We start from the raw sequence: 52,932 nt of genomic DNA, 5'->3' as shown, positions 1-52,932 counted from the left end.
GTCGGCAGTTCGACTCTGTCCTGAACCATTCGCTATTTTTTGGCGGTTGTGGCGAAGTGGTTAACGCATCGGATTGTGGTTCCGACATTCGAGGGTTCGATTCCCTTCAACCGCCCCATAATCGTAATGATTTGCGGGTGTAGTTTAATGGCAAAACCTCAGCCTTCCAAGCTGATGTTGTGGGTTCGATTCCCATCACCCGCTCCATCTTATTTATCCACAGTAGCTCAGTGGTAGAGCTATCGGCTGTTAACCGATCGGTCGTAGGTTCGAGTCCTACCTGTGGAGCCATGGCTCCTTGGTCAAGCGGTTAAGACACCGCCCTTTCACGGCGGTAACACGGGTTCGAGTCCCGTAGGAGTCATATAAACAGAAGTGAAATATCGCTTCTGTTTTTTATTTTATTAAGTCATATGTTACGGAGAGTTGTCCGAGCTGGCCGAAGGAGCACGCCTGGAAAGTGTGTAGGCGCTTTATCGCGTCTCGAGGGTTCGAATCCCTCACTCTCCATACAAAATTAAAAATCAGTTTAATTCTGATTAATTAAATTACTCTAGAACGTTGATATATCAGCGTTCTTTTTTATTCGCATTTCCATAAACTTACTCTCAGCTACAAAAAACTACGCATTTAAATAGTTTTCAAGTAATTTATTTTCTACACTTACTAAATCAATCGCTACAATGTCTGATATATAAATTTGGTCAACATCTGTAAACTCTAAGGAATTAAAATCTAAAACTTTTACTTTTATGATATTTTCCTGTACTTCGGTTACACGTCCAATGATTAATTCAATGCTATCTTGCATAACGATTGTTATCATTGAGTTTAATGTAATTAAATCTTGCAAATCTGAAGATAAATGGAATGTATTTTCAATATTAAATGGATTAAACATGCCATGTTCTTTGCTTTGTAAAATATAATTATCGATTAATTCAAGGTATTTTGATTGATTACAAGTTTCTACAATGTATTCCTTATTCCTTAATTGGTAACTGTCTAGTACACCTTTTTTCATCAATAGACTTAAATATAATGAAATTTTCATTTTCTTCAAGGACATATCCTACTGAAAATGTTTCTTCTAAGCCGTTAGTATAAATTTCTACGAGTTCTTTTTTTATCATGAAATTATATCTCCTTTTATCATTAATTTTTTCAATAAAAGTCCCATAACCAGCGTAGCAAAAAAGTATAAATGCAAAGCGTAAAATTTATAAAAATACTGTGAAAAATAACTAATGTATCCTAGTTGTTAACTTTAAGGTTTATTTAAAAATATAATGCTTCAAATAACCTAAGCACTGTCACTGATAAAATCATACAAAATCGCTATAATAAGAATGTATATGAACATGGAGGTCTATTGAGTTGGAATATTGGTTATCAGAACAGAGTTATATGAATCCAAATAAAATAGCAATTACAGATGGTGTTAAGGCACTCACATTTCGAACATTATATGATAGGGCAAAGGTTATCGCTGAGCATCTTGTTACGCTTAATATCTCAAGGGTAGGTTTATATTTAACCAATTCTATAAACTCAGTCATTTTAATTCATGCATGTTGGATAGCACATATCGAAATTGCTATGATTAATACCCGATTAACACCAAAAGAAATCACAGCTCAAATGCAGTCGATTGACGTTCAATATATAATCACTACTGCTTCTTTAGCATTGAAAGATTTTAATATCATTCCTTTTCAGAGTTTAATTGATAAACGTAATAAAGGATTGATATCTAAATCATTTAACCAACAAGATATCGCATCAATTATGTTTACTTCTGGCACGACTGGACCACAAAAGGCAGTTCCACAAACTTTTAACAATCATTATGCGAGTGCAAAAGGCTGTAAATCAAGTTTAGGTTTTGATTCTACAACGATTTGGCTTTCTGTATTGCCAATTTATCATATATCAGGATTAAGTGTATTACTACGTTCAGTTATAGAAGGTTTCACGGTAAGATTATTGGATAAATTTGATACACAGCGTATGATGCATATCATTAAGAATGAGCACATCACGCATGTTTCTCTTGTTCCTCAAACATTGCAATGGCTTATGGATGCCGGCTTAACACAGCCATATAAGCTTGAAAAAATATTGCTCGGAGGCGCTAAATTATCAGTTGCTTTAATTGATGAAGCGCTAAATTATCAGTTACCAATTTATAATTCGTTTGGCATGACAGAAACGTGCTCTCAATTTTTAACGGCATCACCTGATATGTTAGCTCGTCGTCATGATACGGTTGGTAAACCGAGTAGCAATGTTTCGATAAAGATACATAATCCTAATCGCGATGGGCATGGTGAGTTGTGGCTTAAAGGTAACAATGTGATGGACGGTTATTTATATCCTAAAGGTTTAAAAGACGCATTCGTAGATGGCTATTTTAAAACGGGGGATATTGCGGAGGTTGATAAGGATGGATTTGTCGTGATTTATGATCGTCGCAAAGACTTAATCATTAGTGGTGGTGAAAATATTTATCCTTATGAAATCGAAATGCAAGCTAAACAATTTGATGGTATAAAAGACGCGATGTGTGTGCCTTTATCAGATGAAACATGGGGACAAGTCCCATTATTATATTATATTTCAGAAGACAACATTGATATTGCGTCGTTAGATCGATTTTTAAGAGTGCAACTTGCTGCTTATAAAGTTCCTAAAAAATATGTTGCCGTTCAAACATTACCTTATACATCTACTGGGAAATTGCAACGTAATAAATTTGAGCTTAAAGGATGAGTATGAATGAAAATTGTAGATATCAATTACTATTTGTATAATCAATCGTTTCGTGTGCCAATAACAACCCCGAAAGTTCATTTAACAAGTCGTAAAGCACTAATTATTGAAATGATTACTTCACAGGGAAAATCATTTTTTGGTGAATGCAATGCATTTGAATCGGATTGGTATGACTCAGAAACAATTAATAGTGTTCAAAAGGTTATTGAAGCATGGTCGAGTAGTATCAAAAATAAAGAATTTTCGACCTTTGATGCTTGGCTCCCTTATTTAAATCAGCTGAACGCTGCTCCAGCTGCTCGGGCTACAGTGGTAATGGCTGTGTTTCAAATGTACCAAACATTACCAATTATAAATGTGGATTATGGTGCAACTGTGAGCGGGTTAACCGAAGCGCATTTCGTTCAACTTAAAGAGACACAACCAAAACGCATTAAAATAAAATGGTCGAATCATATTTTGAAAGATTTAGCGCATATGAATAAGCAATTGGATTTTGAATATCAGTTGGTAATTGATGCAAATGAATCATTAACTAAAGAAGATTTACCTAAATTAGCACTGGTTAAGCAGTATCATCCTATTTATATCGAAGAACCATTTAAAACAATGGATTTATATAAAAATTATAATCATAATTTATTTCCGCCAGTGGCAATAGATGAAAAGGCTACATCAGTGCAACAAATATTAACGTTATGTCATAGTTATAACATACAAGTGGTCGTAATTAAGCCTTTTAGAATGGGTGGTATTGACCATGTGATTAAGTTAATACACAAGCTACAACGTGATAATATTAGTGTCGTCATTGGTGGAATGTATGAATATGGGTTAAGTCGTTATTTTACAGCTTACTTAGCACAATTTGGAGATTATCCAGGGGATATTACACCTTCTGGATACTATTATGATCATGATCTTGTGTCACAATCAGGTATTCTAAAACAACGACGTATTTCATTTTCTCCTCCCGAGGTTGATACATCACAATTGGTCATGTTTTAATGTTTATGTTGACAGTGCTTGTTATCTTTTTTTAACGGTACTGGATCAAATCCGCCTTTATGAAAAGGATGACATTTTAAAATTCTACGGATACCCATATAAGTTCCTTTGAGTGGTCCATATACCACAATGGCTTCACGTGTGTATTCTGAGCATGTTGGATAAAAACGACATGTCGCTGGTGTCATTGGGGAAATAAAATGTTGATAAACATAAATTAAGCTTAAAAATAATTTTTGTAATAATTTTTTCATTTATAAAAGCCTCCAACCATCTAGCAATAACTTCATTTTAACATATTGAAAGGGGAAGTAATCTATATGCAATTTTTAGATAAAGAAAATAGACGTGTTATCCTCACATATAAAAATGATAAAGATATTGCGAATGGTAACCATGTTTTAGCTATCCCATTTTATAAACAGCAGCTATTATTTACTCAGCATAAAGTAAGAGGAATAGAATTTCCAGGTGGTAAACGGGAAGAAGGAGAAACAAGTATGGAGGCGATTAAACGCGAACTTTTTGAAGAAACAGGCGCCCAATGCCAGAAACTTACGTACATTGCGCAATATGAAGTATTTACTAAGGATAAGACACCTTTTGTCAAAGATGTATATGCAATTGAAGTAAGTCGTATAGATAAAAAAAATGATTATTTAGAAACAGCAGGTCCCATTCTTTATCAAAGACTTAACGATATTCCTGAAAACAAGCGAAGTTATTTAATACAAGATGCAGCTATTCAGCAGTGTTTGGAGAGGGTGAAATTGCTTGGATTATATTCTTTATAAAACCATGCCAATTGAATCATTGACACATGAATTTGCAGAGGTAACCTATGTTGTTGATGGTTTAAAAGTGAAAGCATTACAAATGTTACCTCATAAAACGGTTGAGCGGATTGTTGTGTATCTACGTGGTGGAAAAGGTCAGGTAGGACGTGTGCGTGCAGCAAGATTAATGCAATTTTCATCACCAGAGACATTAGTTATTGGGCCATATTATCGAGGCAATAATGGGAGTGAAGGTAGAGATGAATTTTGCCAAGGTGATTTACATGATGTGACAACACTTGTTCAGCAGTTACATCAATCATATCCTAACGCTTATATTCATATGATTGGTTTTTCACGCGGAGGTCTGCAAGGTTTATTAACGTTTCAAGATTTACCAGTGGACAGTTATATTATTTGGGGTGGTGTTTCAAACGTAAATTTAATGTATGAGGAACGTGTGGATTTGAGAGGAATGTTACGACGAATGATTGGACATCCTGTTAAAGATGCACAATCCTATAAAAAACGTGATGCGTTAAAGGATATTGATGCAACGAGTCCACCGATACTTATCATTCATGGAGGTCAGGATAAACAAGTCGGTATTCATCAGGCATACGTTTTAGAAGATGCTTTGAAACAACGAGGGACGCAATTTGATACATTTTATCAACTTGCAGAAGGCCATGTACCTCGACCAGTAGCAATGAGATTGGCAATTCAACGTATATTCAATTGGATGAAGGAAATAGAAGAGCTTCAAAAATAAAAAGCTTAGATGCACTACGAATTTTAAATCATAATATGCATCTAAGCTATATTTTTGAGGTTTTTATTTATTAAAGCCGCCACTTTGTGCTATCTCGGCTACTTCTGAACCAAATTTTTCAAAATTATGTTCAAAGCGTTTGATTAAGTCTTGCGCTTGAGTTCTATATTTATCTGGATCATTCCAAGCATTGATTGGTTGAAGAATTGTCTTTGGCACGTCTTCGATTTCTGTCGGAATATAAAGACCAAACATGTCATCTTTTATATATTCTGTATTTTTTAATTGACCTGTGATTGCTTGATTAACCATTTGACGAGTATAGTGGAGGCTAATGCGGCGACCAACGCCATATTTACCGCCTGTCCAGCCGGTGTTTACGAGATAGACATCAACGTTATGTTCATCAATTAACGCACCTAATAAATCAGCATATACGGTCGGATTTAGAGGTAAGAATGGTGCGCCGAAACATGTTGAGAATGACGGTTCAGGTTCGGTAATACCTCGTTCTGTTCCAGCTAATTTTGATGTAAATCCACTCAAGAAATGATACATCGCTTGCGATTTAGTTAATTTAGAGATTGGAGGGAGTACGCCAAATGCATCCGCTGTTAAGAAAATAATCGTATTTGGATGTGCTGCTTTAGATGGTAATACGATATTATCAATATGGTGAATAGGGTAGGCAGCACGTGTGTTCTCTGTATATCGATTGTCATCAAAATCTACGCTACCGTCTTCATGTACAACTGTATTTTCAAGAATTGTGCCATATTTAATAGCGTCATATATTTGCGGTTCTTTTTCTTTTGAAAGATTAATTGCTTTTGCATAACAACCGCCTTCAATATTAAAAATACCATTTTTGTTCCAACCGTGTTCATCATCCCCGATTAGTTTTCTATCTGCAGCAGCAGATAAAGTTGTTTTTCCTGTTCCAGATAGACCAAAGAATAACGCAACATCACCTTTAGCACCCACATTAGCTGAGCAATGCATACTCATGATATCTTGCATTGGTAATAAATAATTCATAACAGAGAAAATACCTTTTTTCATTTCTCCGGCATATTCTGTACCGCCAATAAGAATTGTTTTATGCTTAAATGAAATAATGACAAATGTTTCAGATTTAGTGCCATCAATGTCTGGGTCTGCCTTAAAATGAGGTGCAGATACAATTGTAAAATTCGGTTTAATCTTTATAGCTTCATCTTTTGATTCAGGACGAATGAACATATTATGTGCAAATAAATTATGCCATGCTAATTCATTAATAACCGTTAATTTAAGTTGTGTATCTTTATCACTGCCTGCATAACCATTAAAAACATACAATTCGTTACGTTCATCAAGGTAATCTAAAACTTTGTGATATAGGTTTAAAAATGTTTCTTCATCTATAGGTTGATTGACATCGCCCCAGTCAATATTATCTTTATATGAAGGTTCAGTAACGATAAATTTATCTTTTGGTGAACGTCCTGTATATTTACCTGTACTAGCATTGATTGCACCTAATTCAGTCAGTTCTCCTTCATTATTTTCAAGAATTTTGTTATAAAGCTGCGTCGTTGAAAGCTGAAATAAAGTTGTCTCTTTTTCTAATAAGTGTTTAATTTTTGACGTTTCGCTGTATGTATTAATTGACATACTTTAACCCCTCCAGTGCATAAATATTACATGTGAAAGCCTTTACAATTCAATAGTATAACATAATGAAAGGATTATGCCATAGCTAATACGATGTTGGTATGAAAAATCTAAAATTGACATTAGCTAACGAATTCGGTAGTATAATTCTTAACGGATTCTCTTATCCTGAGTGGCGGAGGGACATGGACCCAATGAAGCCCAGCAACCTCTTTTATAAAGAAAGGTGCCAAACCGTTTGCAGACAAATATGGTCTGAACGATAAGAGCGAATGGACGTCTAGAGCCTTCTCTCTATCTAAATAGTAGAAGGCTCTTTTAATTTGGCTTATACAAGAGAGTTTTCGTAAAATAACTTAAAGGAGTAAACAATGACATATAATAAACGCTTATTTACCTCAGAATCAGTTACTGAAGGACACCCCGACAAAATAGCTGACCAAGTATCCGACGCCATTTTAGATGAAATTTTAAAAGACGACCCTAATGCACGTGTTGCTTGTGAAACAACTGTTACAACAGGTATGGCATTGATTTCTGGTGAAATTTCAACAACAACTTATGTGGACATTCCTAAAGTTGTAAGAGAAACAATTAGAGATATTGGCTATACAAGAGCTAAATATGGATATGATTGCCAAACAATGGCAGTTTTAACTGCTATAGATGAGCAATCACCGGATATTGCACAAGGTGTTGATAAAGCACTTGAATATCGTAATGATATTTCAGAAGAAGAAATAGAAGCAACTGGTGCCGGAGATCAAGGGCTAATGTTTGGTTATGCTACTAATGAAACTGAAACGTATATGCCTTTACCAATATTCTTATCACATCAGCTTGCTAAACGTTTATCAGATGTTCGAAAGGATGGCATTATAGATTATTTACGTCCGGATGGCAAAGTGCAAGTAACTGTTGAATATGATGAAAATGACAAACCATACCGCATCGATACAATTGTGGTATCTTCACAACACGCGCAAGATATAACATTAGAACAAATTCAACAGGATATTAAAAATCATGTTATTTATCCAACGGTACCTGATAATCTTTTAGATGAGGACACTAAGTTCTTTATTAACCCTACAGGGCGTTTTGTTATTGGTGGACCACAAGGTGATGCTGGTTTAACAGGACGAAAAATTATTGTTGATACGTATGGCGGATATGCGCGTCATGGAGGTGGATGCTTCAGTGGTAAGGATCCAACAAAAGTAGATCGGTCTGCCGCTTATGCAGCACGGTATGTAGCTAAGAATATTGTTGCAGCTGGACTTGCAGCCCAATGTGAGGTACAGCTTGCTTATGCCATTGGTGTAGCTGAACCAGTTTCTATTGCCATTGATACGTTTAATACAGGTAAAGTATCTGAAGGTGAGCTTGTCGCTGCAGTTAGAAAACATTTTGATTTAAGACCCGCTGGTATCATTAAAATGTTAGATTTAAAACATCCTATTTATAAACAAACTGCGGCATATGGTCATTTTGGTAGAACAGATGTGTTATTACCTTGGGAAAAATTAGATAAAGTCAATATTTTAAAAGACGCCGTTCAAGCATAATTTAATTTTTAATTACTAAATTTAAGGATAAATATCGAAATAAGACAGATTTTCTATTATAATTATAGTTATTGAATAATTAAAGGAGCGTTGTTTGAATGAATTCATTAGGACCAATGGAAATCGGTTTAATCGTTGCTGTGGTAATAGCACTTATTTGCTTAATCTTATTTTTCGTTGCACTAAGAAATAATAAAAAGATAAAACGACAAACGGTAGACGAATATAAATTAAAAGAAAAGCAAATGCAAGAATCACATGACGAAGCATTAGAAAAAGAAAGAATTGAAAACAAAAAGACAGTTACTAAACAAAAGGAAAATTACGAAGCAACTGTTAATAGCAAAGAGCGAGAAATTGATGCTCTAAAATTATTTTCAAAAAATACGAGTGAATATGTGACGGATATGAGATTAATTGGTATCCGTGAACGTCTTGTCAATGAAAAACGAATCCGACCTGAAGATATGCATATTATGGCTAATATCTTTTTACCTGGTAATGACTTGAATAATATTGAACGCATCAGTCATCTTGTATTAACTCGTACAGGGCTTTATATTATTGATTCCAAGTTATTAAAGGGACATGTGTATAATGGTATAAGTGATAATCAATTTAATGAATTGCCAATGATGCAACAAGTCTTTTCAACATTGGATTTAAATGCCAAAGCACCGCATACCTTAGTACTAGATCAAAATGATGATCAATCATCGCTATCATTTTTAGATTATTCAGCACAACTTGCACAAATTGAAAAGTTAGCTACTGACTTGCAAACGAAATTAGGATTAACATACACACCTACATCTATTCTTTATTTCAATCCTAAACGTGAAGGTGAAGTAACTATTTCAAATTATGCGCAAACTTCAAGTGCGAAAGTACTTGTCGGTCCAGAGCAACTAAATGAATTTTTCAACAAATTTGTTTTCCATGGTCGAATTCAATACAATGTTGATGATTTGCAAGAAATTATGACAAAAATAGAATCATTTAACTAAAAAATAACTAGCACCTAACTTTCCTTTTATACGAGTTAGGTGCTGTTTTATGCTTAAAATTTACAAGAGTGGGAATAGGTATTAGCGTTATTAATGTAAAAGGGGCTGAATCATTTGAAAACGATAGAATTTTATAATGGACAAGCGATGCCTAAAGTAGGTCTAGGAACATTTCGAATTGGAAATAATAACGAGTGTCAACAAGCAGTCCAATATGCGATTGAACAGGGGTATAGAAGTATAGATACGGCAAAAGTATATGGTAATGAAGAAAAGGTTGGTGCAGGTATAAAAGCAGCAATGACATCAACAGGATTAAGTCGTGAAGATTTATTTATTACATCAAAATTATATTTTGAAGATTTTGGTAGAGAAAACGTTGCACAAGCATACGAACAAAGTTTGAAAAAATTGGGATTAGACTATCTCGATTTATATTTAGTTCATTGGCCCGGCAAAGATGAAGCAGTCATGATTGATACGTGGAAGGGCATGGAAGATTTATATAAAGATAATAAAGTCTATAGTATAGGTGTCAGTAATTTTGACGTAAATCATCTTGAGGCCTTACTTGCACAGGTCTCAATAAAGCCAATGATCAATCAAGTTGAATATCACCCTAAATTTACCCAAAATGAATTAAGAACTTACTTAAAAGCACAGCGCATCCCTATGGAGTCATGGTCTCCTTTACAAAACGGACAAATACTTAATGATCAAACAATTCAACAAATCGCACATGAAGTATCTAAGTCTCCGGCACAGGTTATTATTCGTTGGAATATTCAACATGGTGTAGTCGTGATTCCCAAATCAATCACGCCATCAAGAATCACAGAAAATATCCAAGTGTTTGATTTTGAGTTGAGCGGTGCGCAAATGGCACGTATCGACCAATTAAATCAAGAGAAGCGTATAGGACCAAACCCTCAAGATTTTGCAGGGTAAATTAAAAGGCGTAACAAGAAAGGATTCGGGATATTATGTTTTAGGCTATGAACAATATATTGGCAGTAATGACCTGGATTGAAAATACGCTTATATCAAGCTTGATTCAATCTTAGTCAACTTTGCCAGGGCAGGACTATGGATTTATAATGAATTCTGTTCCGCTCCTTACTCGTTTGTGTCCTTATAATTGATAGCCGAATAAACATAATAGAAAGCCAACGATAAACTGAAGCACAGTATAAAGTACAAATTTAATGACTTTATTTTTTTCTAACAACATTTGAACAAGTTCTAAACTCATAGTAGAAAATGTTGTTAATCCTCCTAAAAATCCTGTGACAACGAATAAAGAGAACCAATGATGTTCATGAGCAATGGATGCAGTATAACCAATTAAAAAACATCCAAGCAAATTTACAAATAACGTTGCGATAGGGAAATCGATCTTTAAATAATGTTTTGATTGCTGAGTAATCCAAGCTCTTGCACATGCACCCAAACCGCCGCCTATCATTATAAGGATAAGTGTTATCACGATAACTCACGTCCTAACTTGAGACCTATATAACAGCTTAAAATTCCCAAAATGTAGCTAACAATTCCATAACATAATGCGGTTAAGAAAAGAGATTGTTCAAGCATTGTAATCAATTCAAATTGAAATGTAGAAAATGTTGTAAAAGCACCTAAACATCCAGTTGTGAGTGCTTTTTTCAATTTAGGATGCTTGCTTAGAAATGGCACTGTTAAAGTGAATAATAAGCCCATTAAGAAAGCACCAACTAAATTTGCACTTAATGTACCATATGGAAATGTTGTTGTTGAATTGAATGTTGATAGCAGATAACGACAAGCAGCGCCTATCATTCCACCAATGAAAATATAAAAATATTGCATTGAACATCGATCCTTAATATAGCGTTTAAGTTATGATTTATTCAGTAATTATGATAAATTTTTACCCATTATTTGATAATGCCAAAAGTAGTGATTGAAGCATAAATATGGAAGATGATTACCAATAGAATAATAAAGGGTAATATTTTACTTGCTATACGTATCCAATCACTGTTTTCATTCAAGTGCTTAATCGCTTTATCAGAAAAAATAATGGCTGCAATTAAAATAATTACGTTAACAACACTGCAAGCAATCATTAAATATTTAATAGATGTTATTTGTTGACTTAAATAGGGGTTAAATGTATTAAAATAAAAGCTAATTATTAGTAAAATAATTGAAATATAAAAATATTTTTTTGATTTAGACATGACTGACCTCCTAAGTGACTCATCAGAATATTTTACCATATTTACGCAACAATGAAATAATAATTATCAACTTTGATATATTAAATGACAAATTACCAAACAAAACATTAGCTTGTATAACAACCACATGATATAAATGAATTATATTATTTTTAACTTAAAGTGGCAGTAATAAAATGTGTGTGTCTTAATTTCAAAGATAGACTACAATATTTTTAGCAAGATACCTTAAGTTAATTAGTTGGAGGAATGCATAGTGACACAATTAAATGTACAAGTATTTGCAGATGGTGCAGATATTGAAGAAATGAAAGCAGCATATAAAAATAAACAAGTTGACGGTTTCACAACGAACCCAAGCTTAATGGCTAAAGCCGGCGTTACGGATTATAAAGCATTTGCAGAGGAAGCTGTAAAAGAGATACCAGATGCTTCAATATCATTTGAAGTATTTGCTGATGATATAGAGACAATGGAAAAAGAAGCCGAAATTTTAAAACAATATGGGGAAAATGTTTTTGTTAAAATCCCAGTTGTTAACACAAAAGGTGAGTCAATGATTCCGCTCATTAAAAAATTATCTGCAGACAATGTTAGATTAAACGTTACAGCAGTTTATACAATTGAACAGGTTAAAGAAATTACAGAAGCAGTTACAGAGGGTGTACCAACATATGTTTCAGTATTTGCTGGAAGAATTGCTGACACTGGTGTAGATCCATTACCATTAATGAAAGAAGCAGTCACAGTTACGCATAGTAAAGCAGGTGTTAAATTATTATGGGCTAGCTGTCGCGAATTATATAATGTTATCCAAGCAGATGAGGTTGGCGCAGATATCATTACGTGCCCAGCAGATGTCGTTAAGAAGGTTAATAATAATTTAGGTCGAGACATTAATGGTTTATCAGTAGATACGGTTAAGGGATTTGCTAAAGATATCCAAAGTTCAGGCTTATCTATTTTCTAACTCAAATATTTACCCCCAGCAATTAATTTATTGTTGGGGGTTTTATATGTCCAAAGATAAACTTGCAGACATTGTTTAAATCTTATAGTATTAGCTTTATTGATATATTAAATGAATAGGAGGGATGTAGATGAATGAAAGTCAATTTGTAGCTAAAATAAAAAAGCAACTGTGGTTTTTAAATAATAATGAGCAAATACAATTAGAACGATATTTAAATCATTTGATTGATAACAATGACGAAAAAATATTGCAGCGTCCCATTTATTATGCAAATCAGTTTTTAAAAAATTATGTTTTCAAAGAGAAAAATCAAACACACAGTTCTTTAGTATTATTACTGTTTTTAATTATCGTCTTGTATGTTGTTTTTATGGGATTATTTTTATTTGGATTCATTACGAGTTTAACTGCAGTAAATTATTTTATTAATCCACAAGTAAAAGTAGCCACGTGGAGTGTTATTTTAATCTTAATAGGTGCGATCTTATTAATCATTATCAGTCTTTGGTTAATTAAAAAAATAACAGCATATGCGACAAAGAAGCTACTTGAATATAAATTTAATCAATCGCGTAGTTAAGTGGTATAAGATGTGATAGTAATAAACTTTCTTTCCATTTGTTATAAATAAGTGTATATGGGGCATCGATAATTAATTGGATTTGTTGTTCAAAAACGATGATGATATGGTTGTTAATCGCATGCATGGCGACAATATGTTTAGCATTAATGTAACATTGAATTGGAGAACGTTGAGGTCTAATAGGAAATAGTATGGTCTGTTGGTTTACATAAATAGGCACTAATTTATTGATGTGTAATAAACGCTTGGCAACCTTTATTTGTAAAGGCAAATATCTACCATAAAATTCAAGATAATGATATAGTACTTGCTTCATTGATTTAGGTATTATTTCAGTGTGTTCTAAATATTTACATTCTGTAGCTATTTTATTGCTAGTACAAGTTTTTAAGTAGAGTAATTGATCCAGTTTAGTTACATTCATGGTGTGCTGACTCCTTTATGTGAAGAAGCGCTGAAGCTTTTGTCTGGCATTGCGTTTGTAATTTTTTACTGAGGATAATGAGACGTGCATATGTTGGGCAATTTCATATTGCTTGTATCCACTTATCTGTAAGATGAGCCATTGCTGTTCTTGACGCGTTAAGTGTTTCCATGCCTCTTGCATAATAAGATTGAAGTCATTGAGGATATAAATAGGTAGCTTTGATGAGCTTGGATTTAATATACTTATTTCTACGGATTGTTTAGGCTGTTCTTTTCTAAATAAATCAATTAAATAATAATTTAGTCGGAAGATAATAAAAGTTGAAAAATTTGAATTTAAAGAGGCATTATATTGGTTTGTGAGTTGCCATAATCGTATGAGCATGAGTTGGTAATACTCATCATAATTATAACGAATATGATATTTATTTAACAAATAATGAATATATTTATTAAATTGATGATATACATTGTTAAATAACATTAGCTGCTCCGTTTCTTATGCGCATAATGAAATTTATCCGGATATTCATAGCTTATGCTAAAAATTGAAAAATATCATTTGCTTAATTACGCTATAAGGTGTTAAATATAGGGCATAGGTATATTTTAAAAATAAGTTATTGACTAAAACATCAACAAACTTCAGCATATAACAAATTTGACGCTAAGGAGGTATATATGGATTACGCACACTTAAATCTTGAACACTTTTTTGCACGAAATGATGACTTGGATATTATTAAAGATCGCTCAGATTTTGTAATGATTAATAATTTTACAAATGAAATGATGTATCGAGATGGTGAAGTAGAGGGTACTATCGATTTAAATCAATATTATTATAAGAATCGCTCTCAAGCAGCAAGTTTCATTATGATGGAATACAAAAATCATCGTGAATAAAAATGTGAAAGTTAAATGGTTAGGGCAAATTTATACAGGACGATTTGTCTAACCATTTTATTTTGCAGTTTTATTACTATTCATTTATGAATATGTAACAAAGCTTATATAAAATTGTGAAAGCAATATAATAATGTTAAACTTTATTATCATAAACACATATTGCATAAGTTTTACAACATTGACCTAAGAGGTGTGAATATGGCAAAGCACAAAAGAGGCTCTATTATCGGGTTGTTTGGATTACTAATACTATTAGTAATTGTTGGGATAATCTTCTTTTCAATGATTTCAGATCAAATTTTATTTAAAGAAGTTAAACAAGTTGAAAAGGTTGAAAATTTAGATGTAACACTCGATAAAGCTTCTAAGAAACAAATAGATAATTATACAAGCCAGCAAGTTTCTAATAAAAGCAATAATGCTTGGAGAGATGCTTCTGCTACTGAAATTAAAACAGCAATGGATAGCAGTAAATTTATTGAAGATAACAAACAGAAATATCAATTTTTAGATTTATCGAAATATCAAGGTATTGATAAAAATAGAATTAAACGTATGTTGTTTGATAGAGAAACATTGTTAAAACATACGGATGATTTTTTAGAAGCGGCTAAAGATAATCATGTTAATGAAGTTTACCTTATATCACATGCTTTACTTGAAACAGGTGCTTCTAAGAGTCAATTAGCCAATGGCGTGGAAATCGATGGTAAGAAATATTATAATTTTTATGGTGTTGGTGCTTTAGATGAAGATCCAATTAAAACAGGTGCACAATACGCTAAAAAGCATGGTTGGGATACGCCAGAAAAAGCAATACGTGGCGGTGCAGAATTCATTCACAAACATTTCTTATCACATGATGATCAAAATACATTGTACAGCATGAGATGGAATCCTAAGAACCCTGGCGAACATCAGTATGCGACAGATATTAAATGGGCTGAAAGCAATGCAACGATTATCGCTGACTTTTATCAAGAAATGAAAACAGAAGGAAAATATTTCAAATGGTATGTCTATAAAGATGATGACAAACATAAAGCGAATTAAGAAAATAAATTGAGATATAATATATCTCTGAATAAAATGACAATTTCTACATGATTTTAATAGAAATTGTCATTTTTATTTTGTTATTTATGTTCTTGACTCCTCAAGATATTTAGTGGAGCTTTTATTTTTTATAAAACGATTTATTCAGCTTTATTTTTACGATTAATCCAAGCAAATAACACAACAGTAACTAAAATGATTTTTGCTATAACTTTCATAGTTAAAACACCTCATTTAATATATTTTTCATTTATAAAAGTTAAATAATGACTTTACTTAAATAACGCGAAGTTATTTTTATTTTAGTTCTAAATACTTATTGATACAATAAAGAAGTATCTAGAAGAAAGAAACAGATAATTAAAAAGGGTGAAGAAATCATGCGTGTAGCGATAATTGGAATGGGAACAGCTGGTGTAAGTGTGCTAAGACAACTTGTTAAACACGAAAACTTTTCAACTTTAACTGTAGATGTCTACGATAATAAAATCAACATGGGTCACGGGGTACCTTTTCAAAATGATAGTGATGAACTATTAATTAATTTACCATCCAAGAAGATGAGTTTAAATTTAGAAGATGATTTAGAATTTTGGCATTGGTATCAGCAGCAAAATATTTTTTCTTATGAGAACCCTAAATATTTACCAAGATTTATTTTTGGCCACTATATGAAATCCTATTTGTTACATTTTGATAAAATTTTTGATAATTTAACATTGATTCATGACGAAGTTAAAGAAATATTTACTAACTCAAATGTTGATGAAACAGCTTTAAAATATTATGTTTGTACTTCTGATGATATGAATGATTGGAAGGAGTATGATTATATCTTTTTGACTATTGGGACATTAAGCTATCACGATCCATACCAGTTAAAAGGAATTCCAGGATATATCCAATCGCCATATCCAACATATAACACTTTGGATGAAGTGAAAGAGACAGATCGTATTGCTATTATAGGTACAGGGTTAGCTAGCTTAGATGTGGTTAGATATGTAGCAACACATCATAAGCATCTTCCAATCATTATGACGAGTCGCTCGACGCAATTGCCAAGTGTGCGTGGAAATATGCAAGAAATAACATTTCGTTATTTAACAAAACAAACTTTTAATAGTATCAAGGCAGTTAATTATGGAAACGTACCACTAGATACTTTAGTTAAGCTTTTCTATAAGGAATGTGAAGAATGGAATATTGAATTAGATACGTTAATAAATAGACGTTCAGGAAATCATATTGATGATTTGCAATATGACTTAGATCATTCACAAGAGCTCGGTGTATTTCAAGGATTGATAGAACATCTAAAAGAGAATTTAAACTGGATATACAATAGTTTGAGTAGCTCAGATCAACAGTTGTTCGATAAGAAATATACTAAAGTGATTCAACTTAATTCTAATCCAATGCCGCCTAGAACAGCTAAATTACTTATTGAGTTAATGCAGAATGGCTCTTTAATTATAAAACGTGGTCTAGAGAATATTACGCATGATGGACAATTATTTAATCTAACATTTAAAGACACATCTTCGTGTGATGATTTTAACATTATTATTAATGCAACAGGTGCTAAAACACATTTAGCAGAGTTAGACGAGGATGATCAATTAGTCATTAACCTAGAGAATCGTCGTATTGTACAAGCACATCCTATGGGTGGTATTCAAATTGTGCCAGAAACAAATCAAATTATTAGTCCAAGATATGGGACGTTGACTAACGCTGTCGCTATAGGTCAGCTTACCAATGGTGTAAATAAATTAAGAAATGGTGTTAAGATGATTGTTTCACAAGTAGTTAATGCAGTGGATTATTTATATGAACATCAATCACGGTTAAGTCGCGACAATATTTCTAAAAAATAGTAATTAAAGAAATTAAATTGCTTTCATTGTAAAGTTTATTAAAATTTAGTAAGATAAACTCATAGTGTTTTAGTAACACTTAAAGTAGAATTATCAACTTCATAATACGTTCTTTCGGGGCAGGGTGAAATTCCCAACCGGCAGTGATTAAGCCTGCGACCTGCTTGTGATGCACAAGTGGCTGATTCAGTGAGATTCTGAAGCCGACAGTATAGTCTGGATGGGAGAAAGAATACAATCGACGTTAACATAAACGATTACGTTTAATGTTTGTTAAGCATGCACAGAAATTATTGTGTAGGCTTGTTCAAATGTCATTATATCAATCTCCTTATGCCTATTTTGGTATAAGGTTTTTTTATGAAGGTGATAAATTGGATTTATATTTAAGCAAGGCAATACAGCTTGCTAAGATGGTTAAAGGACAGACTGGTGTTAATCCACCAGTAGGAGCAGTAGTTGTTAAAAATGGCAGAATTATCGGACTTGGCGCACATTTAAAACAAGGTGAGAAACATGCTGAAGTGCAAGCAATTGACATGGCTGGTGACGAAGCACAAGGTGCAACAATTTATGTGTCTTTACAACCATGCACGCATTATGGTTCGACACCGCCGTGCGTTAACAAAATCATCGATCATGGTCTAGATAAGGTAGTATATGCTGTAAAAGATACAACTTTACCTAGTAAAAGTGATGAAATCTTAACCCAAGCTGGTATCCAAGTGTATCAGCAGTTTGATCATGAAGCCTATTGTTTATACGAAGACTTTTTTAAAGCTAAAGCTGAGAAAATTCCTGAAATTACCGTTAAAGTATCTACAAGTATAGACGGTAAACAGGCAACAGATTATGGACAAAGTCAATGGATTACCAATAAAACAGTAAAGCAAGATGTGTATCGTTTAAGACACAGTCATGATGCCGTGTTAACAGGAAATAAAACCGTATTAGCAGATAATCCTCAGTACACGACTAGAGTTAAAGATGGTAAACACCCTATTCGTGTTATTTTATCTCGAAGTGGGGACGTTGACTTTAGTCTAGATATGTTTCATGATCAATTATCTGATATATGGATATACACTGAAGATGCCACATTAACAACAACTTTACCCAATGTTTTTATTAATTACATGAGCAATTGTAAAATTCCTGATATTTTACAAGATTTATATAAAAAAGGTGTAGGTCGGCTGCTCGTCGAGGCGGGACCTAAAGTTACCTCATTATTTCTCCAACAACAGTTAGTTAATCAACTCATCATCTATTTTGCCCCGAAATTGATAGGTGGTTCTGGAACAAATCAATTCTTTCAAACACAAGAAGTTATAGATTTACAGGATACCTTTGAATTTGAAATTGTTAATTCCACTTTATTAGATCAAAATATCAAATTAGAACTACGGAAGAAGTGAAACAACCATGTTTACAGGAATCGTAGAAGAAATTGGAACCATTGTTGAAATACGTAATGATCAATCAGTACGCACACTTATCATTAAAGCTGAAAGGATTATTGATGATATGCATATTGGTGATTCTATAAGCGTTAACGGGACTTGCCTGACAGTGACAGACTTTAATAGCAATCATTTTTCAGTGCAAGTCATACATGGTACAGAAGATAAAACCTATCTTGCTAATGTTCAGCGTCATCAAGAAGTGAACCTAGAACGCGCGATGCACAGCAATGGTAGATTTGGTGGCCATTTTGTTCTAGGCCATGTTGATGAATTAGGTACAATTACAAAAATCAATCAGACAGCCGATTCAAAAGTAATTCAAATTTCAGCATCACAAACAATCATTAAACAACTTGTGAAGCAAGGATCAATTGCAGTCGATGGCGTTAGTTTGACAGTATTTGATATACGTGAATCATCTTTTGATATACATCTCATACCAGAAACACGGCGCTCAACAATTTTAGCAGATAAGAAACAAGGAGACTTTGTACATTTAGAGACAGATGTTTTATTCAAATATGTAGCCACAATCATTAATAAAAATTCCAATACTTTAACATTAGATAAGTTAAAATCATATGGTTTTTAAGGGGGATTAAATATGCAATTTGACACCATTGAAGAGGCACTTCAAGCGTTAAAAAAAGGAGAAACTATAATTGTTGTAGATGATGAAGATAGAGAAAATGAGGGAGATCTTGTTGCAGTAACACAATGGATGCAAGATCAAACGATTAATTTTATGGCTAAGCACGGTCGTGGCTTGATTTGTACGCCAATTTCCACTGATATTGCCGAACGTTTAGAGTTAAAACCAATGGTAATGCAAAATTCAGATGACTATGGTACAAACTTTACTGTAAGTATTGATCACTATACAACAACAACGGGAATTAGTGCAATTGAACGCATGACTACGGCACGGTCTTTAATTGCCACTGATACAATGGCTGAAGATTTTCATAAACCTGGTCATTTATTTCCACTTATTGCCAAAGATAATGGCGTTTTAGAACGTGAAGGTCATACTGAAGCAACGGTTGATTTAGCTAAAATGACAGGTGCAGCACCTGCAGGAGTTATTTGTGAAATTATGAATGACGATGGTTCGATGGCTAAAGGAGAACAATTAGAAAAGTTTAAAGAAACACACCAGCTTAAGCTTATTTCTATAAAACAAATCATAGAATATAGACATCAGCATGATATACAGGTGAACTTAAGAGCAAAGGTAAATATGCCAACAGATTTTGGCAACTTTGAAATGTATGGATTTGATTCAACACTTACACAGGATGAAATCGTTGTTATTACTAAAGGAGAGCCAAGAACTACTGAAAATGTAAGAATTCATTCAGCATGTTTAACTGGTGATATTTTTCATAGTCAACGATGTGACTGTGGTGCGCAACTTGAATCGTCCTTAAAATATATTAATGAACATGGTGGAATGGTGATTTATTTACCCCAAGAAGGCAGAGGTATCGGACTTATAAATAAACTTCGTGCTTACGAGTTAATAGAGCAAGGCTATGATACTGTAACTGCGAATTTAGCTCTTGGATTTGATGAAGATTTACGTGATTATAAGGTTGCTAGTCAAATTCTAAAATATTTTAATGTCAAGCAAGTTAATTTGTTAAGTAATAATCCGAAAAAATTTGAAGGGCTAAGTGAATATGATATAGAAATTGCAAAGCGTATTGAAGTCATTGTTCCAGAAACAACACACAACCATGATTATATGGAAACGAAAAAAATTAAAATGGGTCATTTAATCTAGGAGGTTATAAAAATGAATTTTGAAGGTAAATTAGTTGGTTCAGAGTTGAAAATTGCGATAGTAGTAAGTCGATTTAATGATTTTATTACAAATCGACTATTAGAAGGTGCTAAAGATACATTAATACGCCATGATGTCAATGATAGTAATATTGATGTTGCCTATGTTCCTGGTGCGTTTGAAATACCGCTTGTAGCTAGAAAATTAGCACAAAAAAAACATTATGATGCAATCATAACATTGGGTTGTGTAATTAGAGGTGCAACTTCTCACTATGATTATGTGTGCAATGAAGTGTCTAAAGGGGTTGCAAGAGCGAATGATGTATCAGATACACCAGTTATTTTCGGAATATTAACAACTGAAAGCATTGAGCAGGCTGTAGAACGCGCTGGTACTAAAGCTGGCAATAAAGGATCTGAAGCGGCAGTCAGTGCAATTGAAATGGCCAACTTATTGCAACAACTATAATGTTTAGTCTATAAATTTGGGAGCAGGATAAAATTCATTGTGAATTCGAAGTCCTGCTCCCTTTATATGTGTCGTTATTATTTTATAATTTTCGTAATCAAAAGTAACAATGCAGAAATACCAATTATCGCGCTAACTTTTTTGAGAGATTTAGTATCAACAAATTCTTTAACTGCTAGTGATAAGTTTTGAGGACGCTCTGCTAGACGACGCATAAAATAGCTAAACCAGTCATTACCATATGGAACATAAATGGTGAAATGATAGCCTTCTCTTGCGATTTGTTCAGCTAGTTCTGAACGGAATCCATATAACATTTGAAATTCAAAATCATCATTTTTAATATGGTGATCTTTGACGAATTGTTTGACATGATTGATAATTCGATCGTCATGTGTCGCAATGGATGTTTTATTACGCGCATTTAGCAAACGTTTCTCAATTAATTTAATATAGTTGCTATCAATATCTTCTTTTGTTTGATAAGCAATGGAAGCATCTTCTTTATAGGCACCTTTAACCAATCGTAATCTTAAATCTGGAAAACGTTCGATGAGTTCATCAGCATCGTACAAATATGCTTGTATAACTGTGCCGACATTTTTAAATTCTCCCTTAAATTTATCAAGCGCTTGAATAATTTGCTGCAAACTGTCATATTTTTCAGTATCAATATTGACGTGCATATTTTGATATTCATTAGCTTTCAATAAAATTTCACGTAAATTATCAAAAGCAAATTGTAAATCAAATTCTCCTCCTAGTAAACTTAATTTAATAGATACATGGGCATTTACATTAGATGCATTAATGGCATCCATTATAGTGAGAATTTCATTCTTTGCTGTTGTGGCTTCTTCGCGTGTACCTACAAACTCTCCCAAATTATCAACGGTAACAGCGATATTTTTTTCATTAAGCCTTTCAATTGTATCTATTAGTTCTGGAATGGTATTACCTGCTACGACTTTATTTGCACCCATTTTGGGGCCGATTTTCTTAGCTGTTTGATTTAAATATGTATTATTTGATAAAGCGATGAAGAAATCCCTAAATAGTGTCATGTAGTAAACCTCCAATATTATAATCAATATATTTTATAAATAGTTTAGCATGAAATATTCGTAAGAGAAAGCGTTTTCAATATCGGTCATACGTTTTGCTTCAAGTTCAATTTATTGCAGAAATGTTTTCTTGAGTCAATTAGAGTGTTAGCCATATTAAGCTGATATTTGCTATAATTTAAGCTGTAGAGTTTATGTAGAAGGGACTAATAAGTCATGTGGAAATGGGAAACAGAAAATAATGCTAAAGGCGTAGTTGTTATTGTCCATAATATGTTAGAGCATACAGGGCGTTATGCTTATGTTATTACGATGTTAAGAAGAAATGGTTATCATGTGATTATGGGTGATTTGCCAGGACAAGGGCAGACTTCACGTGCAAACAAGGGGCAAATTAAAAACTTTAATGAATATCATGAACATGTTTTAGAATGGATTAAACTCGCAAATGATTATAAATTACCTACATTTGTTATGGGGATTGGTCTAGGAGGATTAATCATACTTAATTTATTAGAAAAGGTAGATCGATTGCCTATTGAGGGTATGATTTTATTTTCACCATTATTAGAATTACAAAAGAACAAGACAACACGGAAAGACATTTTAATTTCTAATATTGGAAAAGTATCAAAAGATACGCGTTTTAAAGTTAATATTGAAGTTGAACAGTTGACTAGAAATGAAGAAATAAGAGAAGAAACGGTTAATGATGGTTTGATGTTAAAAAAAGTAACATATCATTGGTACAATACTGTTGTGGAAGAAATGAAAGAAACATTAGATTACGTTGGGGACGTAAAATCAATACCTACATTACTAATGCATGGTTCTGAAGATGCGATTGTCGAACCTAAAGCGATAATTAAATTAAAAGAAAATCTAAAATCTGATGAATTCTATTATAAAAAATGGCAAGGTTTATATCATGAAATCCAAAATGAGCCTGAACGTGATCAAGTCATGCGATATGTATTAACATTTCTAAATAATAGTGTAAATACGATGGGATTTATCGTTAAAGAAGAAGAAATAGAGGATATTGAATAAATAAAAGATATTGAAAGACCTATTTATGATGCAACCTAATTATCTGCTTGAGAGAGTTATGGAACTTATACTTTCTAAAGGTTTTTTGTGTTTTTATTTGGAATGTGACAGTATAAATTGTTGTTACGCATCTTCTAAAGTGCGCATAATAAAGTTTGTTTTTATAATATTGAAGACTACTTATATGTGATGGCATTAATTGTGTCGGTGTTTATTTAAAACAATAAATTCATAATACAAATGGTTTAGTTGCATATCTACATAGAAATTGGTATATTTTATACATATAAATTTATTAATAATTAATTGGATAAAAATCTACATGAATAATTAGCAATTTGCTGATGTTAGCACCAAGTTTATGGTTATAGTTGTGATTAAATAAAAAGACAATTAAATTATTAAAAGTTTATTAAGGGTTTTAACAATGCAGCAACATTCTTTATCATCGGTAAATTGTATTATTTAGTTTTATGACAGGGAGAGATTTTAGTGAGCGAGCAAACGATAGACCAAGTATCTGGATTATTAAAATTAGAAGCGCTACTAATGGACATCAATTCAATTTTCGACGTTATTGAGAAAGAATACGGCATGACAAAAGAAGAAATCTTAATTTTACTAACGCTATGGCAAAAAGGGTCGATGACGTTAAAAGAAATGGATAGTTTTGTAAAGATTAAGTCTTATAAACGTACACGCACATACAATAACCTTGTAAATTTAGAATGGATTTACAAAGAACGCCCTCAAGATGATGAGCGTACAGTTATCATTCATTACAATGAAAATCAAAATGGTAAACGTGATGACTTATTAAAATTCATTTGTGATGCAGTACACAAAAAATCAAATTCCATGCAAACAAGTTTCACTTCAATTTTAAATATCTAGAAAAATGCTTAGTCTATAGTCAGGAAATAGCGACTTATAGACTAAGCATTTTAATTGATTTTTTCTATTGCGCAGATGAATGGAGCGTCATTACGTTGATTTATAAATTGATATTGTAGAACTTGAGCCTTTGTTTGATCTATATTGCTGAAATAATCAAGTAATGCATCACGTTCTAGTTTGCCTTGAAAATGGCCGTGATAAATAACAACTACAATAATGCCTTCAATCGTTAACTGTTCAAATATGGCGTCAATAGCGCGTATAGTTGATTCAGGCTGGGTGACAATTGATTTATCACCTTTTGGTAGGTAGCCTAAATTAAAGATTGCTGCAGTGATTTTATTTTTATGAGCAGATATTAAGTGGTCTGAGATATATTCATGACTATCATGTATTAATGATACGTTTTTAAATGATTTGATCTTCTTAGCAGTGTTATCAATTGCTTGTTGTTGTATGTCAAAACCATATACATGACCTTTTGGAACGTGTTGAGCTAAGAATAATGTATCGAATCCATTACCACATGTAGCATCAATCACAATACTATCACTTTGGATATGAGACGTAATTAAAGATTTAGCAAAGGGAAGAATGCGTTCTAATTTCATATTTGAACCCGCTCTTTGTGAAATTTCCCTTGATAAGAATTACGTCTAGCGAGCTCATCATCGATATTATTTAAAACTTCCCACTTGTTAACACTCCACATTGGTCCTACCATCAAATCAATGGGTCCATCGCCTGTAATACGATGAATTATCATCTCTGGGGGTAAGATTTCAAGTTGATCACATACTAGGTTAGTATATTCTTGCTGACTCATAAATTTTAGTAAACCCTTATCGTACTGTTTTACCATAGGTGTTCCTTTTAATAAATGAAGTAGATGTATTTTTATGCCTTGAACATCCATTTTGGCAACTTCACGGGCTGTGGCCATCATCATATCGTAATCTTCGCCAGGTAAACCATTAATAATATGCGTACAGATATTAATATTATGTTTTCTTAATTTAGCGACCCCATCATAATATGTTTGCATATCGTGTGCACGATTTATTAAATCAGATGTAGACTGATGTATCGTTTGGAGTCCTAATTCAACCCATAAGTATGTGCGTTTGTTTAGCTCAGCAAGGTATTCTACTACATCATCTGGTAAACAGTCTGGACGCGTGGCAATGGATAATCCTACAACACCTTCTTCTTGTAATACAGGTTCATATTTTTCCTTTAGTATTTCAACAGGGGCGTGTGTATTAGTGAACGCTTGAAAGTAGGCAATGTATTTTCCTTCATGCCATTTCTCATGCATTTTTGCTTTGATTTGTTGAAACTGAACTTCAATAGGGTCAGCTCGATTTCCAGCAAAATCGCCGCTACCAGCTGCAGAACAAAATGTACAACCACCATGTGCAACAGTTCCGTCACGATTAGGGCAGTCAAAGCCGCCATCTAATGCCACTTTAAATATTTTTTGGCCAAATTTATTTTTTAAATGGTAATTCCAAGTATGATAGCGTTTATTCTCAAAAGCATAAGGGAAATATTTACCCATAAGACATTTTCCTTTCTAATTGTTTCTAAGTAAAGATTTTAACATATTTTAATGTTATAGTGTCTATTGTAGATTGAGAAAAGAGAGAGAAAGGACTCAGTGTATGAATATACCTAAATCAGTATGGATGCTGGTAATAGGCATGGCGCTCAATATTACCGGTTCTAGTTTTTTATGGCCTTTAAATACGATATATATGAAAGAAGAGCTCGATAAAAGCCTTACTATTGCAGGTATTGTGTTAATGATAAATTCATTTGGTATGGTTGTTGGTAACTTATTAGGTGGTAGTTTGTTTGATAAATTAGGTGGTTATCGTACGATTTTAACTGGAACTGCTGTGTGTTTAGTTAGTACAACGATGCTAAATTTTTTCCATGGTTGGCCTTGGTATGCAGTATGGTTAGTTATGCTTGGTTTTGGTGGTGGCATGATTGTACCAGCAATTTATGCTATGGCCGGAGCAGTGTGGCCCAATGGTGGACGGCAAACGTTTAATGCTATCTACTTAGCTCAAAATATTGGTGTCGCACTTGGTGCTGCTTTAGGAGGCTTTGTTGCTGAGCTTAGTTTTAACTATATTTTTATTGCAAATTTATTAATGTATGTGCTATTCGCGATTGTAGCTGTCACACAATTCAATCTCGAGTATTCTGTAAAGATGCACAAGCCAGATAATCTTGAGTTGGAAAATAAAGACCAAAAACGCAGATTTAAAGCATTAATCCTTTTATGTATTATGTTTAGTATTTGTTGGATTGCATATATACAATGGGAAAGTACGATTGCTTCATTTACACAAGACATCGATATCTCAATGTCGCAATATAGTATATTGTGGACAGTGAATGGTATTATGATTTTAGTTGCACAGCCTTTGATAAGTCCGGTAATTCGTGTACTCAAAGGAAATATAAAAAAACAAATGATTGTAGGTATTATTATTTTTATGGTGTCGTTTTTAGTGACTAGTTTTGCTGAACAATTTAGTGTCTTTCTCATAGGTATGATTATATTAACATTTGGCGAAATGTTCGTTTGGCCTGCTGTCCCAACTATCGCGAATTTTTTAGCGCCTGATGGTAAACAAGGACAGTATCAGGGGTTTGTTAATTCAGCTTCTACGGTCGGTAAAGCATTTGGTCCACTTATAGGTGGTATTTTAGTCGATGCCTTTAATATGAGTACCATGTTTATTGGCATGATTGTGTTATTAAGCATAGCATTGTGTTTTTTAGCTGTTTTTGATAAAAATATGCCTAAGGATAAAACAATATAACCATGTTAATTGACTGAGCTAGGCTTCTATATTAATTGTTCAGTTATGTAATAACTTGCACTTGCAATCAGTTGCATTATCCAATAATATTAAAGTGTATTGGAGTAGTAACTTAAATATTTTTCAACAGAGAGCTAGTGGTGGTGTAAACTAGCGTTAAGTATTAAGTGAACTTACCGTTATTTAATGTAATATACATCTCTTACTATTTAATTAAGTGCACATATATGTGAACTAGGGTGGTACCGCGGCATAATTGTCGTCCCTATACTTTATTTATAATAGTATGAGGTGTTTTTTTATTGAGTAGGAGGAAAAAAAGTGAATTACAATCACAAAATAATCGAAAAAAAATGGCAATGTTTCTGGCTAGATAATCAAACATTTAAGACAAGTGATAACTTGGGACAAAAGAAATTTTATGCCTTAGATATGTTTCCTTATCCATCAGGTGCTGGTTTACACGTAGGACATCCAGAAGGATATACTGCTACGGATATTATTTCACGCTATAAACGTATGCAAGGCTATAACGTCTTACATCCAATGGGCTGGGATGCGTTTGGCTTACCTGCAGAACAATATGCACTTGATACTGGAAACGATCCACGAGCATTTACGAAACAAAATATTCAAACTTTTAAACGTCAAATTCAAGAATTAGGATTTAGTTATGATTGGGATAGAGAAGTTAATACAACAGATCCTGAATATTATAAATGGACACAATGGATTTTTATCCAACTTTATAATAAGGGGTTAGCTTATGTTGATGAAGTAGCGGTAAACTGGTGTCCAGCACTTGGCACGGTTTTATCTAATGAAGAGGTTGTTGATGGTGTTTCTGAACGAGGAGGCCATCCTGTATACCGTAGACCTATGAAACAATGGGTACTCAAGATCACAGAATATGCCGATCGACTACTAGAAGATTTGGATGACTTAGATTGGCCTGAATCGATAAAAGATATGCAGCGTAATTGGATTGGTCGCTCAGAAGGGGCACGTGTTTCTTTCAAAGTTGAAGGAGAGAATGACACAATAGACGTCTTCACTACACGTCCAGATACGATTTTTGGTACGACTTTCTTAGTATTAAGTCCAGAGCATGCGCTTGTGGAAAAAATTACAACAACTGAAAAATTTGAAGAAGTTAAGAAATATCAAGAAGCTGCATCTAAAAAATCTGACCTTGAGCGTACGGATTTGGCAAAAGATAAATCTGGTGTTTTTACTGGCGCATATGCGATTAATCCTTTATCTGGTGAAAAATTACCGATTTGGATTGCTGATTATGTATTATCTAGTTATGGTACTGGAGCTGTTATGGCAGTGCCTGCTCATGATGAACGCGACCACGAATTTGCGGTTAAATTTAATTTGCCGATTATAGAAGTTATTGCTGGTGGAGATGTTCAAAAAGAGGCTTATACTGGTGCAGGAGAGCACGTTAACTCTGGTGACTTAGATGGTTTAAATAATGAACAGGCTATTGCTAAAGCAATTGAGTTATTAGAAGCAAAAGGTGCCGGTGAGAAAAAAGTTAACTATAAGTTGCGTGACTGGTTATTTAGTAGACAGCGTTATTGGGGTGAACCAATACCAATCATTCATTGGGAAGATGGAACAATGACGACGGTACCAGAAGAAGAATTACCACTATTATTACCAGAAACTGATGAAATTAAACCGTCTGGAACTGGTGAATCACCATTAGCTAATATAGATGATTTTGTTAACGTTGTAGATGAAGAAACGGGAATGAGAGGTCGTCGTGAAACGAACACAATGCCACAATGGGCTGGCAGCTGTTGGTATTACTTACGTTATATTGATCCTCATAATGAGCAAATGTTAGCAGATCCAGAAAAATTAAAGCATTGGTTACCAGTTGATTTATACATCGGTGGCGTTGAGCACGCAGTACTTCATTTGTTGTATGCTCGATTCTGGCATAAAGTCTTATATGATTTAGGCGTAGTTCCAACAAAAGAGCCATTCCAAAAATTATTTAACCAAGGTATGATTTTAGGTGAAGGCAATGAGAAAATGAGTAAATCCAAAGGTAATGTTGTTAACCCAGATGATATTGTAAATTCTCATGGTGCTGACACTTTACGACTTTATGAAATGTTTATGGGGCCTTTGGATGCTGCTATTGCCTGGAGTGAGAATGGTTTAGATGGCTCAAGACGTTTCTTAGACCGAGTTTGGCGTTTATTTATCAATGAGGATGATAGCCTATCTCAAAAATTTGTTGAATCAAATAATAAATCATTAGATAAAGTATATAATCAAACGGTTAAAAAAGTGACAGAAGACTTTGATACATTGAATTTTAATACTGCTATCAGTCAGTTGATGGTCTTTATTAATGAATGTTATAAAGTAGATGAAATTTATCAACCATATGCGGAAGGCTTTGTGAAGATGCTTGCGCCTATTGCGCCACACATAGGTGAAGAATTATGGCAAAAATTAGGACATGATGAAACGATTACTTATCAGCCATGGCCAACTTATAATGAAACACTGTTGGTTGATAGTGAAGTTGAAATTGTCGTTCAAGTAAATGGTAAAGTGCGTGCAAAACTAACCATACCTAAAGAGCTGTCCAAAGAAGAAATGCAAGAATTAGCATTAGAAAATGAAAATGTTAAAATGGCTATAGATGGTAAAGAAATTAAGAAAGTAATAGCAGTCCCTCAAAAACTAGTAAATATTGTAGCAAAATAACTAAAGGAGTGTTGAATAATGGATTCAATAACTGTTGAAGATTTGAAAAATAAAGTATTAGAATCTAATCCAGTTAATATTGTTGATGTTCGTACAGATGAGGAAACATCTATGGGTATCATACCTGGTGCAGAAACGATTCCTATGGATAAAATTGAATCAAATATTGATTATTTTAATACAAATGATACTTACTATATTATTTGTGCTGCAGGTGTTCGAAGTGAAAAAGTAGCTCGATATTTAGAAAAACAAGATATTCATGCAGTCAATGTAGAAGGCGGTATGAAAGCTTGGGGCAATGAAGGATTAGAAATAAAACGTATTTAATTTTTAAGTAAATGAATTTTAATAGATTTAATAAACACCCATTTATTAACGGTAGCTAAATGGGTGTTTATTTTTTAAAGCCAAGTCTAAACGTGATTTAAAAAATGCTAGCTATAAAGTTAATGATATAAATAACTTCCGGCATTGAGGCCTGCGACATGTCCAGTCACAAGGGCGCTAGTAATATTATAACCACCAGTATAACCGTGAATATCTAAGACTTCTCCACACAAAAATAAACCTGGTTCAAGTTTAGACATCATTGTTTTAGGCCAAATTTCTTTTAAGGAAACACCGCCGCCAGTTACAAATGCTTTATCTATAGGTAATGTGCCGTTAACTTTAAATTTAAATCCTTTAAATATTTCAACAAGTTGTTGTAATTGCTGATTTGAAAAGTGATGTCCTGTCATGTCATCATTAATATTTGCATGTTCTAACGCAAATATTAAGTAACGTTCTTCAATTAAACCATGTAAACTATTTTTTATAATTTTATTTGGCTGTGATTGAATAAGCTTATTAATTTTTTGACTTAATTTGTCTTTATTTAAATCTGGAAATACATCTAAAGACATTGTTATTTGTTGCATTTTTTGCTGTTTCTGTTCTTTGTAAATAAATTGGCTACATCTTAATGCAGCGGGGCCGCTTATCCCAAAGTGGGTGAAAATCATGTCCATTTTATGACTAATACGTATTTTGCCGTTTTTCTTATGTACTGATAAACAAACATCTTTAAGGCTTAGACCTTTTAAGCGTTGTTCTTTAATAAAAGACTCGTTTGATGTGATAGGTACTTCCGTGGGGAATAATTCGGTAATCGTATGTCCCATTGCTTGTGCAAAACGATAGCCATCTCCAGTTGAACCGGTTTGTGGCACACTAGTCCCACCAGTTGCAATCACTAATGTTTTGCCATTATAACTTTTAGATTGGGTATGTACGATAAAACTATCATTTGTTGATTTTTCAATACGAGTTACAGGTGTTTCTTCAATTATATCGACATGCTGAGAATGAATCGTTTGAACTAAAGCATTTACAACATCTTGGGCTTTGTTTGAGACGGGAAACATGCGGCCATGATCTTCTTCTTTTAGTTTAACAGCTCGGGATTCAAAGAATTGAATAATAGATTCATTATCAAATGTTGAAAATGGACTGTATAAAAATTTTCCGTTACCTGGAATATTTTTAATTATTTCTTCATAAGGTAAGCGATTTGTGACATTACAGCGTCCACCACCTGAAATCTTCAACTTGCGTCCTAAACCTTTTTTCTTTTCTATTAATAATACACGTTGTCCTGATTGGCTTGCTGCAACTGCAGCCATTAAGCCACTTGGACCGCCTCCTATTATAATTGTTTGATACATAGTTGAATCCTCCAATAGTTACTACTGCTATTGTATACGACACTTACACTATATGGCTACATTATTATTTGCAATGTCCCAATTGCTTATGACATTATTAAGTGTACGTTGTCAATTCACATTCAAACAAGCTGAAAAAATTGAGAGCGGGACAGAATTTATCATGAATTCGTAGTACCGCTCCGGCAAGGTTGACTAGGATTGAAAAAAGCTTAGTATCAAGCGTATTTTCAATCCAGTCAACTACTGCCAATATTTAGTTTATAGTCCAAAACATAATGATGTTCCTGACTCCATAAAATTTATTTTTTGATGCGTTATTCATATAATCAAAGATTGGTTAATAACATATTTTAAAATTAATTATTTTAAGATTTGCATAAATGTGTAACTAATACAAGAGCATCTATAGTTACTATAATTAAATAAAATCTGCGCAAAATTTTACAAAGTTGTTGGGAAACGTTGTGCGATTTATGATATATTTTATAATAATGTAAGTCTTGATTATTATTTAAGCTTTTTAAGAAGAGTTTAAACTAAAGGTAGGAAGATAATTATGAGTGAGAATAAAGAAATGGTACGTGGTACCTTTCTAATAACAATCAGTATTTTAATTACAAAGATACTTGGTGTGTTATTTGTAATTCCTTTTTATGCAATTATGGGCGCTGGTGGTGGCGATGCTGAAACAAATTTGATTCCATTTAACTATGCATATACACCATATAATATTGCCATTGCTGTTGCTACAGCTGGTGTACCATTAGCTGCATCAAAATATGTAGCCAAATACAATGCTTTAGGTGCATATAAAATTGGACAAAAGCTTTACAAATCTAGTTTTGTCGTTATGTTTATAACCGGAATCATTGGATTTTTATTACTATTTGCACTTGCTCCTGAAATAGCTACATTAACGCTTGGTAAAGAAGTAAGCGCTAGTGAGTGGTCTGTAGCTGATATTACTTGGATCATTAGAGTGATTAGTGTTGTTGTTATCTTTATTCCTTTATTAGCTACGTGGAGAGGTGTATTCCAGGGATATCAATCTATGGGGCCTACAGCAGTGTCTGAAGTAAATGAACAAGTTGCTCGTATTATCTTTATATTAGTTGGAAGTTATTTAGTACTTCATGTATTTCATGGTGCAATTTTAATAGCCAATGGTATAGCGACTATTGCTGCAGCAGTTGGTGCAATCGCAGGTATATTAACATTGTGGTATTACTGGCGTAAAAGGAAACCACATATTGATAAAATGGTGGCTTCTGACCAAACAGGAATGAATGTGACTTATACTCAAATGTATAAAGAGATTATTTCATACAGTATTCCATTTGTTATAGTAAGTCTTAACTTTTCTTTATATAATTTAGTTGATATGTTTACGCATAATAATGCGCTTGATTTAGTAGGTTTTTTTGAAAAACAAGGATACTTTTTCTCTATTTTGAATTTCACAACCAATAAAATTGTAATGATTCCAACATCATTAGCTGCTGGGTTTGCAGTGAGTTTAATTCCATATATTACGAAAACTTATGCTGAAGGACGTTTAATTGAAATGCATCGTCAAATAAGAACGTCATTAGGTGTATTAATGTTTATTACTGTTCCAGCAAGTTTAGGAATTATGGCATTAGCATCACCGCTTTATACAGTGTTCTACCAATATAATCCCGATGGTCAATTTATTTTATTCTGGTATGCACCTGTAGCAATATTAATTTCATTATTAAGTGTAACAGCATCAATGTTGCAAGGCATCGATAAACAGAAATTAACTGTGTTTGTTATTTTAGGCTCAGTTATTTTAAAATTATTACTCAATATTCCTTTAATTATGGCATTCCATACAGTTGGCGCAGTATTGAGTACCGCAATAGCATTACTAGCTGCTAATATTGCAAACTTTGTTATTTTAAAGGTTTATGCAAAATTTGAATTTACCGAAACGTTTATTCACTTTGCTAAAATATTTATTTATGGCTTTATCATGATGATTGGCGTTGAGTTAACATATTTATTATTGACACAATTCTTACCTGTTGAGCGTAAACTCTATGCACTGATCATTCTCTTAGTCTGTGTTTTAATAGGCGCAATGATTTACGGCTTTGCAACAATTAAAACAAAATTAGCTGATGAATTTTTAGGTGATGTAGCTCAAAAAGTACGTAATAGAATCGGGTTTTTAAGATGATGAGACTAGATAAATTTTTAGCACATATGGGTCAAGGTACGCGTACAGAAGTAAAGCAATCCTTAAAAAAGGGGAATGTGACGGTTAATGGAAAAGTAGAAAAATCTGCTAAAACTCAAATCGATCCACATCATGATGTTGTTCAAATTCATGGTCATCAAATAGATTATGTTGAAACGGTATATTTGATGTTGAATAAACCTAAAGGCTATATTTCAGCCACCGAAGACCCTAAACAGGCAACAGTCATTGATTTAATAAAAGACTATAAATATTTAGATCTATTTCCAGTAGGCCGGTTAGATAAAGATACTGAGGGCTTATTACTCATCACTAACGATGGTCAATTTAGCCACAATTTGATGAACCCCAACAAGCATGTAGCTAAGACATATTTAGTAACTTCTAAGTATCCAGTGACTAAAGATAATCAGTATATGTTTAAACAAGGTGTGATGTTGTCTGATGGTTTGACAAAACCAGCTGAACTAACCATAATTGATGACTACCACTCAAAGGTTACTATATATGAAGGAAGATATCATCAAATAAAAAGAATGTTTCATAGCATTGAAAATGAGGTATTAGAATTGAAACGCATACAAATTGCTAACCTACGTTTAGATGAAGAGTTGGACGAGGGTCAATATCGTGTATTAACGCAAACCGATATCGAGCAATTAAAATAATATTCGAAAGAGAAGGTGTTTTACATGGCTAAAAAAGCAGGTTTTTTCAGAGTAATACTAGGTTTAGGAACAGCGGCAGCAGCTGTGATATTGTCTAGAAAAGAAAACCGTGACAAATTAAAGGTAGAATACAATAAATACAAAGAAGATCCAGAAAGCTACAAGGAAAATGCAAAAGAAATCGCAAATGACCTTGGATCTAGAGCAACAAACAAAATTCAAGATGTAAAGAACAATCCACAAGCATACATGAATAAAATAAAAAATGATCCAAAAGGCTTTATTCAAGAACAAAAATCTAAATTAACTTCTAAAAAAGATAATCAAAAGGAACTTGAAGAAGTGAAATTTGATGATGAAGGTGGATCAGCATCAAATAATTTACGTGTAGTGACAGAAGAAGATTTAAAAAATAATCGAAACAAATAAAAGTGTATCATTAAAATAGAAAAATACACATTCGGCATTGCTGGATGTGTATTTTTCTGTTTTATTAGTGAAATAATGATTCATTTAATAAGCCAAAAATTAAATAATGAACTGCCAAAATCTCTAATTGTCTGAACATTTTGTAATTCTTCTTAGATCTGACTGTAATTTATAGCATAAATTATGTAGAATAGAAAATATAAATTAAAAAAGGAAGTTGATCTAAATGTGGAAAGAAAAGGTTCAAGAATATGAAAGTAAAATAATAGATGACTTAAACGGCCTGCTTTCAATTGAAAGTGTTCGTGATGATAGTCTAGCATCTGAGGACGCACCAGTTGGCCCAGGACCTAGAAAAGCATTAGATTACATGTATGAAATTGCTCAAAGAGATGGTTTTGCTACGCATGATGTTGACCATATCGCTGGAAGAATTGAAGCAGGAAAAGGCGATGATGTATTGGGGATATTATGTCACGTTGATGTTGTACCTGCTGGAGATGGCTGGAATTCAGATCCATTTAAACCTGTTGTGACTGATGATGCCATTATAGCAAGAGGAACACTCGATGATAAAGGACCTACGATTGCAGCTTATTATGCTATTAAGATTTTAAATGATATGAATGTTGATTGGAAAAAACGTATTCATATGATTATTGGTACAGATGAAGAGTCTGATTGGAAGTGTACTGAAAGATATTTCCAAACAGAAGAAATGCCAACACTTGGTTTTGCACCTGATGCTGAATTTCCTGCTATCCATGGTGAAAAGGGTATCACAACGTTTGATTTAGTACAGCAATTGAAATCAGATGATCAAGATGAACCTGATTATGAATTGTTATCATTTAAATCAGGCCAACGTTATAATATGGTACCTGATTTTGCAGAAGCAAAGGTATTTGTTAAAGAAAATATGACAGATGTAATTCAACACTTTGAACATTATCTACAAGAACATAAACTAACGGGTGATAGCACAGTTGATAGTGGCGTTTTACAATTAACTGTTAATGGTAAAGCAGTTCATGGTATGGATCCATCATTAGGCGTGAATGCTGGTTTACATTTATTACATTTTTTAGGCTCATTGAACTTAAACAAAACAGCAAAAGATTTTGTAGACTTTAGTAATCGTTATTTATTTGAATCTCATTTTGGTGAAAAAATGGGAATGAAATTCCACACTGATATTATGGGTGATGTAACAACCAATGTAGGAATTATTGAATATGATAATGAACATGCAGGGCGTTTTGGTGTTAATCTACGTTATCCATTAGGATTTGAATTTGAAGAAGCAATTCACCGCTTTGAAGATGAAATTAAATCACTTGGATTTGACGTAGATTTAGGAAAGGTACAGCAACCACATTTTGTAGATAAAAATGATCCGTTTGTTCAAAAGCTTGTAACTGCCTACCGCAATCAAACTGGCGATTTATCAGAACCTTATACAATTGGTGGCGGTACATACGCGCGCAATTTAGATAAAGGTGTTGCATTTGGGGCAATGTTCAGTGATTCTGAAGATTTAATGCATCAAAAGAATGAATATATTACGAAAAAACAACTATTTGACGCAACAAGCATTTACTTAGAAGCGATATATTCATTGTGTGTGGAGGGATAAATATGAAGGTATATTTAAATGGAAAATTTGTAGATCAATCTGAGGCTAAAGTATCTTATGAAGATCGTGGTTATGTTTTTGGTGACGGTATTTATGAATATATAAGAGCATATAAAGGTAAATTATTTACAGTCGAAGAACATTTTGATAGATTTTTACGCAGTGCAGATGAAATAGGTTTAGATTTAGGCAAAACTAAAGAAGAACTTATTGACATAACACGCCAGTTACTAAAAGAAAATCAAATAGAAACTGGTGGCATTTATATTCAAGCAACACGTGGTGTGTCACCACGTAATCATTCATTTCCAATACCAGAAGTTAAGCCGGTTATTACAGCATTTGCTAAAAGTTACGATCGCCCATATGAAGAATTACAGAATGGCGTTAGCGCAGTCACAGTTGAAGATATACGTTGGTTAAGATGTGACATTAAAAGTCTAAACTTACTAGGTAACGTATTGGCAAAAGAATATGCGGTTAAATATAATGCTACAGAGGCGATTCAGCATCGCGGAGACACTGTTACAGAAGGTGCATCAAGTAATGTGTATGCGATTAAAGATGGCAAAATATATACACATCCGGTTAATAATTACATTTTAAATGGTATTACCCGCAGAGTGATTAAATGGATTGCAGATGATTATAATATTCAATTTATTGAAGAAACATTTGATGTTGATTTCTTAAAACATGCAGATGAAGTGATTATTTCTAGTACATCAGCAGAAGTTATGCCAATTATTAAATTAGATGGTGAAGCGGTTAATGATGGTAAAGTAGGACCTATAACACGTCAGTTACAAGAAGGTTTCGACAAATACATTCAAGAAAAAAGTATTTAATAAATTGTGAAAAGATGAAATTACAACTACTTATTTAAGATGAATGTGTTATAATAAGACCTAAGCAAAAGTTAACTTTTGGACGTATAAATGACTAGTAAAATGTGACTTTTATTTTCTCATTTTCAGTTGAAAAATGAGGCTAAAAATTATAAAATTTACTTTGAGTGATAACAAAACTAAATGGTAAATTTAATTAAAATATCGGGACAATATTTTAAAAAATATAATAAAACACACTACTAGTGATTATATTATGACCAGCGTATTTTAGAAGTATACGACTGGTATAAATTAGAATATATGGCTCTTGAAACTTCTTTCTAGAGCCATTTTCTAATTGGAAGTGAGGTGAACGTGTTGGAGCAGTTTTATCAATTAGGGTGGACACTTGATTCTGCAGGTGGTGCTTCAGGCGAAGCTTATATGGCAGAACAAGACGGACAAAAGCTTTTCTTAAAACGAAATTCAAATCCATTTATCGCAGCTTTATCAGCTGAAGGAATTGTCCCAAAACTTGTTTGGACAAAACGTATTGAGACAGGAGAAGTCGTTACAGCTCAGCATTGGAAAAACGGCAGAGAGTTAGAGCCTATTGAAATGGCACAGACGAGAGTAGCTCAGCTAATGAAAAAAATACATAGCTCAAAACCCTTGCTAACGATGTTGAAACGCATGGAAATGGAACCAATTACACCAGCAATCATGTTGAACAAAATTAACGCCTCTTTATCCAGGGAAGTATTAAGCCATCATATTGTGAGAAAAGCGCTTATTTATTTAGAAGAACATATTCCAAATTTAGATGCTCGCTTTTTTACAGTCGTACATGGAGATGTTAACCATAATAATTGGTTATTATCAGATAGGGATGAACTTTTTCTAGTGGATTGGGAAGGTGCAATGATTGCAGATCCTGCGATTGATATTGGTATGTTGCTTTACAACTACGTTCCCGAAAGAAAATGGTCTCAATGGTTCAAAATTTATGGTGAACAAGAAAGTCTTGATTTAAATAAACGCATGAAATGGTATACGGTCATACAATCCATCGGCATGGTGCAATGGTATGAAGAACAGAAGCGTTTTAAAGATATGAATACTTGGTTGAAGTTTCTTAATGAAGTTATGAATAGTAATTTATTTATTTAATAGGCTGATAAGTAGTTGCAGAAATGTAGCTACTTACAGTCTCAATTTTTTATATAAGGAGGATAAGCATGAGAGTTCGATATAAACCATGGGCAGAAGATTATTTAAAAGAGCATCCAGATTTAGTTGATATGGATGGTAGACATGCGGGACATATATCAGAATGGTTTGACAAAAAACAACCCATCTATATCGAAATTGGTTCTGGCATGGGGAAATTTATAACTACCATAGCTTCACAACATCCTGAAATTAATTTCGTTTCTATGGAACGAGAAAAAAGTGTGATGTACAAAGTACTAGATAAAGTGAAAGATTTAGGACTAACAAATGTCAAAATGATATGTAACGATGCCATAGAATTAACCGATTATTTTAAATCTCATGAAGTATCTCGTATATATTTAAACTTTTCAGATCCATGGCCTAAAAATCGTCATGCAAAGAGGCGACTAACATATAAAACATTTCTAGCACTATATAGACAAATTTTAGTTAAAGATGGAGAAATTCATTTTAAGACAGATAATCGTGGATTATTTGCATATAGTTTAGAAAGCATGTCAACGTTTGGCATGTACTTTACTAAAATAAATTTGAACTTGCATGAAGAAGATAATGAAGATAATGTTCTTACAGAATATGAACAGAAATTTGCAGATAAAGGATCTCGTATATATCGCATGGAAGCTAAATTCCATCAAGATTTATAAATTAAATGATGATGAGTCTGTGACATAAAGTTGTTGGACAAATAAAAAAGGCAATTTCTATTGAAATAATATAGAAACTGCCTTTTTTAAATATGTTGATGTAAAATTACATATCAATGAGACGTATTTTAGCAAGACACTTTGGAGTACAAGACAAGTGAAGACAGGGGCCCCAACAAATAGGCTTTCAAAAAGAAAGCCAACAGACAAAGCAAGTTGGGGGTGGGGCCCCAACAAAGAGAAATGCGAAAAGCATTTCACCAAGCACAGTAAGTCGACCTTGTATAGCAAGTTTCTTTCATGAACATAAAGTTACCTAAATAGGGTATACAAAAATAAATCAGCTTTTCATATTAAAGGAGATAAATATATGAAATTAGGCGAATTTATGATTAATCAGCTAAATGGCGGTATAACTAAAATGGATGGTGGAGCTATATTTGGTGTAGTACCTAAACCGTTATGGTCTAAAAAGTATAGTGTTAATAATAATAACCAAGTTCCACTTGTTACATATCCTATACTTATTCAGACTGGAGAAAAAATATCATTATCGATGCAGGATTAGGCAATGCCAAGTTAACAAAAAAACAAATTAAAAATTATGGCGTTGATTATGAAAGCAATATTGAAAAGGCTTTATCGCAGTTTCATTTAACTACGGATGAAATTGATTATGTATTAATGACCCACATGCATTTTGATCATGCAGCTGGATTATCAGATTGTGATGGCAATGCCATATTTAAAAATGCTATGCATATTATACAGCAAGATGAGTGGCATGAATTTCTTAGTCCTAACTTGCGAAGTAAAGCGACATATTGGAAGAAGAATCAGGGGGACTACGATCAGAATGTTATTTTATTTGAAGATACTATTGAAGTGCTCCCAGGTATTGAAATGCATCATGTTGGAGGTCATAGCAATGGCCTATCTATTGTAACAATAAAGAGCAATGGTGAAAGCGCAGTGCATATGTCAGATATTTTTCCAACTCATGCTCATTTAAATCCACTGTGGGTGTCCGCATATGATGATTATCCTATGGAATCAATTAGAGCGAAAGAAAGACTCATTCCTTATTTTATTTATCATAACTATTGGTTTTTATATTATCATGACCATCAATATTTTGCTTGCAAATTTCAATCAAATCCACAAACAATAATTGATAGAATAGAACGATGACAAAAGTGGAAATACGACATAACTATAAAGTTAGCGTATTTCCACTTTTGATGTAGATTAAAGTTCAACGATGTTTAACACTTCACCATTTTTGGCATCGACATAGAATTCATATTGTGTAAATTCATTATGTTTAACTTGGGTGATACCACCTTGATATATAAAGCGCCCAGGGTAACTTGCGTCGTCAACTAATGGTGTTTCTAATATGTAGGAACCTTTAACATTTCTAAAATAAGACTTAACCTCATTTAACACTTGATTAGGATGCTTGAGTTTTTGACGTGTTAATATTAAGAAAAGAACAGGTAGGGTAACTAACATTAGTGTGAAAAGGACAATTAGCGAAATTAAAATTTTTTTATTTATGTCTTTCATGTTAAAATGCACCTCAAAATCAATAGTTCATAAATTTAGTTTACCATATTTAACATGATATAATAACTATCAAGGAGCGTGATTCTTGTGGAGATTGAACAAAATCGTACATTGCAACGCATAAAAACGCTAACTGAGTTGCATGGTGCACCAGGATTCGAAAATGATGTTAAAGCCTATATGAAAGCTGAAATGACACCTTATATTAGTCATTTTGTAGAGAATAAATTAGGCGGATTTTTTGGAGTGAAAAAGTCTAGTACAGCCAATGCTAAAAAAGTAATGATTGCTGCACACATGGATGAAATAGGATTTATGATTACTGAAATAACAGATAATGGTTTGCTGCACTTTACAAATCTTGGAGGTGTTGCTAATGATATTTGGCAAGGGCAAAGACTAACTATCAAAACACGTCAAGGTGATCAAATATTAGGGGTTGTAGCTAATATTCCTAAACATTTCCGCACTGGAAATGAAGCTGCACCTAAAATACATGATTTACTACTAGATATAGGTGCAACTAGTGCTGAAGAAGTCCGTGAACGCGGTATTGAAATTGGTGATTCTATAGTGCCAGCAACAACATTATCACGTCTGTCAGAATATCGATTTAGTGGAAAAGCATGGGATAATCGCTATGGGTGTGTCCTTGCTATTGAAATATTAGAATTATTAAAAGATGTTGAATTAGATGTGGATTTATATGTTGGTGCGAATGTGCAAGAAGAAGTAGGTTTACGTGGTGCAAGAGCATCTGCCGAATTGATTCGACCAGATATTGCATTTGTTGTTGATTGTTCACCAGCTAATGATGTAAAAGGCAAAGGACGTTTGTCCGGTGAATTAGGTGAAGGGACATTAATTCGAATTAAAGACGGCACAATGATCTTAAAACCAATTTTTAGAGATTATCTATTGAAATTAGCGAATGAAAAAGAGATAAATTATCAATATTATATGTCACCTGGTGGTACGGATGGGGGAGAAATACATAAGGCGAATCAGGGTATACCTACTGCGGTCATAGGTGTTTGTGCGCGCTATATTCATAGTACGGATGCTGTGTTTGATATTAGAGATTATTTTTCAGCACGACAGCTTTTAATGGAGGCTGTGATTAACTTAGATCGTCATCAAATTAATGAATTACAATATGAAATTTAAGGGAGAATTAAATTATGATCCAACTTGAATCTGAACAACAATTTGATAAATTAAAGCAAAGTAATGTCGTATTTGAGTTTACTGCGGGGTGGTGCCCAGATTGTAAAATCATTGAACCAGATTTGCCAATTTTAGAGCATAAGTATCCACAATTTCAATTTGTCTCAGTAGATAGAGATCGTTTTATAGATTTATGTGTAAAATACGATATTATGGGAATTCCAAGTTTTTTAGTGTTTAAAGATGGTGATATGTTAGGTTCATATATTGGTAAAGAACGCAAATCAATTGCCCAGATTGATGAATTTTTAGCACAATATTGTTAAAATATTATTTTAGCAGTCAACATCGCTTAATTTTTCTGTAATTAAGGCTATATTTATTGTAAAATAATAAATGGTGTGAAATTGAGGTGTAAAGATGAACGTCTTTAAGATGAGAGACGAATTAAAGCAACGATTAAAATATTTAGACGTTGATTTTAAGTTTGATCGTGAAGAAGAAACTCTACGTATCTATAGAAATGATAATCATAAAGGCGTTACGATTAAATTAAATGCCATAGTTGCTAAGTATGAAGAGCAACAAAATAAAATTATTGATGAAATTGTCTACTATGTTACAGAGGCGATTTCACAAATGCAGGACCAAGGATTAGACCAAATTTCTGATATAAATATCATGCCAGTTATTCGTTCCACAAGTTTTGAGAAAAAGACTAAGGATGGAAGTGCATTTGTAATTGATAAACATACAGCTGAAACAAACGTTTATTACGCTGTTGACTTAGGCAAATCTTATCGTTTAATTGATGAAAGTATGCTAAAACAAATGAATATAACGACACAACAAGTAAAAGAAATGTCTTTATTTAATTTGCGTAAGCTTGAATGTTCTTATTCCACTGACGAAGTGAAAGGTAATATATTTTATTTTATTAATTCAAACGATGGTTATGATGCTAGCCGTATATTAAATACAAAATTACTTAATGAATTTGAACAACAGTGTGAAGGTGAAATGCTTGTAGCTGTACCACATCAAGATGTGCTTATCGTTGCTGATATAAGAAATAAAACTGGCTATGATGTGATGGCTCATTTAACGATGGAATTTTTCACTAAAGGATTAGTACCTATTACCTCCTTATCATTTGGATATAGTAAAGGTCACTTAGAACCGATTTTTATTTTAGGTAAAAATAACAAACAAAAAAGAGGTCCTAATGTTATACAGAGATTAGAAGCAAATAGAAAAAAGTTTAATCATAAAGAATACTAGAAGCGATATAGAGGAGTTTTAAATGATGAATTTATTTTACAATCCCAAAGGCGTTGGAGATGTGGCATTTCTACAAATAAATCCTGTTGAAGGTGACGTTGCTTATGAAATCAAAGAAAATGTTGTTCAATTAACACAAGATAACGCTGTTGTTGGTTTTAATATTTTCAATTTTTCTCATTATTTTCATATTCAAGACGTGGGTAATATTAAATTAACAGAGGAAATACTTAACAAATTGCAACAAGTCATTTCAGAAGCTGGTTATTCATATCAATTAGATGCTGATTTATCTCCAAAATTTGTTGTGGGTTATGTGAAAACAAAAGAAAAGCATCCTAATGCAGACAAGCTAAGTATTTTATCTGTTGACGTTGCAACAGAAGTATTGCAAATTGTTTGTGGTGCACCTAACGTAGAAGCTGGTCAAAAAGTTGTTGTTGCTAAAGTTGGCGCTGTTATGCCTAGTGGTATGGTTATTAAAGATGCGCAACTACGAGGTGTTGATTCAAGCGGTATGGTATGTTCAATGAAAGAACTTAACTTGCCGAATGCGCCACAAGAGAAAGGCATCTTGGTATTATCTGATAATTACCAAATTGGACAAGCATTTTTTGAATAAAAGTAGGAAGGTAGTGAGTATATGAGCTGGTTCGATAAATTATTTGGCGAAAATAATCATTCAGATAGTGATGTCTTTTTTCGTAAAACGCGTCGTCAACATTCAAAGCATCAATTAAATAGCGAAGACTCATTACTTCCTGAAAATAATGATATCTACGAAAGACCAAAAGGAAAATTTCGATTTCCTATGAATATTTCAGATAATGAAGTTCAAGATGATATTTCATCAACCGATAACGTTAATGAGCGTAACAATAATCGCCGTCGACAAACATATCAATCTGACTTCACAACTGGTCAAGCACATACACACCGCCGTAGACATAGAAATTATACAGGAAGTGGGCAACGCGCAACATCTTCACATGATGACAGACACAAAGAACAATCACATGCAGATAGTCAATCCAGATTAAAGAAACAAGCATCAGCATATGCAACACAACAAACATCACCGCATTCGCATTATTCAAGCACTAAACCACGCTTTAAATTGCAATCTGAGCGGATCAAATCGTCTGCAAATGAAGCGAAACCTACATATCAAGCACATAGTTTTAAAGCTAGTGAAGTTCCCTCAGCTATTTTTGGAACAAAAAAAAGACGTCCAATTGAAAATGGTATCATTCCTGATGTTGAGCATGATAAGCGTGATGATGAAAGCCGAAATAACGATAAACAACAAACTGAAGTTAAAAGAGATACACAGCAACCAGTGCAGTCAACTCAGGCTGAAAATACGAATCAACAAAGTCAACACAATGATGAGACAACGCATCGCGATGATATTATAAAAAAACGCCAACCCGCACGAAATAATACTATAAATATCGAAAACATTTATGCTTCTCAGATTGTTGAAGAAATACGTAAAGAAAGAGAACGCAAAGTGTTACAAAAACGTCGATTTAAAAAGGCATTGCAAGATAAACGTCAGCAGAAACAACATCAAGATGATGACATACAAAAAGCCATAGATGCAATGTATGCCAAACAAGCTGAACGTTATACGGGTGAAAGTTCGCTTAATGACGATACATCGTTAAAAGATAATAATCGGCAAGCTGAGCATACTTCCGAAGATACTCATAATGATAACAACGATGAAAAAAGAGATTATCACTATGAGGAAATAGCTTTAGATGATATTCAACAAATTCAAGAATTAACAGATGATCAAGTTAATGTGTCAGACATTACTGATGTTTCTGCTGATAAAAGCTCAAATAACATTCAGCAATTGGATGACCAAGAAACATTAGAAGCTGAACAGCATAAAAATATGTTAGACAGAGAACAACACAGTGATAAACAGCAAGATGATCATTTGATAGACAATGACATTACAGATGCAGAATATCATGAAATTGAGCAGGCTGACATTTCGACTAAAACTGCTGATGACAATAATACGCGTTCAAACAGTGATAATAGAGAAAGTTCTACAATTAAACAAGGTCATGCATATCGAAATCATGAGTCACATAACGACATCGACTCAAAACAAAGTGCACAACACAGCACAACTAAGTTGCAACAGAAAAAATCAGCAACGAATAAAGAGCATAATCATGACACAACATATGCTGTAAAAGCACAAAATAAGAACAATATTAAGCTAGGGTCTAAACCATTTAACGTCGTTATGACACCATCTGATAGAAAAAGAATGATGGATCAACAAGCCAAAAGACAAGAAAAACAAGTTAATGTGCCAGAGTTAACTCCACAGACATCACAAACATTAGACAAAAACAATGTCGCTAAAAATCATGAAAGTAATCATAACGTAATAGAAAGAAACACTGATGAACTAAGTCAAGATATATATCCACAAAATGAAGATTTAGAAGACGATTCCACTAATATACAGGCAAATGTAAATGCGACACAACCTGATGGTGAAATAAAACAATCTAAGAATGATAACAATAATATAACTGCAAAATCTGAACAGACAATGATACGGAGAGGCCCGAACATTAAGTTACCGGATTTAGATATTTTAAATGATGCTCAACCACAAGAAATTGATGAAACATGGATTGATAGCAAAAAGCAAGAGCTTAATGATGCATTCTATTATTTCAATGTGCCAGCAGAAGTGAAGAATGTTACAGTTGGACCAAGTGTAACACGCTTTGAATTGGCTGTTGAAAAGGGTGTTAAGGTATCAAGAATTACTGCATTGCAAGATGATATCAAAATGGCACTTGCAGCCAAAGATATACGTATCGAAGCGCCAATTCCTGGTACAAGTCTAGTTGGTATTGAAGTTCCAAATCAAAACCCCACGAAAGTAAACTTAAAATCAATATTAGAGACTGAGCATTTTAAGCATTCTGAATCAAAATTAACTGTAGCAATGGGTAATCGAATTAATAATGAACCGTTGCTTATGGATATCGCTAAAACACCACATGCTTTAATTGCAGGTGCAACAGGTTCAGGTAAATCCGTATGCATTAATAGCATATTAATGTCTTTATTGTATAAAAACCATCCAGAAGAATTGCGGTTACTATTAATTGACCCTAAAATGGTAGAATTAGCACCGTACAATGATTTACCTCATTTAGTTTCACCAGTAATTACAGATGTTAAGGCCGCTACACAAAGTCTGAAATGGGCTGTTGAAGAAATGGAACGACGCTATAAATTATTTGCGCAATATCACGTTCGAAATATTACTGCATTTAATAAAAAAGCATCTTATGAACAACGTATTCCTAAAATTGTCATAGTTATAGATGAACTTGCTGATTTAATGATGATAGCGCCACAAGAAGTAGAGCAGTCTATTGCTAGAATTGCTCAAAAAGCGAGAGCATGTGGTATTCATATGCTAGTTGCTACACAAAGACCATCAGTTAATGTTATTACTGGTTTGATTAAAGCTAACATACCTACGCGTATTGCCTTTATGGTTTCATCAAGCGTTGATTCACGAACAATCATAGATAGTGGTGGTGCAGAACGTTTACTCGGATATGGTGACATGCTATATCTCGGCAGTGGAATGAACAAGCCAATTCGAGTCCAAGGTACATTTGTATCTGACGATGAAATTGATGGTGTTGTAGATTTTATTAAGCATCAACGCGAACCAGATTATTTATTTGAGGAAAAGGAACTATTAAAGAAAAATCAATCACAAGCTCAAGACGAATTATTTGAGGATGTATGTGAATTTATGATAAAAGAAGGTCATATATCAACGTCATTAATTCAACGACATTTCCAAATTGGATATAATCGTGCAGCACGAATTATCGATCAATTAGAACAACTAGGTTATATAACAGGAGCAAATGGTTCTAAACCTAGAGATGTATTGATAACAGAAGCTGATATAACAAATAATTAAATGAATAAAGGAGTATAAGTGATATGACGCATTATCATTTTGTTGGTATAAAAGGCGCTGGCATGAGCTCTTTAGCGCAAATCATGCATGACTTAGGACATGAAGTTCAAGGGTCTGATATTGAAAAATATGTATTTACTGAAGTAGCATTAAAAAACAAAGGCATAAAAACATTACCTTTTAGTGCAGAAAATATAAAAGAGGGTATGGTAGTCATACAGGGAAACGCTTTTCCAGACACTCATGAAGAGGTTGTTAGAGCGCATGATTTAAAACTAGTCGTTATTAAATATCATGATTTCCTTGGTCACATTATCGATCAATATACCTCTGTGGCTGTTACAGGCGCACATGGGAAAACATCAACAACTGGATTGTTATCACATGTCATGAATGGTGATAAAAAGACATCATTTTTAATTGGAGATGGCACAGGTTTGGGAATACCTCAAAGCGACTACTTTGCTTTTGAGGCATGTGAGTATCGTCGACATTTTTTAAGCTATCGTCCTGACTATGCTATTATGACAAATATCGATTTTGATCATCCTGATTATTTTAAAGATGTAGAAGATGTTTTTGATGCATTTCAAGAGATGGCTAATAATGTAAAAAAAGCAATTATAGCTTGGGGGGACGATGAACATTTACGTAAACTTAACGTGGATATCCCAATATATTATTATGGTTTAAGTGATAAAGATGACGTATATGCCAATGATATTCAAATTACTGATAAAGGTACTGAATTTGATGTATACATCAATGGCAAATATTACGATCACTTCTTAACACCACAATATGGCAATCATAATATTCAAAATGCGCTTGCAGTAATAACAATTAGCTATTTAGAAGATATGGATGTTGCAAATATTAAAGAAGCACTTGAAACATTTGGTGGTGTCAAACGTCGGTTTAATGAAACTAAATATGATCAACAAGTATTAGTTGATGATTACGCACACCATCCGCGAGAGATTAGTGCTACAATAGAAACAGCAAGAAAGAAATATCCAAATAAAGAAGTCATTGCAGTCTTTCAACCGCATACGTTTTCTAGAACACAAGCATTTTTAAATGAGTTTGCTGATAGTTTAAGCAAGGCTGATCATGTCTTTTTATGTGAAATCTTTGGTTCTATTCGAGAAAACACAGGAGACTTAACGATTCAAGATTTAATCAAACGTGTTGACGGATCTGCATTAATAGACGAAAATAATATTGACATATTAGAACAATTTGATAATGCTGTGATTTTATTTATGGGCGCTGGTGATATACAAAAAATACAACGTGCATACGAACACAAATTAGGTATAACAAATAATTTTTAATATGTTTATACATTATTCTCATGGGTATTTAATACTAATGACATTTTTAATAGGTATTTAGGAGGCGTTTTTAATGGATTGGATTTTACCAATTGCTGGAATTATCGCTGCAATTGCATTCTTAATTTTATGTATAGGTGTAGTTGTTGTGTTAATGTCAGTTAAGAAAAATTTAGATCACGTAGCAAAAACTCTTGATGGTGTTGAAGGCCAAGTTCAAGGTATTACACGTGAATCTACAGATTTACTTCACAAAGTAAATCGTTTAACAGAGGATATCCAAGGTAAAGTTGAACGTTTAAATTCTGTTGTTGATGCTGTTAAAGGTATTGGCGATTCTGTTCAAAATTTAAATGGCTCAATTGATAAAGTAACAAATTCAATTACTCACAATATCTCTCAAAATGAAGATAAAATTTCTCAAGTAGTGCAATGGTCCAATGTTGCAATGGAAATTGCAGATAAATGGCAAAACAGACACTATCGTAGAGAAAGTTCAAACTACAAAACAAGTTCTGTAGCTGATGACACTAAAATCCATTAAATAAAGCTGCTTAACTTTTGTAGAGAAAACTTTTTAATAAGATGTAATTTCATGCACTTAAATGAGGTTTGTACCTGTTTAAGTGCATTTGTTATAGGAGGAGTTACAATGAGTCAAAAATTTAATCAACAACCACTTGAACATACACATTCAGATGATATTTTATCTCATGATAGTTACCAACATCAAAATTTAACGCCCTATTCTAATGAAGTTCCAAAACGAAAAGACTTTGTAGTAAGTTTTATTACTGGCGCAATTATTGGTTCAACGATTGGTCTATTATATAAAAATAAAGGTTTTGAAAAAATAGATGAACTTAAAAAGAAAGAACAAGAATTAGAACAGAAATATCTTAATATAAAAGAACAAGCTGAAACGAATTTTAACGCTATAAAAAGCAAGATAGAAGACTTTAAACAACAAGATAGTATTTCACCAGATGAAATAGCAGCACAACAACAAGCTATTAAAGAAGAAGTAAATGATACATTAAAAGATGATTCACCAGAAGCACAAGAGATTCAGCAAGCTAAAGCAGAAGCACAAGAAGAGAATAAAAAAGAAGCGAGTGCCACAGAAATAGCAGCACAACAACAAGCAATAAAACACGAAACAAATGATACATTAAAAGATGATTCACCAGAAGCACAAGAGATTCAGCAAGCTAAAGCAGAAGCACAAGAAGAGAATAAAAAAGAAGCAAGTGCTACAGAAATAGCAGCACAGCAACAAGCAATAAAACACGAAACAAACGATACATTAAAAGCGCCTTCTAATAAAACAAAAAAGATGATGGCAAATAATCAAGCACAGCGTTTAGCACAAGCAGCAAAAGGCAAAGCTCAAAAAATGGAACAAGATAGCTCTGTTACGGCTAAAACAAAAGCGCTATTAACTGAACCAGAATTAAAATTTGTGAAAGTTGAACGTGTTCCAAATTTAGTTACAAAGCCTTCAATAAATCAACCAGAAGCACAAATTAAAGACCAACAAACGCATCAGTCAGCACATTTTGATAATGGCGTAATTACGCATGAAGAAAAGTCGATTCAGCAGGATAATTCAACTAAAAATGAACGTAAATCAACACCTAAACAAGCACAACGTGTAGAAAAAGCTAAAAGTAAAATTGATAAACGTACTTTCAATGATTAAATATTTAAAGGTATCTTCATCTATAATTAAGTTATAATGGAGATACCTTTTTACTTTATGTTATTAATATCAGAAAATTCTAAAAATATAGATCGTATGAGGTTGAAGAATAAAAAAAGAATTGTTAAAATAGAGTTTAATATTAATAATTTTATCGCTTTAAAGTGACACTAATTGTTAAAACAGAATTTTGAGGTGAGTATTTATGGGTAATAAATTAGAATCATACAGAGAAGAGATTGTATCGATTAATAATCAAATATTAGATTTGTTGTCCAAACGTGGGGAATTGGCGCAAAAAATTGGTGAAGAAAAATTAAAACAGGGTACGAGAGTTTATGATCCACAACGTGAAAAAGAGATGATAAACGATTTATTAGATCGAAATCAAGGTCCTTTTAATGATAATGTAATTAAACAGTTATTTAAAGAAATTTTTAAAGCGTCCACAGATTTACAAAAATCAGAAAATGAAAAACATTTATATGTATCAAGAAAATTAAAGCCAGAAGATACAGTTGTAACATTTAAAAATGGTGGCATTATTGGAGATGGTAAGAAATCATTTGTTTTTGGTCCATGCTCCGTTGAATCACAAGAACAAGTAGATGCTGTAGCTCGTAATCTTCAACAAAAAGGTGAAAAATTCATACGTGGTGGTGCTTTTAAACCTCGTACATCACCTTATGATTTCCAAGGACTCGGTTTAGAAGGGCTTAAAATATTAAAAAATGTCAAAGAAAAATTTGGATTAAATATTGTTAGTGAAATCGTTAATCCTGCTCACTTTGAACTTGCGGATGATTATTTAGATGTTTTCCAAATTGGTGCACGTAATATGCAAAATTTTGAATTACTAAAAGAAGCTGGTCGTACAAATAAACCTATATTACTAAAACGAGGGCTTTCAGCAACAATTGAAGAATTTACATATGCTGCTGAGTATATTGCCTCTCAAGGAAATAAAAATATAATTTTATGTGAGCGTGGTATTCGCACATATGAAAAAGCTACAAGAAATACATTAGATATTTCTGCAGTACCAATTCTTAAACAAGGTACACATTTACCTGTTATGGTAGATGTAACACATAGTACGGGTAGAAAGGACATTATGTTACCAACTGCAAAGGCAGCATTAGCAGTCGGTGCTGACGGTGTAATGGCCGAAGTTCATCCTAACCCTGCTGTTGCATTGAGTGATAGTGCTCAACAAATGGACTTAGATGAGTTTGACGCATTTTACAGCGAACTTAAACCACTTTCTGAATTATATAATAGCAAAAAGTTAAAATAGTTATTAGCTGAATTCAAGTACCTGTCATATTAATGAATCACTATGGCAGGTATTTATTTTAATTAGTAAATATTTTTTACAGATATGTGAACGAAATTAAAACATATTTAATACATAAGTTTTTTGTGTTAAACTTTGAAAATGAAATGAAAACACGATATAATAATAAATAAACCGCTTACAGGAGGACGCTATGACAGTTACAATTTATGATGTTGCTAGAGAAGCCAGAGTATCCATGGCAACCGTTTCAAGAGTGGTTAACGGTAATCAAAACGTAAAACCAGAAACACGTAAAAAGGTCAATGAAGTGATAAAGCGCTTAAATTATCGACCTAATGCAGTTGCTCGCGGATTAGCTAGTAAACGTACAACAACAGTAGGTGTAATTATTCCAGATATTTCAAATATTTATTATTCACAATTGGCTCGAGGTATAGAAGATATTGCAACGATGTACAAATATCATTCTATTATTTCTAATTCAGATAATGATCCTGAAAAAGAAAAAGAGATATTCAATAATTTATTAAGTAAACAAGTGGACGGTATTATATTCTTAGGTGGTACGATTTCAGATGAGATAAAAGATTTAATAAGTCAATCATCAGTGCCCGTTGTTGTTTCGGGAACAAATGGAAAAGATGATCAAATTGCATCAGTTAATATTGACTTTAAATCGGCTGCCAAAGAAGTGACAGAACAACTTATTCAAAATGGTGCAACTAAGTTTGCGCTTGTTGGTGGAGATTATTCGAAAAAGGCCCAAGATGATGTACTTGATGGCTTAAGCGAGGCTCTAAGGGAGCATCAACTTAAACTTGACGATGCTTTACATCTTACTGGAAAAGAAAGTTATAAAGAAGGTGTACATGCATTTGAACAGTTACAAGGCCATCATCCGGATGCTATTTTAGTCATTAGTGATGAGCAAGCAATTGGAATTTTGCATAGTGCTCAAGACAAAGGTGTGAAAGTCCCTCAAGATTTACAAATTGTAAGTTTTAACAACACGCGTTTAGTTGAGATGGTTAGACCAAAATTATCAAGTGTAATTCAACCATTGTATGATATTGGTGCAGTTGGTATGCGCCTATTAACGAAATATATGAATGACGAGCCTATTGATGAACCTAATGTGATTTTGCCACATAGAATTGAATATAGAGGAACAACAAAATAATTTTGGTGGAAAAATAAAAAATAGTATATAATCTAGTCATAAAATATATGCGAGTTTGGGATATAAATTCCTAAAGGGTCTGGGACATAAATCTCAGAAAAA

51 protein-coding genes, 5 tRNA genes, 1 pseudogene, 2 riboswitches and 1 other annotated feature are annotated in these 52,932 nt (G+C 33.2%); of the genes and pseudogenes, 44 read left to right on the top strand and 13 right to left on the bottom strand.

What is annotated here, in order from left to right; translation table 11 throughout:
- Positions 1 to 42: 42 nt before the first annotated feature.
- From HMPREF2597_RS02790 to HMPREF2597_RS02770, 5 genes are all read left to right on the top strand, one after another.
- Positions 43 to 118: transfer RNA gene (locus tag HMPREF2597_RS02790), tRNA-His, on the top strand.
- Between the two features lie 15 nt (positions 119 to 133).
- Positions 134 to 207 (top strand) — tRNA-Gly (locus tag HMPREF2597_RS02785).
- Between the two features lie 9 nt (positions 208 to 216).
- Positions 217 to 291 (top strand) — tRNA-Asn (locus tag HMPREF2597_RS02780).
- Between the two features lies 1 nt (position 292).
- Positions 293 to 364 (top strand) — tRNA-Glu (locus HMPREF2597_RS02775).
- A gap of 56 nt (positions 365 to 420) precedes the next feature.
- Positions 421 to 510, top strand: a tRNA-Ser gene (locus tag HMPREF2597_RS02770).
- A gap of 112 nt (positions 511 to 622) precedes the next feature.
- Here the strand turns inward: HMPREF2597_RS02770 and HMPREF2597_RS02765 are convergent.
- Positions 623 to 1,054, bottom strand: coding sequence for a hypothetical protein (locus tag HMPREF2597_RS02765; RefSeq protein WP_225306450.1), 432 nt, complete (start codon positions 1,052 to 1,054; stop codon positions 623 to 625).
- Between the two features lie 323 nt (positions 1,055 to 1,377).
- Between HMPREF2597_RS02765 and menE the strand changes: the two genes are divergently transcribed.
- Positions 1,378 to 2,772 (top strand): o-succinylbenzoate--CoA ligase, encoded by a 1,395-nt coding sequence (gene menE / locus HMPREF2597_RS02760; RefSeq protein WP_002458784.1) that lies wholly within the window; start codon positions 1,378 to 1,380, stop codon positions 2,770 to 2,772.
- 6 nt (positions 2,773 to 2,778) lie between these two features.
- The gene (gene menC, locus HMPREF2597_RS02755) at positions 2,779 to 3,783 is read left to right on the top strand and encodes an o-succinylbenzoate synthase (protein WP_002477998.1); all 1,005 of its coding nucleotides are present in this window, start codon (positions 2,779 to 2,781) and stop codon (positions 3,781 to 3,783) included.
- On the opposite strand, the gene yidD is transcribed toward menC, so the two are convergent.
- On the bottom strand, positions 3,780 to 4,037 hold the full coding sequence (gene yidD / locus HMPREF2597_RS02750) for a membrane protein insertion efficiency factor YidD (protein ID WP_002458786.1): 258 nt from the start codon (positions 4,035 to 4,037) through the stop codon (positions 3,780 to 3,782). The two genes, menC and yidD, sit on opposite strands and share 4 nt — an antisense overlap.
- A gap of 66 nt (positions 4,038 to 4,103) precedes the next feature.
- Here yidD and ytkD point away from each other — a divergent pair, with 66 nt between their 5' ends.
- Complete coding sequence (gene ytkD / locus HMPREF2597_RS02745) at positions 4,104 to 4,577, top strand: RNA deprotection pyrophosphohydrolase (protein WP_002458787.1); 474 nt, start codon at positions 4,104 to 4,106, stop codon at positions 4,575 to 4,577.
- Positions 4,558 to 5,331: an alpha/beta hydrolase family protein gene (locus HMPREF2597_RS02740; RefSeq protein WP_002477999.1), complete on the top strand. Its 774-nt coding sequence runs from the start codon at positions 4,558 to 4,560 to the stop codon at positions 5,329 to 5,331. Before ytkD ends, HMPREF2597_RS02740 begins: the two co-directional genes overlap by 20 nt.
- A gap of 63 nt (positions 5,332 to 5,394) precedes the next feature.
- Here the strand turns inward: HMPREF2597_RS02740 and pckA are convergent, their stop codons facing one another.
- Positions 5,395 to 6,987, bottom strand: a complete 1,593-nt coding sequence (gene pckA, locus HMPREF2597_RS02735) for a phosphoenolpyruvate carboxykinase (ATP) (RefSeq protein ID WP_002458789.1) — start codon at positions 6,985 to 6,987, stop codon at positions 5,395 to 5,397.
- A gap of 160 nt (positions 6,988 to 7,147) precedes the next feature.
- Positions 7,148 to 7,256, top strand: a riboswitch (SAM riboswitch).
- Between the two features lie 102 nt (positions 7,257 to 7,358).
- Here pckA and metK point away from each other — a divergent pair.
- From metK to HMPREF2597_RS02720, 3 genes are all read left to right on the top strand, one after another.
- Entirely contained in the window at positions 7,359 to 8,555 is a 1,197-nt protein-coding gene (gene metK, locus HMPREF2597_RS02730) for a methionine adenosyltransferase (RefSeq protein ID WP_002458790.1), read from the top strand.
- A 98-nt stretch (positions 8,556 to 8,653) separates the two neighbouring features.
- Positions 8,654 to 9,562, top strand: coding sequence for a nuclease-related domain-containing protein (locus HMPREF2597_RS02725; protein WP_070817144.1), 909 nt, complete (start codon positions 8,654 to 8,656; stop codon positions 9,560 to 9,562).
- A 147-nt stretch (positions 9,563 to 9,709) separates the two neighbouring features.
- The gene (locus HMPREF2597_RS02720; protein ID WP_218117584.1) at positions 9,710 to 10,510 is read left to right on the top strand and encodes an aldo/keto reductase; all 801 of its coding nucleotides are present in this window, start codon (positions 9,710 to 9,712) and stop codon (positions 10,508 to 10,510) included.
- Positions 10,511 to 10,694: 184 nt separating this feature from the next.
- On the opposite strand, the gene crcB (HMPREF2597_RS02715) is transcribed toward HMPREF2597_RS02720, so the two are convergent.
- The 3 genes from crcB (HMPREF2597_RS02715) to HMPREF2597_RS02705 all read right to left on the bottom strand — a co-directional run bounded on the left by crcB (HMPREF2597_RS02715) (position 10,695) and on the right by HMPREF2597_RS02705 (position 11,784).
- Complete coding sequence (crcB, locus tag HMPREF2597_RS02715) at positions 10,695 to 11,048, bottom strand: fluoride efflux transporter CrcB (protein ID WP_002478001.1); 354 nt, start codon at positions 11,046 to 11,048, stop codon at positions 10,695 to 10,697.
- Positions 11,045 to 11,410: a fluoride efflux transporter CrcB gene (gene crcB / locus HMPREF2597_RS02710; protein WP_002478002.1), complete on the bottom strand. Its 366-nt coding sequence runs from the start codon at positions 11,408 to 11,410 to the stop codon at positions 11,045 to 11,047. Before crcB (HMPREF2597_RS02710) ends, crcB (HMPREF2597_RS02715) begins: the two co-directional genes overlap by 4 nt.
- A gap of 68 nt (positions 11,411 to 11,478) precedes the next feature.
- Entirely contained in the window at positions 11,479 to 11,784 is a 306-nt protein-coding gene (locus HMPREF2597_RS02705; protein ID WP_002478003.1) for a hypothetical protein, read from the bottom strand.
- A 256-nt stretch (positions 11,785 to 12,040) separates the two neighbouring features.
- On the opposite strand from HMPREF2597_RS02705, the gene HMPREF2597_RS02700 reads away from it, so the two are divergent.
- Positions 12,041 to 12,754, top strand: a complete 714-nt coding sequence (locus HMPREF2597_RS02700) for a transaldolase (protein WP_002478004.1) — start codon at positions 12,041 to 12,043, stop codon at positions 12,752 to 12,754.
- Between the two features lie 130 nt (positions 12,755 to 12,884).
- Positions 12,885 to 13,337, top strand: coding sequence for a hypothetical protein (locus HMPREF2597_RS02695; protein ID WP_002458797.1), 453 nt, complete (start codon positions 12,885 to 12,887; stop codon positions 13,335 to 13,337).
- Here HMPREF2597_RS02695 and HMPREF2597_RS02690 read toward each other — a convergent pair.
- Entirely contained in the window at positions 13,318 to 13,764 is a 447-nt protein-coding gene (locus HMPREF2597_RS02690) for a competence protein ComK (RefSeq protein WP_002458798.1), read from the bottom strand. The two genes, HMPREF2597_RS02695 and HMPREF2597_RS02690, sit on opposite strands and share 20 nt — an antisense overlap.
- Before the next feature lie 15 nt (positions 13,765 to 13,779).
- Positions 13,780 to 14,250, bottom strand: coding sequence for a sigma-70 family RNA polymerase sigma factor (locus HMPREF2597_RS02685; protein WP_002478005.1), 471 nt, complete (start codon positions 14,248 to 14,250; stop codon positions 13,780 to 13,782).
- Positions 14,251 to 14,447: 197 nt separating this feature from the next.
- Between HMPREF2597_RS02685 and HMPREF2597_RS02680 the strand changes: the two genes are divergently transcribed.
- The 7 genes from HMPREF2597_RS02680 (at position 14,448) to ribE (HMPREF2597_RS02650) (ending at position 21,334) form a co-directional block, all read left to right on the top strand.
- The gene (locus tag HMPREF2597_RS02680) at positions 14,448 to 14,672 is read left to right on the top strand and encodes a hypothetical protein (RefSeq protein WP_002458800.1); all 225 of its coding nucleotides are present in this window, start codon (positions 14,448 to 14,450) and stop codon (positions 14,670 to 14,672) included.
- Positions 14,673 to 14,873: 201 nt separating this feature from the next.
- Positions 14,874 to 15,728, top strand: coding sequence for a peptidoglycan release complex glucosaminidase SagB (locus HMPREF2597_RS02675; RefSeq protein WP_002458801.1), 855 nt, complete (start codon positions 14,874 to 14,876; stop codon positions 15,726 to 15,728).
- Between the two features lie 383 nt (positions 15,729 to 16,111).
- Complete coding sequence (locus HMPREF2597_RS02670) at positions 16,112 to 17,611, top strand: FAD/NAD(P)-binding protein (protein ID WP_012990810.1); 1,500 nt, start codon at positions 16,112 to 16,114, stop codon at positions 17,609 to 17,611.
- A gap of 106 nt (positions 17,612 to 17,717) precedes the next feature.
- A riboswitch (FMN riboswitch) is annotated at positions 17,718 to 17,847 on the top strand.
- Positions 17,848 to 17,985: 138 nt separating this feature from the next.
- Positions 17,986 to 19,029 carry a bifunctional diaminohydroxyphosphoribosylaminopyrimidine deaminase/5-amino-6-(5-phosphoribosylamino)uracil reductase RibD gene (ribD, locus tag HMPREF2597_RS02665; RefSeq protein WP_037543108.1) on the top strand — a complete coding sequence of 348 codons (1,044 nt, stop codon included), beginning with the start codon at positions 17,986 to 17,988 and terminating at the stop codon, positions 19,027 to 19,029.
- A gap of 7 nt (positions 19,030 to 19,036) precedes the next feature.
- Entirely contained in the window at positions 19,037 to 19,669 is a 633-nt protein-coding gene (gene ribE / locus HMPREF2597_RS02660; RefSeq protein WP_002458804.1) for a riboflavin synthase, read from the top strand.
- A 12-nt stretch (positions 19,670 to 19,681) separates the two neighbouring features.
- Positions 19,682 to 20,863, top strand: coding sequence for a bifunctional 3,4-dihydroxy-2-butanone-4-phosphate synthase/GTP cyclohydrolase II (locus tag HMPREF2597_RS02655; protein ID WP_002478008.1), 1,182 nt, complete (start codon positions 19,682 to 19,684; stop codon positions 20,861 to 20,863).
- 12 nt (positions 20,864 to 20,875) lie between these two features.
- Complete coding sequence (gene ribE, locus HMPREF2597_RS02650; RefSeq protein ID WP_002458806.1) at positions 20,876 to 21,334, top strand: 6,7-dimethyl-8-ribityllumazine synthase; 459 nt, start codon at positions 20,876 to 20,878, stop codon at positions 21,332 to 21,334.
- A 77-nt stretch (positions 21,335 to 21,411) separates the two neighbouring features.
- Here ribE (HMPREF2597_RS02650) and HMPREF2597_RS02645 read toward each other — a convergent pair whose 3' ends face one another.
- Complete coding sequence (locus tag HMPREF2597_RS02645) at positions 21,412 to 22,398, bottom strand: proline dehydrogenase family protein (RefSeq protein ID WP_002478009.1); 987 nt, start codon at positions 22,396 to 22,398, stop codon at positions 21,412 to 21,414.
- 216 nt (positions 22,399 to 22,614) lie between these two features.
- On the opposite strand from HMPREF2597_RS02645, the gene HMPREF2597_RS02640 reads away from it, so the two are divergent.
- Together HMPREF2597_RS02640 and HMPREF2597_RS02635 are read left to right on the top strand one after the other, a co-directional pair.
- A complete protein-coding gene (locus HMPREF2597_RS02640; RefSeq protein WP_002458808.1) occupies positions 22,615 to 23,448 on the top strand; it encodes an alpha/beta fold hydrolase in 834 nt (277 codons plus the stop codon).
- A gap of 492 nt (positions 23,449 to 23,940) precedes the next feature.
- A complete protein-coding gene (locus HMPREF2597_RS02635; RefSeq protein WP_002458809.1) occupies positions 23,941 to 24,342 on the top strand; it encodes a transcriptional regulator, SarA/Rot family in 402 nt (133 codons plus the stop codon).
- A 50-nt stretch (positions 24,343 to 24,392) separates the two neighbouring features.
- Here the strand turns inward: HMPREF2597_RS02635 and HMPREF2597_RS02630 are convergent, their stop codons facing one another.
- Together HMPREF2597_RS02630 and HMPREF2597_RS02625 are read right to left on the bottom strand one after the other, a co-directional pair.
- A complete protein-coding gene (locus HMPREF2597_RS02630) occupies positions 24,393 to 24,956 on the bottom strand; it encodes a tRNA 5-(aminomethyl)-2-thiouridylate-methyltransferase MnmM (protein WP_002458810.1) in 564 nt (187 codons plus the stop codon).
- Entirely contained in the window at positions 24,953 to 25,906 is a 954-nt protein-coding gene (locus HMPREF2597_RS02625) for a tRNA modification radical SAM protein MnmL/YtqA (RefSeq protein ID WP_002458811.1), read from the bottom strand. The genes HMPREF2597_RS02630 and HMPREF2597_RS02625 overlap by 4 nt, the downstream gene beginning before the upstream one ends.
- Before the next feature lie 103 nt (positions 25,907 to 26,009).
- On the opposite strand from HMPREF2597_RS02625, the gene HMPREF2597_RS02620 reads away from it, so the two are divergent.
- The 3 genes from HMPREF2597_RS02620 (at position 26,010) to HMPREF2597_RS02610 (ending at position 30,251) form a co-directional block, all read left to right on the top strand.
- Entirely contained in the window at positions 26,010 to 27,185 is a 1,176-nt protein-coding gene (locus HMPREF2597_RS02620) for an MDR family MFS transporter (protein ID WP_002478010.1), read from the top strand.
- A gap of 85 nt (positions 27,186 to 27,270) precedes the next feature.
- Positions 27,271 to 27,455 (top strand) — a binding site (T-box leader).
- Between the two features lie 51 nt (positions 27,456 to 27,506).
- Positions 27,507 to 29,921: a leucine--tRNA ligase gene (gene leuS / locus HMPREF2597_RS02615; protein ID WP_002478011.1), complete on the top strand. Its 2,415-nt coding sequence runs from the start codon at positions 27,507 to 27,509 to the stop codon at positions 29,919 to 29,921.
- Between the two features lie 18 nt (positions 29,922 to 29,939).
- Entirely contained in the window at positions 29,940 to 30,251 is a 312-nt protein-coding gene (locus tag HMPREF2597_RS02610; RefSeq protein ID WP_002458814.1) for a rhodanese-like domain-containing protein, read from the top strand.
- A gap of 119 nt (positions 30,252 to 30,370) precedes the next feature.
- Here HMPREF2597_RS02610 and HMPREF2597_RS02605 read toward each other — a convergent pair whose 3' ends face one another.
- Positions 30,371 to 31,630: a BaiN/RdsA family NAD(P)/FAD-dependent oxidoreductase gene (locus HMPREF2597_RS02605; RefSeq protein WP_070817143.1), complete on the bottom strand. Its 1,260-nt coding sequence runs from the start codon at positions 31,628 to 31,630 to the stop codon at positions 30,371 to 30,373.
- A gap of 559 nt (positions 31,631 to 32,189) precedes the next feature.
- Here HMPREF2597_RS02605 and HMPREF2597_RS02600 point away from each other — a divergent pair.
- The 8 genes and pseudogenes from HMPREF2597_RS02600 to HMPREF2597_RS02565 all read left to right on the top strand — a co-directional run bounded on the left by HMPREF2597_RS02600 (position 32,190) and on the right by HMPREF2597_RS02565 (position 40,494).
- Positions 32,190 to 33,836: a putative polysaccharide biosynthesis protein gene (locus HMPREF2597_RS02600; protein WP_002458817.1), complete on the top strand. Its 1,647-nt coding sequence runs from the start codon at positions 32,190 to 32,192 to the stop codon at positions 33,834 to 33,836.
- Complete coding sequence (locus HMPREF2597_RS02595; protein ID WP_037540621.1) at positions 33,836 to 34,525, top strand: pseudouridine synthase; 690 nt, start codon at positions 33,836 to 33,838, stop codon at positions 34,523 to 34,525. Before HMPREF2597_RS02600 ends, HMPREF2597_RS02595 begins: the two co-directional genes overlap by 1 nt.
- A 24-nt stretch (positions 34,526 to 34,549) precedes the next feature.
- Complete coding sequence (locus HMPREF2597_RS02590; RefSeq protein WP_002478014.1) at positions 34,550 to 34,954, top strand: YtxH domain-containing protein; 405 nt, start codon at positions 34,550 to 34,552, stop codon at positions 34,952 to 34,954.
- Between the two features lie 226 nt (positions 34,955 to 35,180).
- Positions 35,181 to 36,590, top strand: a complete 1,410-nt coding sequence (gene pepV / locus HMPREF2597_RS02585) for a dipeptidase PepV (RefSeq protein WP_002478015.1) — start codon at positions 35,181 to 35,183, stop codon at positions 36,588 to 36,590.
- 2 nt (positions 36,591 to 36,592) lie between these two features.
- Complete coding sequence (dat, locus tag HMPREF2597_RS02580) at positions 36,593 to 37,438, top strand: D-amino-acid transaminase (protein WP_070817142.1); 846 nt, start codon at positions 36,593 to 36,595, stop codon at positions 37,436 to 37,438.
- Positions 37,439 to 37,798: 360 nt separating this feature from the next.
- Positions 37,799 to 38,590 carry a phosphotransferase family protein gene (locus tag HMPREF2597_RS02575; protein ID WP_002492623.1) on the top strand — a complete coding sequence of 264 codons (792 nt, stop codon included), beginning with the start codon at positions 37,799 to 37,801 and terminating at the stop codon, positions 38,588 to 38,590.
- A 68-nt stretch (positions 38,591 to 38,658) separates the two neighbouring features.
- Complete coding sequence (trmB, locus tag HMPREF2597_RS02570; RefSeq protein ID WP_002478016.1) at positions 38,659 to 39,303, top strand: tRNA (guanosine(46)-N7)-methyltransferase TrmB; 645 nt, start codon at positions 38,659 to 38,661, stop codon at positions 39,301 to 39,303.
- A gap of 370 nt (positions 39,304 to 39,673) precedes the next feature.
- Positions 39,674 to 40,494: pseudogene (locus HMPREF2597_RS02565) on the top strand (MBL fold metallo-hydrolase).
- A 57-nt stretch (positions 40,495 to 40,551) separates the two neighbouring features.
- Here the strand turns inward: HMPREF2597_RS02565 and HMPREF2597_RS02560 are convergent.
- A complete protein-coding gene (locus tag HMPREF2597_RS02560) occupies positions 40,552 to 40,872 on the bottom strand; it encodes a PepSY domain-containing protein (RefSeq protein ID WP_002478017.1) in 321 nt (106 codons plus the stop codon).
- A gap of 87 nt (positions 40,873 to 40,959) precedes the next feature.
- Here HMPREF2597_RS02560 and HMPREF2597_RS02555 point away from each other — a divergent pair, with 87 nt between their 5' ends.
- From HMPREF2597_RS02555 to ccpA, 10 genes are all read left to right on the top strand, one after another.
- Complete coding sequence (locus tag HMPREF2597_RS02555; RefSeq protein ID WP_002478018.1) at positions 40,960 to 42,039, top strand: M42 family metallopeptidase; 1,080 nt, start codon at positions 40,960 to 40,962, stop codon at positions 42,037 to 42,039.
- 14 nt (positions 42,040 to 42,053) lie between these two features.
- On the top strand, positions 42,054 to 42,365 hold the full coding sequence (locus HMPREF2597_RS02550; protein WP_002458827.1) for a thioredoxin family protein: 312 nt from the start codon (positions 42,054 to 42,056) through the stop codon (positions 42,363 to 42,365).
- A gap of 94 nt (positions 42,366 to 42,459) precedes the next feature.
- Positions 42,460 to 43,320, top strand: coding sequence for a DUF1444 domain-containing protein (locus HMPREF2597_RS02545; protein WP_012990812.1), 861 nt, complete (start codon positions 42,460 to 42,462; stop codon positions 43,318 to 43,320).
- A gap of 25 nt (positions 43,321 to 43,345) precedes the next feature.
- The gene (ytpR, locus tag HMPREF2597_RS02540; RefSeq protein WP_037540620.1) at positions 43,346 to 43,942 is read left to right on the top strand and encodes a YtpR family tRNA-binding protein; all 597 of its coding nucleotides are present in this window, start codon (positions 43,346 to 43,348) and stop codon (positions 43,940 to 43,942) included.
- A gap of 21 nt (positions 43,943 to 43,963) precedes the next feature.
- The gene (locus HMPREF2597_RS02535) at positions 43,964 to 47,311 is read left to right on the top strand and encodes a DNA translocase FtsK (RefSeq protein WP_002478020.1); all 3,348 of its coding nucleotides are present in this window, start codon (positions 43,964 to 43,966) and stop codon (positions 47,309 to 47,311) included.
- 23 nt (positions 47,312 to 47,334) lie between these two features.
- Entirely contained in the window at positions 47,335 to 48,648 is a 1,314-nt protein-coding gene (gene murC, locus HMPREF2597_RS02530) for a UDP-N-acetylmuramate--L-alanine ligase (RefSeq protein WP_070817141.1), read from the top strand.
- Between the two features lie 73 nt (positions 48,649 to 48,721).
- Complete coding sequence (locus HMPREF2597_RS02525) at positions 48,722 to 49,192, top strand: DUF948 domain-containing protein (protein ID WP_002458832.1); 471 nt, start codon at positions 48,722 to 48,724, stop codon at positions 49,190 to 49,192.
- Between the two features lie 108 nt (positions 49,193 to 49,300).
- On the top strand, positions 49,301 to 50,350 hold the full coding sequence (locus tag HMPREF2597_RS02520; protein WP_070817140.1) for a Maebl: 1,050 nt from the start codon (positions 49,301 to 49,303) through the stop codon (positions 50,348 to 50,350).
- A 205-nt stretch (positions 50,351 to 50,555) separates the two neighbouring features.
- A complete protein-coding gene (locus HMPREF2597_RS02515) occupies positions 50,556 to 51,647 on the top strand; it encodes a bifunctional 3-deoxy-7-phosphoheptulonate synthase/chorismate mutase (protein WP_002458834.1) in 1,092 nt (363 codons plus the stop codon).
- A gap of 193 nt (positions 51,648 to 51,840) precedes the next feature.
- Entirely contained in the window at positions 51,841 to 52,830 is a 990-nt protein-coding gene (gene ccpA, locus HMPREF2597_RS02510) for a catabolite control protein A (RefSeq protein WP_002458835.1), read from the top strand.
- The last annotated feature ends 102 nt before the right edge of the window (positions 52,831 to 52,932 follow it).

It is taken from the genome of Staphylococcus sp. HMSC063A07 (assembly GCF_001836955.1).
GTDB classification, from domain to species: domain Bacteria; phylum Bacillota; class Bacilli; order Staphylococcales; family Staphylococcaceae; genus Staphylococcus; species Staphylococcus lugdunensis.
The sequence above is the reverse complement of the archived record's forward strand: the minus strand, read 5'-3'. Positions and strand labels throughout refer to the sequence as shown.

Excerpts from the sequence above, each read along its gene's own strand:
- HMPREF2597_RS02765 (WP_225306450.1), bottom strand. The coding sequence starts at position 1,054 with ATGAAAATTTCATTATATTTAAGTCTATTGATGAAAAAAGGTGTACTA.
- menC (WP_002477998.1), top strand. The coding sequence starts at position 2,779 with ATGAAAATTGTAGATATCAATTACTATTTGTATAATCAATCGTTTCGT.
- yidD (WP_002458786.1), bottom strand. The coding sequence starts at position 4,037 with ATGAAAAAATTATTACAAAAATTATTTTTAAGCTTAATTTATGTTTAT.
- ytkD (WP_002458787.1), top strand. The coding sequence starts at position 4,104 with ATGCAATTTTTAGATAAAGAAAATAGACGTGTTATCCTCACATATAAA.
- pckA (WP_002458789.1), bottom strand. The coding sequence starts at position 6,987 with ATGTCAATTAATACATACAGCGAAACGTCAAAAATTAAACACTTATTA.
- metK (WP_002458790.1), top strand. The coding sequence starts at position 7,359 with ATGACATATAATAAACGCTTATTTACCTCAGAATCAGTTACTGAAGGA.
- HMPREF2597_RS02725 (WP_070817144.1), top strand. The coding sequence starts at position 8,654 with ATGAATTCATTAGGACCAATGGAAATCGGTTTAATCGTTGCTGTGGTA.
- HMPREF2597_RS02720 (WP_218117584.1), top strand. The coding sequence starts at position 9,710 with ATGCCTAAAGTAGGTCTAGGAACATTTCGAATTGGAAATAATAACGAG.
- crcB (WP_002478002.1), bottom strand. The coding sequence starts at position 11,410 with ATGCAATATTTTTATATTTTCATTGGTGGAATGATAGGCGCTGCTTGT.
- HMPREF2597_RS02705 (WP_002478003.1), bottom strand. The coding sequence starts at position 11,784 with ATGTCTAAATCAAAAAAATATTTTTATATTTCAATTATTTTACTAATA.
- HMPREF2597_RS02695 (WP_002458797.1), top strand. The coding sequence starts at position 12,885 with ATGAATGAAAGTCAATTTGTAGCTAAAATAAAAAAGCAACTGTGGTTT.
- HMPREF2597_RS02690 (WP_002458798.1), bottom strand. The coding sequence starts at position 13,764 with ATGAATGTAACTAAACTGGATCAATTACTCTACTTAAAAACTTGTACT.
- HMPREF2597_RS02685 (WP_002478005.1), bottom strand. The coding sequence starts at position 14,250 with ATGTTATTTAACAATGTATATCATCAATTTAATAAATATATTCATTAT.
- HMPREF2597_RS02680 (WP_002458800.1), top strand. The coding sequence starts at position 14,448 with ATGGATTACGCACACTTAAATCTTGAACACTTTTTTGCACGAAATGAT.
- HMPREF2597_RS02675 (WP_002458801.1), top strand. The coding sequence starts at position 14,874 with ATGGCAAAGCACAAAAGAGGCTCTATTATCGGGTTGTTTGGATTACTA.
- HMPREF2597_RS02670 (WP_012990810.1), top strand. The coding sequence starts at position 16,112 with ATGCGTGTAGCGATAATTGGAATGGGAACAGCTGGTGTAAGTGTGCTA.
- ribE (WP_002458804.1), top strand. The coding sequence starts at position 19,037 with ATGTTTACAGGAATCGTAGAAGAAATTGGAACCATTGTTGAAATACGT.
- HMPREF2597_RS02655 (WP_002478008.1), top strand. The coding sequence starts at position 19,682 with ATGCAATTTGACACCATTGAAGAGGCACTTCAAGCGTTAAAAAAAGGA.
- ribE (WP_002458806.1), top strand. The coding sequence starts at position 20,876 with ATGAATTTTGAAGGTAAATTAGTTGGTTCAGAGTTGAAAATTGCGATA.
- HMPREF2597_RS02645 (WP_002478009.1), bottom strand. The coding sequence starts at position 22,398 with ATGACACTATTTAGGGATTTCTTCATCGCTTTATCAAATAATACATAT.
- HMPREF2597_RS02640 (WP_002458808.1), top strand. The coding sequence starts at position 22,615 with ATGTGGAAATGGGAAACAGAAAATAATGCTAAAGGCGTAGTTGTTATT.
- HMPREF2597_RS02630 (WP_002458810.1), bottom strand. The coding sequence starts at position 24,956 with ATGAAATTAGAACGCATTCTTCCCTTTGCTAAATCTTTAATTACGTCT.
- HMPREF2597_RS02625 (WP_002458811.1), bottom strand. The coding sequence starts at position 25,906 with ATGGGTAAATATTTCCCTTATGCTTTTGAGAATAAACGCTATCATACT.
- HMPREF2597_RS02620 (WP_002478010.1), top strand. The coding sequence starts at position 26,010 with ATGAATATACCTAAATCAGTATGGATGCTGGTAATAGGCATGGCGCTC.
- HMPREF2597_RS02610 (WP_002458814.1), top strand. The coding sequence starts at position 29,940 with ATGGATTCAATAACTGTTGAAGATTTGAAAAATAAAGTATTAGAATCT.
- HMPREF2597_RS02605 (WP_070817143.1), bottom strand. The coding sequence starts at position 31,630 with ATGTATCAAACAATTATAATAGGAGGCGGTCCAAGTGGCTTAATGGCT.
- HMPREF2597_RS02600 (WP_002458817.1), top strand. The coding sequence starts at position 32,190 with ATGAGTGAGAATAAAGAAATGGTACGTGGTACCTTTCTAATAACAATC.
- HMPREF2597_RS02595 (WP_037540621.1), top strand. The coding sequence starts at position 33,836 with ATGAGACTAGATAAATTTTTAGCACATATGGGTCAAGGTACGCGTACA.
- HMPREF2597_RS02590 (WP_002478014.1), top strand. The coding sequence starts at position 34,550 with ATGGCTAAAAAAGCAGGTTTTTTCAGAGTAATACTAGGTTTAGGAACA.
- pepV (WP_002478015.1), top strand. The coding sequence starts at position 35,181 with ATGTGGAAAGAAAAGGTTCAAGAATATGAAAGTAAAATAATAGATGAC.
- dat (WP_070817142.1), top strand. The coding sequence starts at position 36,593 with ATGAAGGTATATTTAAATGGAAAATTTGTAGATCAATCTGAGGCTAAA.
- trmB (WP_002478016.1), top strand. The coding sequence starts at position 38,659 with ATGAGAGTTCGATATAAACCATGGGCAGAAGATTATTTAAAAGAGCAT.
- HMPREF2597_RS02560 (WP_002478017.1), bottom strand. The coding sequence starts at position 40,872 with ATGAAAGACATAAATAAAAAAATTTTAATTTCGCTAATTGTCCTTTTC.
- HMPREF2597_RS02550 (WP_002458827.1), top strand. The coding sequence starts at position 42,054 with ATGATCCAACTTGAATCTGAACAACAATTTGATAAATTAAAGCAAAGT.
- HMPREF2597_RS02545 (WP_012990812.1), top strand. The coding sequence starts at position 42,460 with ATGAACGTCTTTAAGATGAGAGACGAATTAAAGCAACGATTAAAATAT.
- ytpR (WP_037540620.1), top strand. The coding sequence starts at position 43,346 with ATGAATTTATTTTACAATCCCAAAGGCGTTGGAGATGTGGCATTTCTA.
- HMPREF2597_RS02535 (WP_002478020.1), top strand. The coding sequence starts at position 43,964 with ATGAGCTGGTTCGATAAATTATTTGGCGAAAATAATCATTCAGATAGT.
- murC (WP_070817141.1), top strand. The coding sequence starts at position 47,335 with ATGACGCATTATCATTTTGTTGGTATAAAAGGCGCTGGCATGAGCTCT.
- HMPREF2597_RS02525 (WP_002458832.1), top strand. The coding sequence starts at position 48,722 with ATGGATTGGATTTTACCAATTGCTGGAATTATCGCTGCAATTGCATTC.
- HMPREF2597_RS02520 (WP_070817140.1), top strand. The coding sequence starts at position 49,301 with ATGAGTCAAAAATTTAATCAACAACCACTTGAACATACACATTCAGAT.
- HMPREF2597_RS02515 (WP_002458834.1), top strand. The coding sequence starts at position 50,556 with ATGGGTAATAAATTAGAATCATACAGAGAAGAGATTGTATCGATTAAT.
- ccpA (WP_002458835.1), top strand. The coding sequence starts at position 51,841 with ATGACAGTTACAATTTATGATGTTGCTAGAGAAGCCAGAGTATCCATG.